This window comes from Streptomyces sp. S.PB5 (assembly GCF_030403745.1).
Taxonomy (GTDB): Bacteria; Actinomycetota; Actinomycetes; order Streptomycetales; family Streptomycetaceae; genus Streptomyces.
Map to the genome: position 1 here is coordinate 1 of NZ_JAQMWP010000006.1, position 57,671 is coordinate 57,671.

Here is a 57,671-nt window from a genome sequence, read left to right on the forward strand (position 1 = left end):
GACTACGTCAACTGGACCGGCTCCGCCAAGGTCAAGTTCACGTACACACCCCGCACCTCCGCCACCGTCGACAAGGTCAAACCCCTCACCCCGGCCGGCGTGTCCGTCTCGTACGACAAGAGCGGCAACAAGGCCAAGGTCAGCTGGGCGAAGAACCAGGAGATGGACCTCGCCGGGTATCGGGTCTTCCGGCGGCTCAAGGGTGCCTCCTTCGGCAGCGCGCCGCTCGCGACGACCACCTCCACCTCGTACACGGACACCCCGCCGCCCACCGGTGCGACGTACTACTACGAGGTCCGCGCGTACGACAAGGCGGGCAACGTCTCGACCGGCACCGCCGACCAGGCGGTGACGAGCGTGGACACCACCCCGCCCGCCGCGCCGTTCGTCGAGATGGACGCGTGCCCGGTGGACCAGCCCTACGCGGCCCCGGAGCTCGTCACGACCGCGGAGAACGCGGCCGACATCGCGCTCTACGAGATGCAGCGGCTCGACTCCGCCACCAACACCTGGACCACCGTCTACACCGGCACCAAGGGCGCGATCTGCGACACCGGTTACGCCGCCGACGGCAGCAAGGTCACCTACCGGGGCCGGGCCCGGGACGCCGTGGGCAACTGGTCCGCGTACTCGCCCGCCGCCACCTTCACCACCTCGGACCGGACCCCGCCGGCGACCGCGGCCGACGCGCGCGTCGAGTACCGGTCCGGCATTCCGCACGTGGCGTGGTCGGCGGTCGACGGGGCCGCCTCGTACCAGGTCCTGCAGTACGACCCGGCGACCGGCGGCTGGCGCGACGCGCTGCCCGGCGCCACGGACGACACCACCACCCCGACCACCACCACGGGCACCGACGTCGTGCCGCGCCAGCTGGTCGCGGTCGCCGACGGCTACCGGTACGCGGTGCGCTCGGTGGACGCGAAGGGCAATGCCGCGGCGCCCGTGGAGGTCACGCTGACGATGGCGGACCGGGCGGAGGCGATCGCGCCGTTCCGCACCACCGCGCACCGGTTCGGCGAGGGGGTGATGATCGAGTGGAGCAGCGCCGATCCGTGGACCTTCGGCGAGGACAAGCCGCTACTCACCTACCGGATCACCCGCACCGACAAGGCGACCGGCGAGAGCAGCGTGGTGGGCGCCTGCAAGCCGAACAACGCGCAGGACCTTCCGCTGACCGACCCCGAGACGTACTGGACCTGGAACACCGGCGACGCCCCCGACTACGCCGGTCCGCGGCAGATCAACGGCGTGTGCTGGGACGTCTCCGGCGCCTCCGAGACGACGTACGACTACACGGTCGTGACGATCGACCCGTACGGCCATGAGTCGCAGCCCGGGCCCGCCGGCACCGCGACCACGCCGGACACCGAGCGTCCGGCCCCGGTGCAGAACCTGGCCGCCGAGCAGATCCCGCTCGGTGTGCGCCTGACCTGGACCCCGCCGGCCGACGACGACGTCCAGGGGTACCGGGTGTGGCAGGGCGTCACCAACCCGGAGACCGGTGAGACGGAGTGGAAGGAGAACTGCTGGACGGGCAGTTCCCTGGCCGACACCGAGATCCTGTGCCCGACGGTCCCCGACGGTGCCGCGCACACCTACAAGGTGGCCGCGACGGACGGTTCCCCGCTGGTCGACTGGTGGGCCGGCCCCGAGGCCTTCCACCCCGCCGAGCTCACCGTCACCCTGCCCGACACCCGGCCGCCGGGCTGGACGGGCACCGGGATCGCCGAGGACCAGTACCCGGAGCTGTACATCGGCTGCTCCGAGAGCTCCGGCCTCGGTGACTGCTCCCGGTTCGCGAGCTACCGCGTGGAGCGCTGGGACCCGGCCACGTCCGCCTATGTGACCCTGAGCGAGGGCCCGACGGACGAGGACACCGTGTTCTACATGGACCAGACCGTCCACGAGGACACGCTGGGCCTCTACTACTACCGCGTCGTCCGCCTGGACGCCGCCGGCGCGGAGGCCGCGACCAGGCTGATCGCGTACGGCATCTGGGACGACTGGATCTGAGCCGGCCCGCGCGAGCGCATGAAAGGGGCCCGGAGGTTCTCCCTCCGGGCCCCTTTCACATGCCTGCCCGCGCGTCAGTCCTGGCGCCCCTTCGGCCGCCACACCACCAACGCGCTGGTCTGCTGCACCTCCTGGTACGGCACCAGATCCCGGCGGTACGAGGCGTGCACCGCCGCTTCCCGCTGCTGCATCGCCGCGGCGGCGCCCTCCAGGGCGGCCTCCATCTCGGCGACGCGGGACTGGAGCGCGGCGACCTGGTTCTCCAGCTCGATGATCCGCTTGATGCCGGCCAGGTTGATGCCCTCGTCCTGCGACAACTGCTGGACGGTGCGCAGCAGTTCGATGTCGCGGGCCGAGTAGCGGCGGCCCCGCCCGGCGGTGCGGTCGGGGGAGACCAGGCCGAGGCGGTCGTACTGACGGAGGGTCTGCGGGTGCAGGCCGGACAGCTGGGCCGCCACCGAGATGACGTAGACCGGGGTCTCCTCGGTCAGTTCATACGGGTTGCGTCGACGGCCGTCCATCTCGATCAAGCTCCCTTCGCGGCCTGGAACAGCTCCGCCCGCGGGTCCTCACCCGCGGTCGCCTCGCGATACGCCTCAAGCGCGTCACGAGCCTTCCCCGTCAGGTCCTTCGGGACACTCACCTCGACGGTGACCAGCAGGTCGCCGCGGGTGCCGTCCTTGCGGACCGCGCCCTTGCCACGGGCGCGCATGGTGCGGCCGTTGGGCGTGCCCGGCGGCAGCTTGAGCGTCACCGGCGGGCCGCCGAGGGTGGGGACACGCACCTCGCCGCCGAGGGCCGCCTCCGCAAAGGTCACGGGGACGGTGACGGTGAGGTTGTCGTCCCTGCGGCCGAAGACCGGGTGGGCGTCGACATGCACGGTGACGTACAGATCGCCGGCCGGTCCGCCGCGCTCGCCCGGGGCGCCCTTGCCGCGGAGGCGGATGCGCTGGTTGTCCGTCACCCCGGCGGGGATGCGGACCTGCATGGTCCGGGAGGACTTGGCGCGGCCGCTGCCCTTGCACTCCATGCAGGGGTGCTCGGCCATCAGCCCGCGGCCCTTGCAGTCCGGGCAGGGGTCGGTCAGCGAGAAGCCGCCGCCCGAGCCCCGCGCCACCTGACCCGTGCCGACGCAGGTCGGGCACACGCGCGGTGTGCCGTTCTTGTCGCCGGTGCCGGAGCAGGCCTTGCACGGGGACTGCGAGGACATCCGCAGCGGGACCGTGGCGCCCTCGATGGCCTCCGTGAAGCTGAGTGTGACCTCGGTGTCGATGTCCTGGCCGCGCCGGGGCTGGGTACGGGTGGTGCCCGCACCGCCGCGGTTGAACAGGCCGCCGAACACGTCGCCGATCCCGCCGCCGAAGCCGCCGGAACCCTGACCGCCCTGGGCGCCGCCTCCGAAGAGGTCGCCCAGGTCGAAGTTGAAGGAGCCGCCGCCCGCGCCCGGCCCCGGGCGGAAGCCGCCGTTGCCGAAGAGCGCGCGGGCCTCGTCGTACTCCTTGCGCTTCTTGGGGTCGCCGAGGACGTCGTTCGCCTCGGAGATCTCCTTGAAGCGCTCCTCCGCCTTGGCGTTGCCCTTGTTGGCGTCCGGGTGGAACTCGCGGGCGAGTTTCCGGTACGCCTTCTTGATCTCGGCCTCGGTGGCGTCCTTGGGGACGCCGAGGACCTTGTAGAAGTCCTTCTCGATGAAGTCCTTGGTGCTCATCCTCGACGCCCCTCCTCCCGTGTGCTTTCTACGACGTCAGCCCTCCTCAGGGCCGTTGTCCTTGTCGTCGTCGGCCTTGGACTCCTCCTCGGCCTTGACCGTCTGCGCGCCGGGCTGCGGCTCGGCGACGGCCACCCGCGCGGGGCGGATGGTGCGCTCGCCGATGCGATACCCGGGCTGCAGGATCGCCACGCACGTCGTCTCGGTGACGTCGGGCGCGTAGCTGTGCATCAGGGCCTCGTGGATCGTCGGGTCGAAGGGCTCGCCCTCCTTGCCGAACTGCTGCAGACCCATCTTCGCCGCGACGGTCTCGAGGGACTCGCCGACGGACTTGAATCCGCCGACGAACTCGCCGTGTTCACGCGCGCGGCCGATGTCGTCGAGCACGGGCAGGAGCTCGGTCAGGAGGTTCGCGACGGCGATCTCCTTGACCGTGATCCGGTCCCGCTCCACGCGGCGGCGGTAGTTCTGGAACTCGGCCTGGAGCCGCTGGAGGTCCGCGGTGCGCTCTTCGAGCGCCTTGCGGGACTGGTCCAGCTGGGCCGTCAGACCGGCGATCTGTGCTGTTGCGTCCCCGGCCGGGGCCGCCCCCTCGCTGTTCGGCGAGGTGGCGGCCTTCGGCTCGGCGTCGTCGGGGGTCGCGCCGGAGGGGACGTCGGGCTTCTCCTCGAAGCCCGGGGTCTCCTCGGTCACGCGGCACCGTCCTTGCGCTCGTCGTCGACGATCTCGGCGTCGACGACGTCGTCGTCGGCCTTGTCCTGCGGGGCACCGGCGTCGGCGCCACCGGCGGCCTGCGCGGCCTGGGCGTCGGCGTACATGGCCTGGCCGACCTTCTGCGAGACGGCGGCGACCTTCTCGGTGGCGGTGCGGATCTCGGCGGTGTCCTCGCCCTTGAGCGCGGTCTTCAGCTCCTCGACGGCGGCCTCGACCTCGGTCTTGACCTCGCCGGGGACCTTGTCCTCGTTGTCCTTGAGGAACTTCTCCGTCTGGTAGACGAGCTGCTCGCCCTGGTTGCGGGTCTCGGCGGCCTCGCGGCGGGCGTGGTCCTCCTCCGCGTACTTCTCGGCCTCCTGGCGCATCCGGTCGACCTCGTCCTTCGGCAGCGAGGAGCCGCCGGTGACGGTCATCTTCTGCTCCTTGCCCGTGCCCAGGTCCTTCGCGGTCACGTGCATGATGCCGTTGGCGTCGATGTCGAAGGCGACCTCGATCTGCGGGACACCGCGCGGGGCCGGCGGCAGACCGGTCAGCTCGAACATCCCGAGCTTCTTGTTGTACGCCGCGATCTCGCGCTCGCCCTGGTAGACCTGGATCTGCACGGACGGCTGGTTGTCCTCGGCCGTCGTGAAGATCTCGGACCGCTTGGTCGGGATCGTGGTGTTGCGCTCGATGAGCTTGGTCATGATGCCGCCCTTGGTCTCGATACCGAGGGACAGCGGGGTCACGTCGAGGAGCAGGACGTCCTTGACCTCACCCTTGAGGACACCGGCCTGGAGGGCGGCGCCGATGGCGACGACCTCGTCCGGGTTGACGCCCTTGTTGGCCTCGTTGCCACCGGTCAGCTCCTTGACGAGCTCGGCGACGGCGGGCATACGGGTGGAGCCACCGACGAGGACGACGTGGTCGATCTCGTTGATGGAGACGCCGGCGTCCTTCATGACGTTGAAGAACGGGGTCTTGCAGCGCTCCAGGAGGTCCGCGGTCAGCTGCTGGAACTGAGCCCGGGTGAGCTTCTCGTCCAGGTGCAGCGGGCCCTCGGCGGAGGCGGTGATGTAGGGCAGGTTGATCGAGGTCTCGGTGGACGAGGACAGCTCGATCTTGGCCTTCTCGGCAGCCTCACGCAGACGCTGCAGGGCCATCTTGTCCTTGGACAGGTCCACGCCGTGACCGGACTGGAACTGCTTGACCAGGTAGTCGACGACGCGCTGGTCCCAGTCGTCACCACCGAGGTGGTTGTCACCGTTGGTGGCCTTCACCTCGACGACGCCGTCGCCGATCTCCAGCAGGGACACGTCGAAGGTGCCGCCACCGAGGTCGAAGACGAGGATCGTCTGGTCGTCCTTGTCGAGGCCGTAGGCGAGCGCGGCCGCGGTGGGCTCGTTGACGATACGAAGGACGTTGAGACCGGCGATCTCACCGGCTTCCTTCGTCGCCTGGCGCTCGGAGTCGTTGAAGTAGGCGGGGACGGTGATGACCGCGTCGGTCACCTTCTCGCCCAGGTAGGCCTCGGCGTCCCGCTTCAGCTTCTGCAGGATGAACGCGGAGATCTGCTGCGGGTTGAAGGGCTTCCCGTCGAGCTCGATCTTCCAGTCCGTGCCCATGTGGCGCTTCACGGAGCGGATGGTCCGGTCCACGTTCGTGACCGCCTGGCGCTTGGCGACCTCGCCGACCAGCACCTCACCGTTCTTCGCGAAGGCGACGACGGACGGCGTGGTCCTGGCACCCTCGGCGTTGGTGATGACGGTGGGCTCGCCGCCCTCCAGAACGCTGACGACGGAGTTAGTCGTGCCCAGGTCGATGCCGACCGCACGTGCCATGGTGAATTCCTCCAGCTGACTTGAGTGGAACGGACTCAAGTGTGCATGACGCCCGGCGCTGGGTCAACAGACCTGAGTCGAGGCCACTCAACTCTTATCCGTTCCTTACACGCAACTGGGCCCCGACCTGCGGTGATGTCGGTCGAGGAGTGCTGGAGGGCTTGATACCGGGCTTGATGCGAAGCAGCGCGAACACGGCGACGAGGACCCCGCCGACCCCCCAGAGCGCCCCGGACGCGGCGATCGTCCCGAGGTGCACGAGGACGGCGACGAGTACCCCGGAGAAGGCCCCCGCCCCGAGCACGACCACGATCCCCTGCGGAGTGACCCCGACCTGGCGCAGCCGGTGTCCGAGATGATCGGGCCCGCCCCTGCGCCGCACACCGCGCACGAACCGCCGCGACAGCAGCACAAGGAGCACATCGGCTCCGACGAGGAGCGTGAGCGACACGAGGACGGCGGCACTGTCGGCGAGCCCGTACCCGGCGCGGGCGGTGACGACCACCGCGGCCGGCAGGAACCCGGCGAACAACGACCCGCACGAACCGAGCCCCACGCGCGCGGGGGGCCAGTTGTGCATGAGGAACCCGGCGAGCGAGGCGGCGAGCACGCTGAGCACCACGGCCGGACCGTCCATGACCTCGGCCGCGGCACAGAGCCCGCCCCCGAAGGCGGTGACGATCCCCACGCCCCCCGCGAGCCCGTCGGCATGATCGAGCGCACGGAACCCGAGGGCGACGAAGACGATCCACCCGACGGCTAGCACCCCTCCGGCCAGGCCGGTCTCCTCGTACGGCACGACGAACGCGGCGGCGACGGCGGTACCGACGACGAGAACCCTGGGCTTGACGCGCCATACGTCGGCGAGGAGCCCCAGCACGGCGACACCGGCGGCGGCCCCGACCAGCCTGCCGATCCCGTCCCCCAGGGGCGCGACCCCGGACCGGTCGCCGACCACCACGACAAGGACGGTGACACCGACCACGGCCACTCCCCCGGCGAGCGGCACCTTCCGCTGCCGACGCCGGTCGGTGAGACCGAGCCTGAGCGCGGGGGCGCGGAGGAGGGCGGCGAGGACGGCGGAGAGGAGAAGGGCGGAGGTGGCGGCGGCGATTCCGTAGAGCACGGATCCAAAATAGGGCCGAATGTCGCAATTCGGTATGAATAACACGATCGGATTGACTATCGGATCGACTGGCGACTCAGGCGACCCTCAGCGATCCAGATCACCCCGCCCCTGGCTACAGTGCGATGGAAGATACGGGTAGTCTCAGTCGGACTGCATAAGTTACCGCTTAGTAATCTCGAAGAACCCCCTCGCAGGCCCGAGGAGCCCCCAAATGCAACTCGCCGCGATCATCGTGTCGATGGTCACCATGACGGTCGGCGTCGCCCTGTTCGGCCGTGCCATCGTGCAGATCGTCCGCTTCATGATGCTCGGCCAGCCGCTCCCGGCCGGTTCCCGGACCAACGACCCCGTCGTGCGCACCATCACCGTGGTCAAGGAGTTCCTCGGCCACACGAGGATGAACCGCTGGGGCATCGTCGGCATCGCGCACTGGTTCGTGGCGATCGGCTTCTACACACTGCTCCTGACGATCGTGAACGCCGTCGGCCAGCTGTTCAAGGCCGACTGGCTGCTGCCGGTCATCGGTGACTGGGCGCCGTACAACCTCTTCATCGAGCTCATCGGCACGCTGACGATCGTCGGCATCGTGACCCTGATCGTCATCCGGCAGCTGAACCGGCCGGGCGGCGCGGGGCGCAAGTCCCGGTTCGCGGGCTCCAACACCGGCCAGGCGTACTTCGTCGAGACGATCATCCTCATCGTCGGCGTCTGCATCTTCATGCTGCACGCGCTCGAGGGCGCCCAGCACCACGTGGACGGCTACGAGGCCTCGTTCTTCATCTCGTACCCGGTCGTCTCGGCCCTGGAGGGCCTGGACCTGACCACCCTCCAGAACCTCACCTACTTCTTCGCCGGCCTGAAGATCGCGGCCTCCTTCATCTGGATGATCACGGTCGCCCTGAAGACCGACATGGGTGTGGCCTGGCACCGCTTCCTGGGCTTCCCGAACATCTGGTTCAAGCGCAACGCCGACGGCGCCACCTCGCTCGGCGCCCTGCTGCCGATGACCTCCGGCGGCAAGCCGATCGACTTCACCGACCCCGGCGAGGACGACGTCTTCGGTGTCTCCCAGGTGGAGCAGTTCTCCTGGAAGGGCCTGCTCGACTTCTCGACCTGCACCGAGTGCGGCCGCTGCCAGTCGCAGTGCCCGGCCTGGAACACCGGCAAGCCGCTCTCCCCCAAGCTGCTGATCATGTCGCTGCGGGACCACGCCCACGCCAAGGCGCCCTACCTGCTCGCGGGTGGCGGCAAGACCATGGAGGGCGAGGAGAAGGCGTCCGAGGAGCAGCTGGCGGGCGTCCCCGCCGCCGCCCTCGCCGAGGCCGAGCGCCCCCTCATCGGCACCGTCGAGGAGAACGGCGTCATCGACCCGGACGTCCTGTGGTCCTGCACCACCTGCGGCGCCTGTGTCGAGCAATGCCCCGTCGACATCGAGCACGTCGACCACATCGTCGACATGCGCCGCTACCAGGTGATGATCGAGAGCGCGTTCCCGTCCGAGGCGGGCACGATGCTCAAGAACCTGGAGAAGAAGGGCAACCCCTGGGGCCTGGCCAAGAAGCAGCGCCTGGAGTGGCTGAAGGAAGTCGACTTCGAGGTGCCGGTTGTCGGCAAGGACATCGAGGACCTCTCCGAGGTCGAGTACCTGTACTGGGTCGGCTGCGCCGGCGCCCTCGAGGACCGCGCCAAGAAGACCACGAAGGCCTTCGCCGAGCTCCTCCACATGGCGGGCGTCAAGTTCGCCATCATGGGCGGCGACGAGAAGTGCACCGGCGACTCCGCCCGCCGCCTCGGCAACGAGCCGCTCTTCCAGGAGCTCGGCATGGAGAACGTCATGGCGCTGAACATGGCGTTCGGCGAGGAGATGGACGAGGACGGCAAGGTGGTCCCGGAGTCCGCCAAGCCGAAGTCGGCGAAGAAGATCGTCGCCACCTGCCCGCACTGCCTCAACACCATCGGCAACGAGTACCCGCAGCTCGGCGGCGACTACGAGGTCATCCACCACACCCAGCTGCTCCAGCACCTCATCGACGAGGGCAAGCTGCTCCCGGTGACCCCGGTCGACGGCCTGATCACCTACCACGACCCCTGCTACCTGGGCCGCCACAACAAGATCTACACGCCCCCGCGCGAGATCATGACGGCCGTTCCGGGCCTGCGCCAGCAGGAGATGCACCGCCACAAGGAGCGCGGCTTCTGCTGCGGCGCCGGCGGCGCGCGGATGTGGATGGAGGAGCGCATCGGCAAGCGCATCAACAACGAGCGCGTCGACGAGGCCCTCTCCCTCAACCCCGACATCGTCTCGACCGCCTGCCCGTTCTGCCTCGTCATGCTCACGGACTCCGTGAACGGCAAGAAGAACGAGGGCAAGGCCAAGGAGTCCATCACGGTCGTCGACGTCGCCCAGCTCCTGCTGGAGTCGGTCAAGACGCCGGTGGACCCGGAGGACGCGGCGGCGACGGAGTCCGAGCCGGAGCCCGAGCCGGTGAAGTAGTTCCCACGGTGCTCCCGACGCCCCCTGTCCGGTTCTTCGGCGGGGGGCGTCGGCATGTCACAGGCGCGGTCGCCATCGTGTCGTAGAGGGCGAAGGTGAACCCGGACAAGGAGTTGACGATGAACCTCGCCCTGTGGATCGGTGCCGCGCTGCTCGCCGCGGTGGCCCTGGCCGGCGGCACCACCAAGACGTTCATGCCCCAGGAGAAGCTGGCCGCGGCGCCGGGCGGAGGCTGGACGGCCCATGTGAGCCCCGTCTTCCTCCGGACCCTCGGAGTCCTCGAGCTCCTCGCCGCGGCGGGCCTGATCCTGCCCGCCGTGCTCGACATCGCACCGGCGCTGGTACCGGTGACCGCAGTCTGCTGGATCCTGCTGATGATCGGTGCGATGATCACTCACGGTCGGCTCGGCGAGGCGAGGTTCGTGGTGCTGAACGTGGTCTATCTCGTACTCGCGGTGTTCATCGCGTGGGGACGGTTCGGCCCCGAGACCTTCACCGGCTGACCGGGGGCACACACCGTCAGTCGAGGGGGAAGCCGGCGTGACCAGGACCGAGGATTTCCAGGAGCTGCGACCTCTCCTGTTCTCGATCGCCTACCGGATCCTGGGCAGTGTGAGCGAGGCCGAGGACGCGGTCCAGGAGACCTGGCTGCGTTTCGAGGCCGCGGACACCGAGCCGAGGTCGGTCAAGGCCTATCTGTCGACCGCGGTCACCCGGATCTCCCTCAACGTCCTGCGCTCGGCCCGCGTCCGGCGCGAGGCGTACGTCGGTCCCTGGTTCCCCGAGCCCCTGCTCGCCGACCCCTACGAGGACCCGGAGCGCTCGGCGGAACTGGCGGACTCGGTGTCGATGGCGGCCCTGCTGCTCCTGGAGCGGCTCAGCCCGCTGGAGCGGGCGGTGTTCGTGCTGCGGGAGGTGTTCGACTTCGGCTTCCCCGAGGTCGCCGAGGCCGTGGGCCGCTCGGAGTCGGCCTGCCGTCAACTCGCGGTACGCGCCCGGCGGCACATGGCCGAGGGGCGCCCCCGCTTCGAGGCCGACCGCAAGGAGCGCGAGGAACTGGCGACCCGGTTCTTCGACGCGCTCCGCGAGGGCGACGTCCTCGGCCTCCAGGACCTGCTCGCCGCCGAGGCGTCGCTGGTCGGCGACGGCGGCGGCAAGGCCCCCCAGCTGGCCAGGGCGGTCGTCGGCGCACAGAACGTGGCCCGGCTGCTGGCCGGCGTCTTCCCCCACATGGCCCGGGCCGACGTCACCTTCGCACCGCACCTGATCAACGGCGAGCCCGGCGCGATCTTCCACGACCGCGACGGCAACGTCCTCCACACCATGGTCCTCGACATCACGGACGGCCGGATCCACACGATCCGCAACATCATCAACCCCGACAAGCTCGGCCACCTGGGTCCGGTGGCGGACGCGTGGGCGGTCGACCGGGAGGTACGAGGCACCGGGCCCGACCGCCACACGCCGTGAGCCGCGCGGCCCCGACGATACGGCGGGGCCCTGACCGGCGTACCCCTCCCATGGGAAGCGAACGCGGCCGCGTCACATGGGAAGCGAACGCAGCCGCGTCACATGGGAAGCGAACGCAGCCGCGCGGGCCCGTCCGGCCATACGGCGTCTTCGGCCAGCGGTGTCCACATGGTGTGGAGCGGATGCGCGATCACCCCGCCGGGCTGCTCCACCCGCATGCCGCCCTCCAACTCCCGCCACCCCAGCCGCCGATACAACGGCACCCGGTCCGGCAGGCAGAACAGCAGCCCGAACTCCGCGCCCGTGCCCCGGGCATGCTCGACCGCCGCGTTCACGACCGCCCGCGCCAGCCCGCGCCCCCGCATGCCCGGCGCCACGATCACCCCGCCGAGCCCCGCCACCCGCAGCCGCCGCTCCCCCACCTCGACCGGCGCCTCCACCAGCCCGGCATGCGCCACCAGCCGCCCCCGCTCACGGACCCCGAAGTGCACGTCCTTGTCCCGCGACCGCACCCCGAACACGGCGACCTCGAAGGGGTCTTGATCCCCGCCGGAGATCTCGTCGAGATCGGCCTTCGTGTACTGCGCGAGCCGTACGACGGGGAGTTCCTGAGGCCCGTACAGCGCCTGTCCGGCACCGGTGGCGAGGGCCCAGTAGCGGTCGCCGTACGACCAATGCCACCACTCGGTCGGGTAGTTGACCAGGCCCACCGCGGTCAGGGCCGCGGCGAGCAGCCGCCGGTTCGCCCGCGCCTCGGGGGCGATGCCGGGCGCGTCCGTGAAGCAAGCGCCCGCGCTCTCCTCCGGGGAGGCGTTGACCCTTGTCCCCATGTCGAGTTCGCGCCCGTCCATGTCCACGAGCGTGAGGTCGACCGCCGCGCCGGCGCTGTGCGGGGCGATCTCCGGCGGGGAGACGTAACGGCTGGCGGCGTCCCGCAACCGCCCCTCCGTCCAGCCCGGGTTGGCGGCGCGGAGGCCGGCGGCGTACTCCTCGAAGTAGGCGCGCTGGAGGGCGGGCGGCCGGTACCCCTCGACGAACAGCAGCCGGAGGCCGTCCGGGAGTAGTTCCTGAGCCTTCAGCAGACGGGCCAGCACGCCCTCACGCAGACACGCGAAGGAGCCGTACACGTCCTCCCGGAGCGAGGCGACGGAGAGGAACTCCCGCACATCGGCGAAGGGTTCGCCGCGATCGGCTACGGGAAACGCGGCGACCCGGGGGTCTGACATCAGCACGATCTCGGTCATGAGCCGATCATCTCCCGGTGTCAGAGCGGGGGTTCCGCGCCCATCCCCAGCAGCCACTCCGCGACAGCGCCCGGCCCCGCCGCGACCGTAGTCCCGGGAAACAGCCTGCCCCACGCCCGGACCGGGTTCAGCGCGCCGAGGCGGGTCGCGAGGGTGAGGGCGCGGTGCAGTTCCGCGGGGGTGAGTCCGGTGTCCGTCCAGGGTTCCAGGTAGGCGTCCCGGAGCCGGGGCAGCGCATCGGGGCCGTACTGCTCGCGGACCCTGCGGGCCGGGACGGTGAAGCTGCAGAAGGGGTGGGAGATCGCTGCGTCCCCCCAGTCGAAGAAGGTGAAGCGGCCCGGCGCGGGGTGGAAGAGCTGGCCGTCGTGCAGGTCGGCGTGGTCCAGGGCATCGGGGACACCGAACGCGGCGAGCTCCTCGCACCACTCGTCGAGCCTCGGCCGCAGCGCGACCAGCCGGGCCCGCTCGTCCTCGCGGAGCGCGGTGTTCGCGGCGACGGCCTCGTCGAAGATCCCCGGGAGCTCGGCGGTACGGGCACCGGGCACCCCGAGCCGCTCGATCTCCCCGGTGTACGGCAGGAGCGCCCGCTGCATGCTCGCGTACTGCCCGAGCGCCGCCTCCCAGCCCCCCGGCCCGTCGGCACCGCGCCCGATCGCCTCCCGGAACAGCTCACCCCCGTCCGGCAGCAGCGCCCACCCCCGCCCCGCGTCGACGGCCAACGGCTCCACCACCCGCCCCGGCACCCACCGCGCCAACGCCGCCCCGAGCCCCGCCTCGAAGGCGCTGCCGGGCGGATTGGCCTTGAACCAGACGACGTCCCGCCCCGCACGACCGCGGCCCCGCGGCCGGTCACCCCTACCGGACCCGTCGACGTGGGTCAGCCCTTCGACCCCCACCCGCGCCAACACGGACCAGGGCCGCACCCGCACCCTCCACGGCCCATGCGCCCGTACCCCCAGGGCATCGAGCTCCCGCTCCACCCACCCCAGGGCGGCCGTCCGCCACGTCTCGTCCTCCCAGGGGGTCACCGCATCCGCGTACTGCCCCCGGTCCACCACCGTCGCCGTCTCGTGCCGCATCGCGCCATCCCAACATCAGCCCGCCCCGCACTCCACCGCATTTCGGCACGACTCGACGTGCCGTCGCGCAAGGGGCCGTCGTCACGGCGCCCTCCCCCTTAACCCCGCGGTCGAACGCGTGCATCATTACCGGGATTCGTTGTCGATGATGCTGACGAGGTGTGCGGTGCGCGTGCGAAGAGCCGGGACGGCCGGACCGGGTGCGGCGATCCTCTGTGGCGCCCTGCTCCTCGTCTCCTGCGGTCCCACCCATCACGCCCGGAGCGCCGACAGCTCCCCGTCCGTACACGCGGCCCAGGCCCCCGCCGGGCTCCCGGTCCCGCGCGGCAAGGGCAGCAGGACCGAGGCCGACTTCAACGGCGACGGCCACCGGGACCTCGTACTCGACGACCTGGTCAAGTCGCAGGCGCACGCGGACGACCCGGGCATCGGGATCGTCTACGGAAGCTCCCGTGGACTCACGCCCGGCACCCGGCAGTTGCTCAGCCCCGCGAAGCAGGCCGCCGAGACCAAGGGCCAACTGCCCGCCGTTTTCGAGGCCGAGGCCGCCTGCGATCTCGACGGCGACGGCTTCACGGACCTCGTCGTGTCCACGGACCCGCCCTTCGACGGGCAGGGGCAGCCGCCCGTGCCGTTGCAGATACTGTTCGGCTCGCCTTCCGGCCTCACCGGCAAGGCGGTCAAGCTCGCCGTCCCGGCACGCGCCCGGGCCGGCAACGACTGGGCGGACCAGCCGGTGTGCGGGGACTTCGACGGGGACGAGGAACAGGACCTCGTCCTGCACGCCTCGGGCTCCCAACTCACCTATCTGCGCGGCCCGTTCACCCGCAAGGGCGCCCCCGGCACCGCCACGGCCCCCATCCCGGCCCCCGGCGAGGTCCCCACGGGCCCCGCCGTCGACGTGAACCTGGACGGATACGACGACCTGGTCGTCCGTACCGCGGAAGGCACCGCCGCCTCCGCCCTCGTCCTCGGCGGCCCCACCGGCCCCACCCGCACCGGCACCCGCCTGCCGGCCGGCATCGACGTCGCCCTCGGCCGTTTCGGCGAGGGCAAGGCGCTGGACGCGGCGGTGGGTGCTATGGGAGGCACCGCCCTCCGCTACGACCTCCCCGCCCCCACCCGCGCCACGCTCGCCTCCCCCGGCTCGGTCCTGGACACCGGCGACTTCGACGGGGACGGGCTGAGCGAACTCGTCTCCAGCGGCTCGCGGGTGAAGGTGTTCCGAGGCCGTACGGCCGGACTGTCCGCGTCGGGCATGGTGACCGTCGAGCCGGGCACCGTGGGCACCACGCGGGTGGTGGCCGTGGGGGACTTCGACGGGGACGGACGGGCGGACATCGCACTGCGGACCTACCGGGGCGAGACGAAGGACACCGTCGCCGTCTTCCCCGGCACGAAGAAGGGACTGGTGAGCGCCGATCCGGCCGTCACCTTCTCCACGTCCGTGTTCCTCGGCACCTGACCTCACAACAGCCCCAGAAGTTCACCGAACTCCCGTACAACCCACGCCTCTCACCGAGGGTCTCCTCATCGCGACACGTGCGCTTCCGGGCTCACCACCGACCTTTGGAGACCTCTTGACCACCCGCCCCCGGGCCACCCTCCTGGCCGCCGCCCTCCTCGCCTCAGGGCTGGCGCCGCTCGCCCTCGCCGCCCCCGCCACCGCCGCGGCCGCGAAGTACGCGGACGACTTCAACGGCGACGGCCACCGTGACCTCGTCCTCGGCGACCGCGCCGCCACGGTCGGCGGGAAGAAGGAGGCGGGCGCGGTCGCGGTCGTGTGGGGCACGTCGAAGGGGCTGGACTTCACCAAACGCACGGTGATCACCCAGAACAGCCCGGGAGTCGAGGGCGCGGCGGAGGCCCGCGACTTCTTCGGCGCGAAGGTCACCACGGCCGATGTGAACAAGGACGGTTACGCGGACGTCGTGGCCACCGCCCCCGGCGAAGACGCAGGCACCCGCCGCGGCACCTTCACCATCCTGTGGGGCGCCAGGTCCGGGTTCAGCGGCGGCAGTTCGTACGCGGCACCGGCCGGCGACGACCGCGTCACCAAGGACGTGGCCGTCGGCGACTTCAACGCCGACGGCAAGGTGGACGTCGTCTCGGTGGGCGACAACTACGTCTGGTACCTGCGCGGCCCGTTCACCAAGTCCGGCTCACGTGGCAAGGCGACCAACCTGGACCCGGTGGACGGCGAGGACATCAAGCCCGAGCTGGTCGTCTCCGGCAAGGTCACCAAGGACGGCACGGCCGACTTCGCGGTCATCGGTTACGACGGGGACACCGCCACCCACCGCGTCTGGTTCTACCGCGGCAGCGCGAGCGGCCCGGTCAAGCCGCCCAAGAAGTACGGCCTGCCCGCCTCCTCCGACCTCGCCGGCGCGAGCGCCACGATCGCCGACTTCGACAAGAACGGCTACGGCGACCTGGCCGTCGGTGTCTCCCGCTCCGGCAAGGGCGGCGCGGTGCACATCCGCAAGGGCACCTCCACGGGCTTCGCCGGCACCGTCAAGACGATCAGCCAGGACACTGCCGGCGTGCCCGGCGTGCCCGAGTCGGTCGACTACTTCGGCTACGACATCTCGGCCGGCGACACCAACGGCGACGGCTACCCGGACCTCGCGGTGGGTGCCCCGACGGAGACCCTCGGCAACGAGTTCTGGCGGGCCGGTGCCATCACCGTGCTGCGCGGCGGCGCGTCCGGTATCACCGGCACCAACTCACGCCAGTACGACTACACGGCGGCCGGCCTCCAGCGCCCGACCGACGAGAGCGACTCCTGGTTTGGCGCCTCGGTCCTCCTGCGCGACTACAACCACGACGGCCGCGCCGAACTCCTCGGCGCCGCACCGGAGATCGGCCGTCTGCACCTCTTCCCCGGCACCTCCTCCGGCCCGACAGCCACCGGCTCGACCACGCTCACCGTGAACGACCTGGGCCTGGGGGCCCGCCCCTGGTTCGGCGCCGCGCTGGCCGACTGACACCCACGAAGGAATCCTGAACGCGAAGCACCCCCTGCGCACCACCACAGCCCGGCCGAGAGCTTCGGCCCGACGGCCCAGGGCGGTGCGTTCGGCTCGGACCTGGCCGGGTGACACACCCGGCGATCCCTCCAACGACTACGGGTACTCCGCCGGCCATCCCCGCCTACCGCAGGGGACCTCGCACCTGCGACGCGACGGGCGTGACGTGGGTACCCCGCGGACGGCCTGATCGACGGAATGCTGCAGTAGCCGCGTGCCCGGGGAAGTCCCCGTGACCTCATGCCCTCATGCCCTCATGACCTCATGCCCTCATGCCCTCATGGCCTCATGACCTCATGACCTCATGACCTTCAGGGATTCCCCGTAAGGGATGTCACAGCTCGGCAGCAAAGCCGGGCTCGAACCACCGGGCCCGGCACGCCGATCTCCGGGACCAGGTACGTTCGAAGACGTGGCTGGATTCAGGATCGGACGCGGCCGGGACAACGGCGCTCCTCACACGCGACCGCAACAACCTCCGTACGGGCAGCAGGCCCCGCAGGGACCGTCGTACGGCGGCTACCCCGCGGCGCCGCAGCAGCCGTACCCGGGACAGCAGCCGTACGGCGCCCCACGCGCCGGCGGCTACGACGAACCGGAGTACTTCGGCGAGGACCCCTACAACCAGCAGGGCCAGGGCGGCCAAGGCCACGGCCACGACCCGTACGCGGCGAACAACCCGGGCCACACCCAGGCGTTCCAGGTCGGCGAGGACCCCTACAACCAGGGCGGCACCTACCGCGCGGGCTCGACCCAGCCCCCGCCCCCGTCGGGCCCGGTGGGCCCCCGCCTCCACTGGAAGGACCTACTGAGGGGCATCGTCACCGCCCCCAACCAGACCTTCCTCCGGATGCGCGACTACACGATGTGGGGCCCGGCCCTGATCGTGACGTTCCTCTACGGTCTGCTGGCCGTCTTCGGCTTCGACGGCGCGAGGGAGGACGCGATCAGCGCGACCCTCTCGAACGCGGTCCCGATCGTCCTGACGACGGCAGTGGCGATGGTCCTGTCGTCCTTCGTCCTCGGCGTGGTCACCCACACCCTCGCCCGCCAGCTCGGCGGCGACGGCGCCTGGCAGCCCACGGTCGGCCTCTCCATGCTGATCATGTCCCTGACCGACGCCCCCCGCCTGATCTTCGCCATGTTCTTCGGCGGCGACGCGACCTTCGTCCAGGGGCTCGGCTGGGCGACCTGGGTGGCGGCGGGGGCACTGCTGACCCTGATGGTCTCCAAGTCCCACGACCTGCCGTGGCCGAAGGCGCTGGGCGCGTCGTCGATCCAGCTGATCGCGCTGCTGTCGATCGTGAAGCTGGGCACGTTCTAAAGGCTCTTCACGCACATGGAAAAGGGCTCCCGGTTCCGACCGGGAGCCCTCGCTGCTGTGCCCGCCACCCACGGCACTGGCCTGCACTCCACGTCGACGCCGACACCGACACCGCATGACGGTCCCCTGTCCGACACGTCATCCGCCGCGTACGGGCCGTCCCGACTCACCGACCGAGGCCCCCGCGCCAACGCCCGCAGCCGGACCCGAGAACAGCCCGAGACAGGTCAGGCGTCGAGCACCTGCCCTGCCCGCTTGATCACTGGCGGTTCGACGCTCCACGGAAAATTGATCCACTCATCGGTCCGCTTCCACACGTACTCGCACTTCACCAGCGACTGCGTCTTCTCGTAGATCACCGCGCTGCGCACCTCGGCGACGGTGTCGAGGCAGAAGTCGCGGACCAGTTTCAGCGTCTTGCCGGTGTCGGCGACGTCGTCGGTGATCAGGACCTTCTTGGAGGAGAAGTCGATGGCGTTGGGGACGGGGGCGAGCATGACGGGCATGTCGAGGGTGGTGCCCACGCCGGTGTAGAACTCGACGTTCACGAGATGGATGTTCTTGCAGTCGAGGGCGTAGGCGAGACCGCCCGCGACGAAGACTCCGCCTCGGGCGATGGACAGCACGATGTCGGGCTCGTAGCCGTCGTCCGCGATGGTCTGGGCGAGTTCGCGGATGGCGGTGCCGAACTGCTCGTAGGTGAGGTTCTCCCGTACCTCGCTCATGCCGCTCACACCTGCGTTCTGTGGAAGTTGAGGAAGGAACGGGAGGCCGTCGGGCCGCGCTGGCCCTGGTAGCGGGAGCCGTAGCGCTCGCTGCCGTAGGGGAACTCGGCCGGGGAGGACAGCCGGAACATGCACAGCTGGCCGATCTTCATTCCCGGCCAGAGCTTGATCGGGAGCGTGGCGAGGTTGGAGAGCTCCAGCGTCACATGGCCGGAGAAGCCGGGGTCGATGAAGCCGGCGGTGGAGTGGGTGACCAGGCCGAGGCGGCCGAGCGAGGACTTGCCCTCCAGGCGGGAGGCGAGGTCGTCGGGGAGGGTGATGACCTCGTACGTCGAGGCGAGGACGAACTCACCGGGGTGGAGGATGAAGGGCTCGTCGCCCTCCGGCTCCACGAGGCGCGTGAGGTCCGCCTGCTCGATCGACGGGTCGATGTGGGGGTAGCGGTGGTTCTCGAACACCCGGAAGAAGCGATCGAGGCGCACGTCGATGCTCGACGGCTGCACCATGGATTCGTCGTAGGGATCGATCCGTACCCGCCCGGCGTCGATCTCGGCCCGGATGTCCTTGTCTGAGAGAAGCACGCCCCGAGGATACGCAAGGCGCGCGGACCGACCACAATCGGACGGTCCGCGCGCCTGGGTGCTACTCCCTACCGCTTCTCCAAGGTCACCGGAACGACGCTGCGAAGCCGGGCGCACTTCGGACACCGGACGAGCCGCCCGGGGCCGAGCCGTTCGGCCTGCTGCATCGGGAACGAAGCGGTGCTGAACACGTGCCCATCGGCACAACGGACCACAGTGCGCTCCATCAAGTTCTGGAGTCCCTTCCCCAAGAGCCGCGTCCGGCTGCTGCTCACCGGACGACAAATGCCACATTACGGGATTGAAGGGACGGCTCTCCAGGCGGCACTCCGACCCCGCCCAGACCCTCTCCCACGCCTCCACCGTACGCCCCAACTCCGGTCCCCCGCAGCCCCGTCACGCCCCCTTAACGCACTCAGACCTCACGGCTTCAGCGCCGGAGGTCTGGGATGAGGTAGAGTGACGGGGCGTTCGGACACCGGATCAACCGGCGTCTTACGCGGGTGTAGTTTAATGGTAGAACATCAGCTTCCCAAGCTGAGAGCGCGAGTTCGATTCTCGTCACCCGCTCCATAATGAAACCCCAGGTCAGCGGCCTGGGGTTTATTGGTTGTCTAGACCAAATCGAGGGTCGCGTGCCCTCCGCGTGCCCTAAATCGAGGTGAAGCCCTCACGAGAGAGCCCTCGGGTCCCAATTCGAGCATCGCGGCAGTCCAGCGTCTCAAATATCGAGATCGATTTTCGGTGATCCGGGTCACATAGTGCGCAAATGACGAGTAAGTCGCGTGCGCAAAGCCGCAGTTCGTGGCCCATTCGCAGAGAATTACCCGACGGCCGGGCTGCGGCGCCAGGGTCGAGATGTCGATGTCTACCTGCTCTTGGCAGAGGCCCGCAGTTCTATGAACTGCGGGCCTCACACGGTCAGTCAGACCTCTGTCGCCGATCAGTGCCCTGACGCCGAGCTGTTCTCCCCGTCTGCACCCGAGCCTCGGAGCCGCCGTAGCCGATGGAACCAGAACCTGTACCGACCGGTGGCATACAGGCCGAAGCCAGCGGAAGCGAGCAGGAGAACCGCGGTCGTACTCGCCGACACGGAGGACGGTCTACGGAGGAGTACGAACAGGCCGAGGCTTGCCACAAAGGTCATTGCCGCGACAAGCAGCGCGATCAGACAGCCGGGCAGCGCACGCTGACGGTCTTGCCTGCGGGCCGGTGTCTCCGCCGGCCCTCCCTCTCCTACCTGGTGATGTAGTGGCACTGGACTCCTCGTCGTTTGCCGGTCACCACGAATTGTGCGCACGCCTTCCCGTAGTGGGGCAGCGTCCGGTCCGTCTTGATCTGACGCCAAGGGCCGCGACTGCACGTCGTGTGCGTGGTGCCCTTCAAGATCTTGTACGTCTTTCCGTTGGTGTCGGCGTAGTGGAACTCCAGGCGCCAGTTGCAGAATCCGCGGGTGAAGTTCCCATAGAACTCATCGCACCCGACCCAGGCCGCCTGGTCAGTGATCTTCCGTCCGCTGCCGTGAATCCGGTGACCGATCTCGCATCCGACCGGCACATGGATGGTGACACCAAAGATATCGAACGCGAAGGACCCCATCTGCTGGAACCCGATCGCGCCGTACGGCGATACGGCCGGATCGTCACCCGAGTCGACGACGGGCGCCTGCGACTCGTCGAGCGGAAGTTGCACAGCTGTCTCGCCGCTGAGGTCGATGAGCTGCAGCACGATGTTCCCGCTGGCGCCGGTCATGGCCACGGGCTCGTCCAAGGCGTCGTTCACATGCCGGACGACGGACGTGCCCTCCTGCCATGCCGTCTGCTTCCCCGGGCCGCTGTAGTGGTTCTTCGCGGTGCCGGTGGTGCTCCAGGTGCCGCCGGCCAGAGTCTCGGTCACCACCGAGACAGGACGCGAGGCCGCGTCGTAGACCGCGGTTTCTCGGCTGCTGCCACGCGTCTGCCGACGGACGGAGCTGTCCGCGTAGTACGTGAACGCAATACCGTCCGGCTGGGCCGTGGGCCGACCGAGCGCATCGTAGGAGTAGCCGGTGTCTGTAACACGCCCCGCACTGTCATAGCTGCGCGTGGTCTCCGTCGTGGTTCGCGTACCGAGGCAACTGCCCGACTGCTTGGTGATCTTCTTCAGTCTGCTGTTGCTGTCGAAGTCGTAGGACTCGTCCGTGCAGGAGAACCAGTTACCTGTGTGCATGGTGGCGGACCGGCCCAGTGCGTCGTAGGTGTAGTCGGCGCTGACGCTCGATCCCTTCGTCTGACTCCGCGTGGCGTCCTGACCGTGCACGTTGACATCTGCGTTGTCGGCGAAGGCGACGACCCCCGTACTGGTGGTGTAGGTCCGGCTGAGGTCGTTTCCTGCGGGGTCGCGGTCCACCGCGAGGGTGATCCCGCCGGGGATCTTCTCCGTGCTCAGCGCCCCGTCACCGTCGTAGGCGGCGCTGATCGTGCCCGCGACCGAGTCGTTCAGGCCGGTCACGAGTCCTCGGGGTTCCTTGGCCGCGTCGTAGGTGTAGTCCGTGGTGGACGGAGCCGAGTCGGACACCTTCACCGGCCGGTCGAGGCTGTCGTACTGAGTCGTGGTGACGTTGCCCTCTCCGTCGTCATAGCGGATCAGACGCCCCAGGGCGTCGTAGCCGTAGCTGATGGTCCCGCTGGAGGAGGCCATGGTCGCCACCTGCCCGGTGGCGCTGTCGTACGTCGTGGTGACGGACGGAACAGCCTGGTCGCCGTTTCCGGAGGTGACGCGCTGGACGACTCGGCCGGCGTCGTCCGACGAAGCCGTGGTGGTCCGGGTTTCGGTGCCACCGGTGACGATGCTCTTCGCCGGCTGGCCCCAACGGTCGTACTCGGTTGTCTGGGTGTTCCCCGCGCTGGCGTCCGCGGGGCCCGCGGTGCACTCGAGATCGGCCCATTCCGGACGGCCCTGGCAGGAACCGCTGCCGCTCGCGGTCCAGTAGCGGTGCGCGGTGGTACCCGCGTCCGTCCCACTGGAGAGAGGCTCGCTTTCCGAGGTGATCCGTCCCTGGCTGTCGTAGCCGGTGGTCCGGAGGACGTTCTTGCCGCTGGGGTCCTCAATCTCCTTCGTAGGCAGGCCCTTGGCCCAGTCGTAGGCGGTCTTGGTGGTCCTTGAGTCGGCACCGGACGGGTAGCCGTCGATGTATCCGCTGGTGACCGTGGTGGTCAGCTGCTTGGACACGGTCGCGGTGCCGTCGGTCGGGCGGCCCTCGTCGTAGCTGTTGGCGGTGTGCTGGCGGGCGGGCACCTGAGAGCCCGCGGCCAGGTCGGTGCCGCCTGTCCCGGCCTTCAGGACACTCTGCAGAACGACCAGGTGGAGCGGTCCGTACTCGTCAATGAGGGAGCCGTCGGCGGAGTACGTGGACACGGTGGACAACTGCTGGGCGCGATCGGCTGTGGAGAGGCCGTCGATGCCCAGGACGGTGAGCTGGTCCAGTCCGTTGCCGGAGGTGGATAGCGCCAGTTCGCGGTTGGCGGCCGTGAGCTCACGCACCACGGCGCCGTTGTCGTCGTACTCCGTGGTCGAGATGTGACCGCCAGGCTCGGCGGTGTTGACCGCCCGGCCGGACACCGAGAAGTAGGTGACGGTCGCCCGAGTGAAGTCGCTGCTCGCGGCATCGGCGCCGTCGTTGGACGCCGGTGCCTTTGCTGAAGCATCGGCGGGGAAGACGGCGGTTCCACGGACCGGACGCTGGTTCTGGCCCCACGTGGCCACGCCGGTTGCGGACAGGTCGTACGGTGCGTGGCTGCCGCTGAGGGCGACGTTGTAGACGACCTTGGTAACCGCGGTGCCGTCCGTCTCAGTGGCGCTGCCTGCCTTCAGCGTGGGGCGGGAGACCGACAGCAGCATGCCGGGACCGCTGGGTGCAGCGGAGCCGACCTGGCCGTAGGAATAGGTCCACGGCAGTTCCCCGGGCGGGGTCAGCGTGGCGATCCTGCCGGCGCTGGTGTAGGTGTACGCCGTCTTCAGCGCGGGTGAGATCCGCGGGTCCCACGCTTCACGGAGGCGGCCTTCGCTGTCGTAGGCGTACGAGGCGACCGCGGTGGCCGTGGCATTGGCGGCGCCAGGTGCGGTGGCCCAGAGCTTGATCTGCTTCACCTGCCCGGTCACATCACCGAACGCGCTGGTGGTGGCCGTGGTGGTGTCGGCGTAGACGTATTCCAGGACCCGGCATCCCTTGGTGGAGGGCGTGGCCTGGCAGGTGGCGGCCGAGACGGCGGTAGTGGGTGCGATCAGATACTTCGGACGGGCGAGAGTCTTTCCGCCAGAGGTCGTCTTGTCCCATACGACGGTGGTGGTGGAGTTGTCTGTCGGCATCGACGTGGACGTGATCTGCCAGGAGGTCACGGCCGGGTCGACCTTGGCGAACTTCGTCACCGAGCCATTGGTGTGCTTCAGCGTGAAGCTGGTGGTGAGTGAACCGGTGAGGGTGAGGTCCTGCGAGCCGGGCTCGGGGCTCCAGCCGCCCGCAGTGGCGTTGAATCCGACAGCCGAGCCGTCGGCGCGCACCGCCGCAACCGAAGTCGCGGAAGTCTTGCGCAGGTAGACCCAGGTGGTGCTGGTGCGGTCGATACCGAGCCCCAGGTTCCACTGGAGGCCGTAGATCGGCGCCAGGCCGTCCTGTTCCTTGCCCAGGTCGGGGCGGCGAGAGGAGGCCGTACGCGTGGCGTTCAGGTCGAACGCGGTCGCGTCGGTTTCACCGAAGGTCTGGTCGCCGGTGACAGCGTTCACCCCGCCGGGCGCTATGTCCTCGGCCAGGTCGGCTCCGCCCCACCGGTCAACTGTGACCGTGTTGGCCGGGGAGTAGACCGTGGCACTACCGGTGAACTTCGCGCGGACGTCGACGGGGCCGTCCTCGGTGAGTGTCTTGGTGATGTTCCAGGTGAGGCCGGCGGGGGTGGTGTCACTCATCGACAGGGGCCAGGATGCCAGCGCCGAGCCGTCGGCCGACTTGGTGACGTCACCGACCGGCACATCCTGCCAGGTGTCGGTCTCGCCACGACGGTACTGGTAGGTCACGCCTGTACTGCCGTTCCCGCCGCGCGAGGTCAGCGCGACGGTCGAGTTCGGGCGGTCGCCCCGCGCGGGCGTGAGCAGCGCGGCACCGCCGACCCCGAAGGCGTATGCAGTGGCATCCGTGGAGACATTTCCGCCGGAGTCAACGGTCTTGGCATAGAGAGTGTGCCAGCCCTCGGCGGGCTTGATCGTGACCGTGAGCGGGTCACCACCGCTGCCGTTGGTCGTGTCGTCGATCCGCTGCGAGGCGTTGGGGTCGTCCAGGCCCCAGTAGTAGCCCTGGCCGTCGCTGGACGACGTGTCCAGAACGCAGTTCGCGCCGGCGGCGGCCTTCTCCGTCCACACGTCCTTGGCGTACGGCGTGCAGGTCACACCGGGAGCGGCCGGCTTCGCCGTGTTGAGGGTGAAGTTCGTGTACCCGGACCAGGTGCCGTAATCCGTGCCGTCGTAGGCGCGCACGCGCACCCGCAGGTGGGAGCCGGCCGGGAACGCGCTGCCGGAGGGCACGCTGAGCTTGGCTGTGGAACCGGAAGCCACACCGGCGCTCGTACCTGTGTAGGAATAGGTGCCGGCGTCATTGAACGACGGGTTCGGAGTCACCTCGAACTGGGCCTTGACCGTGCCGCCATCGGCGTCCGTCACCTTGGCACTCAGCAGCGGCGTCAGCGACGTGACGTAGCGGCTGCCGTTGTACGCGTTGACCGTCGACGGGGAGACCGCGAGAACGGACGTGGTCCCGTACGAGTTGTAGGTGACCGTCAGGTGCGGCTCGGTGGCCGCGTCACCGGAGGCGTAGTTCGCCGACCGGAACCGGCGCCAGGTGAGCGAGTCCGTCTCGTCCGCGCCACGGACCTGGAGGCCGTAGTTGGCCGAGCCGTCGGCCCACGCCTGGGTAATCCCGTCGACGTCGAAGTTCATGTACCCGGCCGGGCACGACGAGCTGTAGCCGAGCGCCGCCGTGTTGGTCTTCGCGTCGGTCGTGGTGGTCGCGGGCTGGGCGCCCCAGGCGACCGTGTCCGGGTCCCAGTCGGCGGTGATCCGGCGGACCTGGACGCCCGCGCCCGTGGTGGCGCAGGTCGAGGAGTAGTACGAGTACAGCGCCAGGTTGGTGTCGACGATGTGCTTGCCCTTGAGCTTGGTCACGTCGAACTTCACGTAGCTGCGGGCCACCGTGGTGCCCGTGTCGTACGTGCCGGCCTTCAGCTCGGTCGAACCGCGCTGCGAGTCGGGGTAGTTGGTCGCCACCCAGGTATCGGTCGACGCCGCGAGCGTGGAGACCGGGTCCACCGTCACGGGGTACGTCACGTCCGGGTCGGCGAGGAAGTCGGCGTCCGGCTTGAGCACCAGCACGGTGGAGCCGTCGGCGTCCTTCTCGATCGCGGTGTCCACCTCGGCGACGTGCGCCGGGTCGCCGGACGCCTTGTCCTTGTCCGAGCCCCACATCGCAGGGGCGGATGCCTCGGCCACGACGTCACCGGCGGCGGACTTCAGGAGCAGGTGGCCGTTGTCCGCCTTGGAGAGCTCAAGCCCCTTCAGGTCGAGCGGGATGCGGTACGAGACCTCCCCCTCCGGGCGCTCGCTCAGCACGACGGACTGCTCGAAGCCCTGCGGCAGCGCTTGGACGGTCAGATCGGCGCCACCGCCGAGCGCGTAGGTAGCGGTATCGCCCTTGAGCGTCGGCGCGGGGAGGCTCTTCGACCAGCCCATCGCGAAGACGTGTTTGCCCTGCTGGACCGACGCGAGGGTACCCGTCCCGCCGTCGGAGAGCGCGACCTCGGCGGCCGTGGCCTTCGGCGTGACTGCCGCCCCCGTGTCAGCGAGGGTGGTATCGATGTCGTGCCAGTCGTCGTCGGCGTCCTGGACCCGCACCGGCCCGGAGAACGCCTCCGTGGTCAGCGAGCCGTCCGGATTGGCCCACGTGGTCGAGTCCTCCGTGCGCTCGGAAAGGATCTCGATCCGCCGGTCCTGCAACCGGGCCATCAGCCGCGCGGACGCCTCGTCGGCCGCCTGCGCCGGACCGCGCTCCGTAGCGCTGGCCACGGAGGTCCCCGCCCCGGTCATGACGTCGGCCAGTGCTTGGCTCGCGGCAGTCGAAATCAGCGCGGGCTGCGTGCCCAGCACGAGCGACACCGCTATGGCAGCGGTCCTGAAACCTCGCGACCGAGTTCCCGGTGGCGCAGTAGTTCGCGCCCTGAACGGCGCCCCCACCCCTTGCTTTCTCAATGCACTCTCCGTAACAGGTCCCCCAGATCTCGGGAGACAGGAAGGAGAGATTTATCAACAGAGTAGACACGGGAGCTTCACAGGGGCTTCAAATATGCACCCTGACAGCCCCTTCACACCACTCGGCTCGGCCCTTTGGTGCCGTTATAGACATAATTTTCGAGAGCCGTTCCTACTCGTCGGACAGCCGGTTCCCGGCTCAAGGTTTCGTAATGGAATCGCAATATTCACTTCCTTTCAGCTACATGGAGTAGCCGCACGCGGTATCAAACACCCAGAGCACACGCGCATTTGACGCACCATTAGCAGGGCTCGGGGCGGTCACCCAGGTTTCCCGCAAGACCAACTGACGCTCATCCGCACCAAGACGCACCGGCCTAAGCGCAGGCGAGGTCGACCATCAGCGATCAGACGGTGGAAGGAAACCCACTGAAAGGCGCAACTAGCCGTTCTTGTTCCATAGCTGATCTTGTCCTACTATTCAGGGCGCACAAGGCTGGCTGATCTCCGTCACGGCAGCCAACCTGAGGTCACCAGCGGGAACAGGCCCTGCCAGACCTCGGCTCCGGCAGGGCTCGCACTCCGCGTCATCGTCACGCTTGCCGAGGTCGGCGCCGATCGACGGTGGACTCGCCCAGCTGCTGCCGTACCTCGGCATCAATTCCCTGCGCCAACCGCCGCTGATGCTTCGCCGTCGAGTGCTGATAGATCAGCTGCGCCCGCTCCGACGACTGGCCGGCGCGGACCATGAGGTCCTTCAGCTTGGCGCCCGTATCGGCGGCGAGGGTGTTGCCGGTGTGGCGCAGGTCGTAGAAGCGGAAGTTCTCTGGCATACCGACCTTCGTCCTCGCCTTGCGCCACTTGCGGCCGAAGGTCGAGCGGCGGAAGGGGGCGCCCTTCTCTCCGACGAAGAGGAGGCCGTCCCGTTCCTTCTCCGCGAACCACTGGAGGTGGCGGCGCAGCTCCGGGAACAGGAAGGCCGGCAGGTAGACCGTGCGCTTGCCCGCCCGGGTCTTGGGGTCGCCGGTGACGCGCTTGCCGTTGGTCAGCTCCGGTGACGCCTGGGTGATACGCAGGGAGCACTCGTCAACATCGACACTGTGACGGCGCAGTTCGGCCAGCTCCTCCGGGCGGAGGGAGGCGAAGGCACCGAGCAGGACCATCAGGCGCCAGCGCGGTCCCATGGCGTCGGCCAGGTCGAAGACCTGCTCTATGGTGGCGGTGGGCCGTTCGTCGGCCTCCTCCTTGCCCGCTCCCTTGATACGGCACGGGTTACTACGCAGGAGGTCGTCATCGACCGCCGTCTGCAGAATCGCCTTCAACAGGCGGTACGACTTGGCGACCGTCGTGGCACCGGTCGCCTTCAAGCGCTCGGCACGCCAGGTGCGGACGGAGGGCGGGGTGATCTCGTCCAGGTCCTTCCCGCCGAAGGTCGGCAGGATGTGGAGGCGGAGGAGCCCGTCGTAGCGATCGACGGTGGTGGGGGCCAGGCCGCGCTCCTCCTTCCAACGCAGCGCGTACTTCTTGAAGTTGACCGCGCCGGCGTCCGGGTCGCGCCATACGTCGCGTTCGATGTCGGCCCGGATGAGGTTGAGCCAGTCCTGGGCGTCGGACTTGGTCTCGAACGTCTCCGGGGCGGTGTGCCGCTGCCCGTCGGGACCGATGTAGCGGGCCTGCCATCGACCAGAGGGGAGCTTGCGGGTCGTGCCGAACTCGCGCCGCCGCTGCGGCTTGCGTCCCGCCATCAGGCCGCCTTCCCGTAGCGGGTACGGACACGGCGGACCGGCTCGACGGTGCGCGCCTCGACGTACTCGGTGACCGCGCTCTCAGGGATGCGGACCGGTCGGCCGAGCTTCACGTAGCGGATGCGGCGCTCGGCAATCAGGCGGCGGACGAAGCGTTCGCCCGTGCCGAGCATTTCGCCGGCCTCGGCCACGGTCAGGAGGCGGTCAGCCATGCGCGACCACCTCCGTCACAGAGGGGCGCTGGGTGCAGGCGGGAGCCGGGGGTATTGCGAGCAGGTGCAAGGGCGGTGGGTCCTCACTCGGGTGCGGAATTCGGGCGAGCCGCGACGTGGCGACCGCGGTTCAGACTGCGGGGCGGCCGGGCAGGAGCGCGGGTGCCGGGACGTGGAGGGCCTCGGCGATCGCGATGAGGTCGTCGATGTCGCATCGGCGCTGGGTGCGCTCGATGCGGGACAGCATGGTGTTGGACATCGGGCGGCCGAGGGCTGTCACACGGTCGGCCAACTGCCTTTGTGACAGGCCGCGTTCGGCGCGGAGGATTTCGATGGCACGGGCCGCCTGCATTCCTGCCGGCCCGATTTCCAATGAGCGTGGGGGCATGGATCCAATTGAAAGACTCAATCGCCGGTTTCGGTAACCGGCGATCGTCGGCTATGTTGCGCTCCGCGCCGTCCGCTGCGGAGGGTTTTCCGGGGGTCGGGATGGGGTGCGGACGGATGCGTCGAGCGGCACTTTGACGTGCGGTGTTGTGTTGTAGCTTCCCCTCCGGCAGCACGTCAACGGCTTTCCGATGTGATGCTTCTGGCTCGCCTGACGGTTCGTTATTTCGGCAGCAGCGGATTCGCGTTTATAGTTTTGGCGATGCCTTGCTCGCAGTAAGCGTTCGCCGTCAGCTGTCCCATTTCTCGGCGGAATGCTGGACTTGTGCGGCATGGATGTGGCTGTCTTGGCTATACGACGCCACCACCCCTCCCTCGCGCCTTCGGCCGGGGCGGTGGGCCACCCCCCTGTGCACAGCCCGACATGGGCCACAGCACCTTCATGCCCTGACCTAGGAGCCGCCGCCCGATGAGCTACGACGCCCGCGAATGGGTGTGGGACCACAGCCGCAGCAAGGGCACCGCCCGCATGGTCCTCGCCCTGATCGCCGACCGGTGCCGCGACCGGCACTGCGTCGCGTACGCGTCCGTGCCCACCCTCATGAAACGCGCCAGCGCCTCCCGCACCGCCGTACGCGACGCGCTGGCCAAGCTGATCGCCGATGGCGAGCTGGTGCCGCTCCCCGACCGCAAGGGGCCGAGGGGAGAGACGTACTACCGGCTCCCGATCGCCGCCCAGTTCCTCGCCGATGAGTCCCGGGAGGGGGACCGGGATCCGGCACCTCAAGGGGGTCGGATTCCGACCCTCGGGGGGGCTGAATCCGACCCTGCTGAGCCCTTCGAAGGGGGATCGGAATCCGGCCCCGGGGAACAGATTCCGGCCCCCAGGGGGTACGGATTCCGGCCCGAGGAGGGTGCGGATTCCGACCCCCAGAACAGAAGAGAACCGAAGGTGAACGGTAGTAAGAGCAGCAGCTCTGCCCCGCTCATCTCCGCCACCGAGTGGCAGATCGACGACAGCGCCCGCTCCTGGCTGCAGCAACACGGGCATCTCGACCGACTCGGCGAGCACGCCCTGCACACCGCCGACGCGAAGTGGCGCACCTACCGGAGCTCATGGAACCCCCGCACCGCCGACGCGTGGGCGGCCGACTGGCGTGCGTGGATCGCTCGGGAACGCACACCCACCCCCGGCCGCCCGAATCTCTACGCCCTGCCCGGTGGCACCCCCACCCCCACCCCCACCCCCACCCCCACCTCACCCACTGGTATGACGCGCGCCGAGGCGCACATGGCCGCCCTGCTCGCCGCCCTCGACGAACCGACCGGAACGTAAGGAGTAACCCGCCCTTGGACCGACGCGAAGTCGCCGCCGCCCTGGCCTATATCGGCCGCCTCGATCCCCGCACCATCCCCACCGGCACGGGCGCTGCCCGTGACCAGATCGCCCAGTGGCAGGAGCTGCTCGACGACGTGCCCTTCGCCACCGCCCACGGCTGGGACATCCGCCAGGTGATACGGGCCCACGTGCTCGACTCCCCGTACCCGATCCTGCCGGTGGATATCGCCCGCAAGTGGCGCGCCTACCGCCGCGACCGCCTGGACCGGCACACCGATCCCACGCCGATCGCCGACCCGGACAACCCCGCCGCCTGGCGCACCGAACTCCTCGGCACACGGCACGCCGTCGCAACCGGCATGGTCGCACCCTCCTCGCACCGACAGCTCGCCAGCGGCCCGCACTCGGGCTTCGGATCCTCCATCCCGCAGGCCGTCCGCGCGGCACTCGCGGCCTACCGGCCCGCGCGTGCCGCCCGCGAAGCTGCCGTCGCCGCCGGACAGCCCGATGCTCTCAGCGTCCCGTGCCGGTGGTGCCACGCCGACCAGGGCGAGCCCTGCCGCAGCCGCCGCCTCGGGCTCGACGGCCACGCCCGGGGCAACGCACCCCGCACAAAGCCGCACCCCACCCGCGTGGACCTCGCCGTGGCGGAGCTGGCGCGGCAGAACGCTGCGTGACAGCCGCCTGACCAGCGCCCCCTCCACCACGCCCCAATCCCACCTTCACCGCCCGTCGGCAACACCAATGCCATGCCCAGGCGGCTTCCTCGGAGACCTCTCCTCCCGCCCGCCTATGCCCACGCTGGAGATATCTGACTTGCCCTCCCCCACCGCGATACCCCCGGCTGCCGTCCCCAGCGTCGGCAGCCACCGCTCCCGCAACTCCCAGCTCCGCCCTCGCCTCGGCCGCCGCGCAGCCGTACGCGCCGGGGCCTACAGCGCGAACCGCGGTGCACGCTTCACCCTCGTCGTCGGCCTGATGGCTGTGGTCCTCATGGCCTTCCGGGTCTCGTGGAACGCCTTGTCCGACGTGGCCCGCGCCATCGGTGCCGACGCCACCGCCGCCCTGTTCTACCCGATCGTGGTCGACGGGCTGATGGCCCTCGCGCTGATCGCCACACTCGTGCTGCCCGACGCCGACAGGAAGTTCGCACTGCGGGTCCTGGCGACCTACACGATCGCCAGCCTCCTGCTGAACTACGTGCACGGCCTCACCCCTGCGCTACACACCACACCGACCCGGTGGGGCCGACTGACCGACTGGAACCCCGCGAACTGGGCCCTCGTACTCCTGGCGACCTCGCTTCCGGTCGGGTCGATCTACTTCGGATCGGACCTCGTCGCGAAGGTGCTGCACCACCACCCCGAGTCGGCTGACTCTGCCGAAGCGGTTGGTCGGCAACCCGACGAGCAGGCCGCACGGTCGACCTCTGACCAGGCCGAATCGGCCGCCGAGCAGCCGACCGGGTCGGCCCCTGTAACGGCCGCCAAGACGCCGGTGCCCAGGCCGACCGAAGCCGACCGAGCGGCCCGCTCTACCCGACCGTCCCGGTCAGCCACCGCGGTTGAGTCGACCGGACCCGCCCCGCGCCGTGCGACCGGTCGGGTCCCCTCCACCGCCAAGTCGGTCGCCGACCGTAACCGCACTGACGCCGAAGTCCTCGCCGAGGCCCGGCGACTGACCGCCGACTGGAGCGACGACCAGCTGACCGCACAGCGCTTGCGCAACGAACTCAGGATCAGCCAGACCCGCGCCCGCGCCCTGCGCAACCAGCTGCAGACCGAACGCATCAACCGGCCAGAGCCCGTCGCTTACGACGGCTTGCAGGCCGGGCCTCTCGATGGATCCGACGATGCCGCCTCCGCGCGCCAGAGGCATCTCGACACAGCCCCCGTCGGCAGCACCTGAACCCGGCAAGCACGCACAGCGCCGCACCCGGCAATAGCACCCCACGGAGAGCCGCCCCGATGCCCGACCCGAACCACGAACTCCCCACCGACCAACAGGAGATGACCACCGGCCTGAACAGCACAGCAAGTTGTACCGGAAGCGATGCTTCCGGAGTTCCCGCCCCGGGGGTGGCGGGAACAGCCCGGCGCCAGGGGGCACCGGACAGTCAGGCTGCGACCGAGGGCGGACCGCACCAGGGAGGTAGGCGGCTGCTCGAGTCCGTGTCGACCAGACGTCAGCGCCCCCGTCTGCCGAAGTCCCGCAAGCGACTGAAGCAGCCCAGCTGCCGTATGAACGACACCGAGTTCCAGCGCTTCACCGACGCCGCCGCCCACTGCCAGATGTCCAACGCAGCTTTCCTCGCCTACGCCGCCGACAGGGCCGCCCGCGACCTGGACCGCACCGCCGCCGAGATCGCGACGGAACGGGAAGTCATCAATGAGCTGTTCGCCGCCCGTCGGCACCTGGGCCGTATCCACGGACTGTTCAACCAGGTCGCCAAGGCCCTCAACTCCGGCGCCGCCGCTCCCCACCTGGACGCGGCGGCCGAGGCGGTCGGCAACGCCGCCCGGCGCATGGAGGACGCCGCCGATGCCCTGCTCGCTCACCGCAACGGAGGTGCCGCTGAGTGATCCCCAGCATCCACGACCGCGGCAGCGAGACGATCGGGCTCATCAACTACCTCTACGGCCCTGGTACCGCAGAGGAGCACATCGACCCGCACCTGGTGGCCGCCTTCGACCCGCTCACCCCCGACCCCGGCCGTGAACCGAAGGCCACCTACGAACAACTCCAACGCCTGCTCGACCAGCCCGTCAATGCCCTGCCCGCCGGCAAGCGACCCGAGAAGCACGTATGGCACCTGTCCGTACGGGCCGCCCCGGAGGACCCGATCCTGTCCGACGAGGACTGGGCGGCCGTCGCCCGCCGCATGGTCGCCGCCACCGGTATCGCCCCCGACGGCGACGAGCAAGCCTGCCGGTGGGCAGCCGTCCGGCACGCCGACGACCACATCCATATCATCGCCACCCTCGTCCGCGACGACGGCCGCCGGCCCCGCCTGCACAACGAGGCCCGCCGCGCCCAGGACGAATGCCGCCGCATCGAAGTGGACTACGACCTGCGCCGCGTGCCGGCCGGGGACGGCACCGCCGCCAAGCGGCCGACCAGTGCCGAACGGCACAAGGCCGAACGCGAGGGGCGGGACCGTACTGCCCGCGAGGAGCTGCGCGAGACCGTGCGCCGCGCGGTGGCCGGCGCGACCAGTGAGGAGGAGTTCCTCGACCGCCTCAGGGCCGCCGGGCTTCTCGTACGCACCAGGGTGCTGCCCTCCGGCGACTTGCAGGGGTACACGGTCGCCCTGCCCGACGACCGTAACGGGGACAACGAGCCCGTCTACTACGCCGGGTCCACCCTCACCCCCGATCTGTCTCTGCCCCGAATCCGCAAACGCTTCTCCGACGGCACCCCGAACCAGGGCCCGGACACCAGGCCCTCCGCCCAGGCCCCGAGCGGGCCCGCGACGGCACGGCGCCGGACGGCCACAGCCGCATGGCAGGCGGTGCTGGTCATCGATCGCGGTGGGGACGCCGAGGTGGCCGCGCACATCACCGCCGCCGGAGAGTTCCTGGACGCGCTCGCCAAGACCTCCGCCGCCCACACACGCGCCGAACTGCGCGAGGCAGCTTTCGTGTTCGAGCGGGCCACCCGCTCCCACGTCCAGGCCGAACGCGGGCACGACCGCGCCCTACGCCAGGCCGCCCGCGACCTCGTCCGCAGCGGCCCCGCCCTCGGCCGCGGAGAAGACGGCGCCACCACGGCCATGGCCATCGACATGCTGTTCTTCCTCGTCACCGCCACCGCCCACTGGCACGCCAAGAAGAACCACGCCCAGCAGGCCGCTGCCGCACGCCAGGCCGCCGAGCACCTGCGCGCCGCCTACCAAGCCGCCGCGGGCATCCCACTGGCAGTGCTGTACCAGCGAGGCCGGCACCTGTCCCAGCCGCTTCGTCAGAGACAGGTTGCTCACCTCCGCCAGGCAGTGCCGGAGCTGGCGGAACAGGCTCTGGCCGAGCCGGGCTGGTTTGCGCTGGCCGCCACGCTCGCCGACGCCGAGGCAGCCGGACACGACCCGGCCGGGCTCCTGGCCGAAGCCGCTGAACGGCGGGAGCTCTCGACCGCGGACTCGATCACCGACGTCCTGGTGTGGCGGCTGCGCCGCATGGCCGATCTGCCCGCCGACGCCACCGCGATGCCCGTACGCGCCTCCACTGCGGAGCCGGGCAACCGCCGCGTCACCCATCCCTTGGCGGGCCGAGACGATCAACCCCGCAGGGCGCGTTGATTCCGGACATACGAAGAGCCCCCGTGCCGAGGCCGATGGGCTAAGTCAGTGGGAGACCTGGGCCTGGCGAACGATCATCGGAGCCGTTGCGGTGAGCGCGCCGCCCCCTCCGAGCCGGAACAGGCGGTGCGGGCGTTTCCTGAGTGAACAGTTCGAGCGTTTACTCAGGAAACGCTCCGCTCGTTTCCTAAGTGAACGGGCGCGATCCGCGGGCGGCGAGTTGGCTCGCCAGTTCATCGGGGCCGACCGCGCTCAGCGCCCAGAGGCTGCTCGCTTGGCGGGCCCACAGCCAGAGCAGGTCATCCACAGGGGTGTGGAAGGGCAGCACGGGAATGCCGTGGGCATCGAAGGGGTCGGCGTCAAGATAGCGCATACCGCCTGTGCCACACAGATAGTGGGTGCTGCCGGTGGCTGCCGCGAGATCCGCCAGGCGCTCGGAGCGACCTGGGCGGGTCGGGATCTCGCTGCTGTCCGACACACCCCCTGTCCAGCCAAGGACCGTGAGCAGGGCAATCGTCGATGCTTTCGCGGCGTCGGCCAGGCGGTCCGAGGTGTCGAGCGTGTCCAAGACCGCGTCGAGGACATTGGACACGGCTTTCCAGTGGGGGCTTCGGCCGTAGTACTGCCGCACCAGCAGATGGACCGTTCTGCGCGAGCGCTGGGGGTCAACGAGCCGCGCCTGGCCGATCAACGTCGAGCGCCCCTGAGGGAGATGCGTGGGCAGCGTGAGCCACTGCTGGCGTGCGGGCTCGTCCAGATCAGCAAGGCGGGCGCGGTGCTGGTAGTCGCGGCGCGCGAACTGGACGTCGTCCAGGACGATCCACCGGTCGGCGGCGTACAACTTGGCCAGCGTGGACAGCCTCGGGAAGAGATTCGGCTGGTGGATCGCGGACACCCCGCCCGGTGGCGGCTCAGGTGCCGATGAGACGGCTGTCGAAGCCGGCCCGCAGAAGGCGCTCGTAAGCGTCATGCACATCCCCCGGTACGTCCTGCTCGACGGCGAAGCCGAGCTTCGGGTACTCGATCACCCGCTGTAGGTCGCCGACGAGCATGTCGACGACGAGCTTCTCGTCACCGATGGACTTGATGTAGTCATCCAGCTCCAGTGGCTCGGAGGCGCAGATGACCTCGGCCTCGGGCCACAGCTTGCGGCAAGTCGCGTAGGAGCGGCGCTCCATATAGGGCTTGGAAATCAGCAGCAGGGAACCGACCTCGACGCCGGCCTCGGCCAACAACTCCCTTGCGAACGTGATGTTCTGGCCGGTGTTCGCGGCCTTCGGCTCCACGAGGATCGCCTCGTCCGGCACCCCCAGGCTCAACGCATGCTCCCGGTAGTGCACGGCCTCGCCGCGCGGGAAGCGGGCCCGGGTGGTGGGGCTGTTGCCGCCGCTGAACACCACGACCGGGAAGAGGCCAGCGCGGTAGAGGTCGGCTGCCGTGGTCGCGACGCCCAGGTCGTGACTGCCGAGGCCAATCGCCGCCGAGCAGGGCCGCAGCTCGTGGCCCATCTGGTGGTAGTTCCAAATCTGTGTCGCGTCGTGGAACTGCTCGTCGGTGATCTGGCGCTGCTGGTGCTGCGGCACTGGCACTCCCTGGCTCATCCTTGCTGGCCCTTTCGGATGCCCTCGATGCTGCGCAGCTGGTGGCTCAGCCCGAACTGCCGGGCTACCTGCGCCGCCTGATCGAGGACGGACAGCCCATCATTCCGGGTCGCCGCATCCGACAGAAGGATGTGCCCGTACGCGGTGTCCAACCGCACGCGCTGCATCGGGGAGTCGACCGTGCCGGTGGTGCGCGCGATGTCGATGTAGTGCAGCGCCTGGTCGAGGTGTCCGGCGCCGCGGTAGGCCAGGGCCAGCTTCTGGTGTGCCACGGACCAGTCCTCCGGCTCACCGAGAGTCTCGAACTCGCAGGTGGCGGCGGCCATGACCTCGGTGGCGTAGTCGTTGTCGCCCTCCTTGCTCAGCGCCGTACCCACCCACAGCCGGGCACGCGCCCGGTCACGCCGGCTCAGTCGCTCGTCCCGGGCAAGCTGCTCGTAGTGGCGGGCGGAGGCTTCCAGCTGGCCGGACATCTCCTGCACCACGGCCAGGGACAGCTCGATCTGGGCCACCCGGCGCGGGATCTCGAGTTCGCAGAACATGCCGCGCGCGGTGAGGTACGACTGGCGGGCGGAGAGCGGACCGAGAATCGCTCCCTGGTCCCGCTGGACATCCCCGAGCAGCACCAGTGAACGGCCGTACAGATACAGGCCCTTGTCGTCGAGGTCCCTGGGGTCGTGCCTGCCCAGCCAGCGGTTGAGCAGCGTCGAGGCGAAGGGGAAGTTCTGACGGCTCACGCAGACCACGGCACGCTCAATGTCCTCGGTCCACGTCTCATAGGCCGCCGGGCGCACGCTCTTCCGCTCCGGGAACAGCAGCGCTTCGAGTCGGGCATGGGCCGCGGAGTCGGCGCGGGCGAGGGCCGTGTCGAGGATGGCCTGCGTATCGGGCCGGGGATGTGTTTCGGCGCCCAGGCTCTCCCACTTGGCCACCGTGCGCAGGGCCACGCCGAGGTGGTCGGCGAAGGCGCGGGTGCTCATGCGCAGCGCGGCACGCAGGGCGCTCGCCTCCCGGCCACTCCACTGCTGCACGCTGACCACGGATTACCTCCCTCCGTCACGTATGGAAGCACTCTCGGTGACCATGCGGGGCTCGAAGTGCAACGGAAGTACAACAGCAGGTCATTTCAAGGCCGTTCGCAACGGCCGACGCTCTTGGTCATGGACGACGAACCCATCACCGAACTCCGCTCCGTCACCGGCCCGCGCGTCTTCGGCTACCTGCGCCACATCACCGGCAGCGCAGCCCGCCACACGGCGCTCACCGGCTGCCTCACCGAGTACTGCCGTAGCCACGAGCTGACGCTGTGCGGCGTCTTCACCGACCGCGAGCCGACCGTCACCACCCGTGCCCCCGCCTTCATCGGTCTGCTCGACGCCCTCGAACTGCCCGACGCCTACGGTGTCCTGGTACCCGCGCTCGGCCACCTCGGCCCCAGGCCAGTTGCCGCCGAGCGCAAGCGGCAGATAACAGCAACCGGCGTCCGTCTGATCGTGGTTCGTTCCGCGAGACCACAAGCGGGCAGCAAGCGCCTTGTCCGCCTCCAGCAGCATGGAGGCACCTGATGTCTGTACGTACCGCGCTGCGCCGCGCCCCGATGGTCGGCGACATTCCCGGACTGCGCATGCTGCAAGTCGGTGACGAGTGGGACCTCGTACGAACGTCCGCGGAGGTCGGTCTCCTGGCCCTGGACCACCTGCGTGCCATCGGCGCCCCGATCGGACCGGTGCTCTACGACGGCCCCCACGAACGCCTCTACTACGCGATCCAGACCGGCACCACCGACCGCGACTGGGGCGACCTTCCGGTCCGGCGCCTCTCCCGCAACTCATGGCTCGTCGCACCCGGCCTGGAGCTGATGGACGACTGGTTCGGCGGCTGGTGCGAGCTGCCGGACGACGACACCCTCACCGACCCGAGCCTCCTGCGCGCCGCACTCCAACACCCGTACGTGGCCGACACCCACTAGGACGCGACCACGCGCCCCCCGTTTCGACCCGACCGCAAGGGGACATCCGTGACGACCCACCCCGTCTCCCCGAATACCGTCCTGGCCAACGCCCTGCTCCGCGCCGAGGACGTCCTGACCCCGCGCATCCTGGCCACCCCGCCGGCGCGGATCGTGCTCGTCGTCGGCACCCAGATCAACGGCGCCCCGCACATCGGCACCTCCCTCGTGCAGTCCCTGGCCTTCGCGATGGCGGCCCGCCTGTGCGACCGCTTCGGCATCCGCACCGAGGTCTTGTTCAGCGCCCTCGACAACGCCCCGTACCAGTTGGCCACCGACCCGGTCAGCGGTCACCACTACCAGCGGGCGTATGCCCAGGCCGCCGACACACAGGCCGTCACCGACCTCGTCGACGCCCTCTACCAGCCCCTGTTCACCACCCTGTCCCGGCGCCTGGGCATCCCCTACCGCATCGAGACCTACACCCAGCAGCAGGCCGACGAGCACTTCCGCCGCACCTGGCTACGGCTCCTCCCCCGCCTCGACGCCGCCCGCTGGTGGCTCTCCCCCTCCACCGGCACCCCGCACCTCCGTATCCCCTGCCCCCAGCCCGGCTGCGGCTGGGCCGAGAAACACGCCGAGCGCACCCTCGTACACCTCACCGACCGCGACACAGCCACCGTCGCCGCCATCTGCCTACACCACGGCCCCTACCAGGCCGCCATCACACCCACCGCCGGCGCCTACCTCGACCTGGCCACCCTGTACCGCAACCTCGTCAAGGAACTAGCTCTGACCAACCCGCGGGAGGGCGGCACCTTGCACGTCATGGTCAAGGGCGGTGACTGGATCTTCGGCTCCCTCCTCATCGACGAGGCCCTCCAAGCCGTCGGTCTCACCCGCGCCCAACTCCCCGCCCGCCTGTTCTGCCCCCAGGTCGTCACCGACACCGGCGCCAAACTCTCCAAGTCCCTGATCCGTGAAGGACGCGCCACCTTGCCGACAGGCGGGGCGGACTGGATGCTCGACACCCGGCAGTGGCCCGGCAACGTCACCGAGTACACCGAGCAACTGCTGGCCCTGACTGAAACGATGCTCTCCGACCCCCGCCATTTCTTCCGCTCGTACTCCGCAGCCGAGATCGGCCGCATGATGACCGCCCCAGCGCCCAGGAGCGTCCCCGCGCCATGACCGACACCACCACCCGCGTCCGCGAACTCAACCTCTACCGGCAGTACTTCGACCTCGTCGCCGCGGGCACCAAGACCGTCGAGGTACGGGTGAAATACCCGCACCTCACCGACCTCGCCGCAGGCGACACCATCCGCTTCCGTATCAAGGGCACCGACGAGACCTGCGAAGTCAGGGTCATCAGGGTCACTGAGTACGCCGACTTCGAGGCCCTGCTCGACGACGAGGGTCCGGCCAACGTTAACCCGACCGCCACCCGCGACGAGCAACTGGCCAACATTCGCGCCATCTACCCACCCAAGAAAGAAGCCCTCGGCGCGCTCGCCATCGAGATTGGTCTCCTGTAGCCCTGATCTACCGGTCGCGCGCCCCAGCCCTCAGACCGAACCGTGCCACCAACACCCCCTTCACAGAACATGCGTTCGACGTGAAGGATGGGGGCGATCGCGTGCCAGTTCGGCACGTCGCTCGTTAGGCAGCGCAGTCGAGGCGCCGGGCGGACAAGCGCTGATGGCCCTTGTCCGCCCGCTACGGGAGGGGACCCATGGGCGATCGCAGCTCAATCGAGTGGACTGAGGCGACCTGGAACCCCACCACGGGATGCGACCAGGTCTCTCCCGGATGCGACAACTGCTACGCCCTTACGTTATCCAGGCGACTCAAAGCCATGGGCGTTGCCAAGTACCAGGCTGACGGAGATCCCAGGACATCCGGCCCAGGTTTCGGCCTCGCGCCGCACCCGGACACGCTGGCCATTCCCCGCCAGTGGAAGGCCCCACGGATGGTCTTCGTCAATTCCATGAGCGACCTCTTCCACGCCAAGGTCCCCCTGGACTTCGTTCGGCAGGTGTTCCAGGTAATCGCCGAGACACCTCAGCACACCTACCAACTACTGACCAAGAGAGCCCGCAGACTGCGACGGGTAGCCGGCGAACTCGACTGGCCCCCCAACCTATGGATGGGTGTCTCCGTCGAAGACGCCGACCACCTCGATCGTGTCGATGACCTACGCCAAGTTCCGGCTGCTGTCCGCTTCCTGTCCTGCGAACCGCTGCTCGGTCCACTGACCGGTCTGCGCTTGGACGGCATCGGCTGGGTCATCGCCGGCGGGGAGTCCGGCCCTCATCACCGCCCCGTGCGGGAGGAGTGGCTGGTGGACATCCGCGATGCCTGCAACGAGGCCGAAGTGCCCTTCTTCTTCAAACAATGGGGTGGCCGCAGCCCCAAGTCGGGCGGCCGTGAACTCGACGGAGCAACCTGGGACGAGATGCCTCCCCGGCTTCCTGCCGCAGTTCATTAACAGCCAAAGTCCAGCAGGCGCCCGTACGCACTCTGGTGGCATATGGCAACGGTGTGTGACCCTCTCCCCAGCGGGGCCGACGGGAGTAGGGGGAGCGGTCGTGGCCGTACCGAAGGAAGCCGTGTGGGATCGCGATCCGCACACGGCAGCTAAACATGACTTATTGAAGCGGTACTTGGAAGCATGGGCGCCGATCCTGCTGTCACGGCATGACGTGATCAGCTACGCGGAGGGCTTCGCAGGGGCGGGTGTCTACAAACAGGGCGAGCCTGGCTCCCCGGTCATCGCCTACGACGTCTTCGCCGATGCTCTGCAGAGGTTCCCGAAGCGTATCCGCGTGATCCTGATGGAAGAGGATCCACGCCGGGTACAGGAACTGCAGCGCCAGATGGCGCGCGTCCGCACGCGGCGCACGGAGGACATCGCCAACCGCCTTGCCGTGGACATACGTCACGGAGACTTCCACCCTGCCCTCTTGCACAAGCTGCGGGGCATCGGCGCGCTGGGGAAGCCTCTCTTCGTCCTGCTGGACAGCTTCGGCGGACCCGACATCCCGTACTCGCTGCTGCACGAGTTGGGGAGCCAGCCCAGCACCGAAGTGATGGTGACCTTCGCGCCCAGCTTCCTCACCCGGTTTGCCGAGAAGCACGACGGCCACCGCCAACTCGGCGACGCAGCCTTCGGCAACCAGGAGTGGCAAGCCGTATTCCAGCAGCCTTCCTCGCACAAGCTCACGTTCCTGCGCGAGCAATACCGGGGCACATTGCGCCAAGCTGGCTTCACGCACACGCTGTACTTCGAGATGGTCGACGAGGGCAACAGGAAGCTCTACCTGATCTTCGGCACCCGCCACGAACTGGGACTCGAGAAGATGAAGGACGCCATGTGGAAGGTGGACCCTTCCTACGGCGTCCGCTACCGCGACCCGAGGGACACCCAGCAACAGATGCTGGAGCTCGTATTCGAACCGGACACGGCTCCGCTGCGGCGGATCCTGCGTGACTACATCTCCGAAGCCCCCGATGGGCGAACCATCCCAGAGCTCAAGCGCTACACCCTCCTGGAAACCGTCTTCCGGCCTGCCCAGGTGATCGAGGCCGTCCGACAGCTACGTGAGACGGGCGCCGTGACGACGGACCCTCGTGCCATCAACACCAACACCCGAGTCCGCCTGGCGGTGACACCGCCAACTAGCCGTCCGTCGGCCGAGCAAGGCGCCCTCTGGTGACAGGTCCAAGGGCACATCCAGGGCACAACCGGTCCGTGTGCTCGTGCAACAGCACATTCCCGACCGCGCTCGCCCCGGGAGGCCGAACAGTTCATCAGCTCCAGAGTCTCTGCCATTCGCCTCCGAGCTGCTGGCGTGCCCATAGCGTGCCCTTAAGAGCGGACAGCAACGGTAAACAGCGGCGCAGACAGCCCTACCCGGGGCGGCCACCAAGCCACATAACCGCAGGTCAAGCATCATGTGACCTTGCAAGCGCCGTCGCTTCCCAAGCTGAGAGCGCGAGTTCGATTCTCGTCACCCGCTCCACGACTAAGGCCCAGGTCAGAGACCCGGGCCTTTTTGGTGGTTGCCGTGATCAGTGGTCGCGTGTCAGAACGTTGATCGTCTGGATCAACGGTGTTGTCATCTGGCGCGGCCGCAGCTTCCTGCGCTTGCTTCTCTGCTTCCCGGCGTGCCTTGCGAACGGTCGCGTCGAGCCCGGCAGTAACTTCCCGCTGTCGATCGTCGCCGGAGTGCTGGTAGATCGGCGCCGCCTTCTCCGAGGACTGCCCGTTCGTGCCGAGCAGCTCGGCAACCTGGTCGACGGACAGGTAGCGGTCGTTCATGTGGTCGGCTCTCTTTCCGTTCCGGCAGCGGGTTCGAGGGATGCGGCGAGCCGCTGCTCACGACGGCTGAGACCAGTTCCGGCGAAGACCCGGTGGGCGAGGACGAGCGTGGTTTCGTCGTCCTGCGGGACGGCCTTGACGGCCGGGGCGGCTTGTGCGCGGCCTCATACGGTGCGGGCGTCGCGGAGGGCGCCGAGTGGTGGAGCAGCGGCGGGACTTGGTGGAGAAGTGGCCGCGGAATTCGAGCATGTGGGCCCAGGCACGGAGCCGGAGGTCTGCCGGCTCGGGGCGTGCGCCGAGGTCCCAGGCGGTGCGGATCATGCGACGGGCACGGTCGGTGATCCAGGCCCCGGCCGGCTCGGCGAGGAACTTGATCGGCCGGTCCAGGGTGCCGGTCGCTGTCCCGGCGCCCTTGGTGGCGTACTTCGCGATGTACGTGGCCACCGCCCGCTCAGCGAGCTCCTGACCGCCCTCGAAGTCGGCCGGGCTGATCGTGCGGACGTCGAGCTGACGGCCGAAGGCAAAGGTGTGTGTCCGGCTGTCCTCGTGCCGCAGACGCTCGACGACAACGCCGCGGATGTCGTCCCGTACCGCGTCGGCATCCCACCTGGCCCTCGGCAGCAGGTGCTGCAGGCCGTACGGGTCGCGTCCCCGGCCTGCTCCGCAACCGTCCAGCACATCTCCGAACCGCCGTTCGAAGGGCCGGCCAGGCTGGAACCGTTCCTCCGGACGTACAGGGCGACGGCCTCCGACGCCGTCCAAGTCCCGTTCGGCCCGGCGTTCCCAGGTCCGGACGAAAGCCTCCCGGACCGCATCCTGCGCCTCGGCGAGGTGGTCGCCTGTCATCGCATACAGCCGGCCGATGAGTCGGCCGACGTTCGCGGCGTAAAGGCGTCGAACTCGTCCCCAGGGCCTGACGCTACTCGCGAGAGCCTGACGCCACTGGACGTGAGGGCAGCGGGGTCGTGGTGGCGGCCCCGCCCAGGCGGGCCTCGAAGCACTCCCGTTCGCCGTCGGCCGACGCGGGCCGGAAGCAGGCCCGGACGGTGCTGCCGGGACGGACCTCGGTCATCTCCGTATAGATGAAGGTTGCCGCGTCGTCCTTGTTCCCGATGCGCACGCTGTGGGTCGGGCCGCCTGCCGTGACGTCCAACCGGTCGCCGATCTCGGTCCCCCAGGTCCGGGCCCAGCTGGCACCGCACTTCTTGCTGTGGCGCAGCTCGACGTGGGCGCCGGTGGCCGTACGGTACGAGGCGAGGGTGTCGGGGCCGATGCCGCAGATCAGGCGCATCGGGTCCCGGCCCTCGCAGGCGGCTCCGTGGCATTCGGGCGCGAGGGAGAACGGGACGGAGGCCGTCGGCGGTCCGTCCTCCTGAGCCTCCGAGTCCGGCAGCAGGAGGAACAGCAGGGCCGCGGCACCGCCGACGATCACGGTGTACGCCGACACCAGCGCCAGCAGGAGCCTGCCTCTGCCAAGTCGCCGCCGCTCGGTCCCGGCGGGCGTCGGCGACTGCTGAGGTTGTGGCCGCGGCGACTCGTCCGCGGGAGGGTCGGGTGCGGAGGCCACCGCGCGTCCGCTCCAGTGCGACTCGGCGATCTCCCACAGGGCCAGCAGCCGCCCGTCCGGTTCGTTCGCGAGCCGGCACAGTTCCTGAACGGCCTGGCGAGGAGGCAGGCTCTTGCCGTTGAGGTAACGCTCCCACGAGGACTTGCTGTACGCAGTCCGCTCCGCCAGCGCCGCCAGGCTCAGCCCCGCACCGGCCCGCAGCTCCCGCAGCGCCGCGGCCAGCCGGGCGTGTTCCGCGGTCACTTCGCATCCGCCGATCGCAGGGCCTGCCAGGTGGGCGGGTCGATGACTCCGTTCACGATCAGCCCGTTCTGCTTCTGCATGCGCTCGACCGCTCGCCGCGTCTTCGGCCCGAAGACGCCGTCGATGTCCCCTGGCGCAGTGCCCGCCCGATGCAACAGGCACTGCGCCTCGGCCACTTCGAGCCCCACTTGGGTGTTGGACAGGAGGATGTCCGTGGTCCGGCTCAGGCCCGCGTACCAGCGGCCGTCACGCTGCTCCAGCCGACAGGTGTAGATGACCGGCACCAGGGACTCCGACACGGTGGCCGGGGCCGTCGTGACAGCATCGCCGCGGTTGTGCGCGAGTTGGGCACGGGCCTCGGTGAGCCGCACGGCCAGCAGGAGCGCGACGGAGACGGACAGCACCGTGACCACGGCTCCCGCCGTGACCGCGGCGCGCAGGTGACGCGGGTACGGCTGCTGCTCCGTCGGGGGGTGTGCCGGTGCCGCGGAGAGGTTCTCGGGGTCGTCGATGGTGACCACCCGTCCCTCCGCCCAGCGTTGGGCGGCGATCTCGTGCATCACCAGCAGCCGGGACGGATCGTCACCGCCGACGCGGGCCATCGCCTCGACGGCCTCCCGGGGCGGCAGAGACCTGCCGTTCAGATATCGCTGCCAGGACTTCGCGCTGTACCCGGTCTTCGCGGCAAGTTGACGGGTGCTCAGTTCGCTGTGGTCCTTCAGTCTGCGCAGTCGCACGATCAACTGGTGGACGTGTGGATGCAGTTCTGCGGGCAGTTCTTTCCAGCGCGACACGCTTCCCCCCACTCGCGTTCGGGATCGCAGGCCCGGCCTCCGTGTCCCCGGGCTCATTCTGCATCAGCTGTCACGGGGATCACACGGCGGCCACGCCGCCCTGCTGCGACTCAGCCCTGGCGCGGAATCCGCCATTCCCTCTCGCCGTGGTCTCGCCGCAGGGACACGGCGGGTGACATCTCTGCAGGTCAGTGGGCGGGACGTCCCGGGACGAGGTCACTTCGGCGTCAGCTGTGGCCGAGCACCGCGCCGAACCCGCAGTCTCGTTGCGGAGCCGGCCGGTGCGGTCGGCTCTGCCCGTGCCACCTCACCAGGAGTGATCCCATGAAGCTGAACGGAAAGCTGTCGGCGACCCTGCTCACCGCCGGACTGGCCGCGACCTTGACCCCGCTGGCAGCCTCGCCCGCCTCGGCCGCCAGCATGCACGGCTGCACGTACCCGCGTGTGTGTCTGTACGACGGCTCCTACCAGAACGGCAGCATCTTCAGCTGGTACCAGGACACCTCCTACCAGGCCGTCATCGGCGGAGGGAACCGGGCGGACGCGGTCGTCAACACCCGTAACGACGACTCCGTCTGGCTGATCGACCAGGGCGCCTCCCCCGACGCGTACCTCTGCATCCCGCGGAACACCGCCGCCAACCTCGGCAACTACGCCCACCCCAACGGCGGCACCTGGGCGAACGACGTCGACGCCATCAAGATCTGGGGCGACCCCGACGACGGGAAGTGCAGCGGCACCTACCAGGTGCAGCAGGGTCGCGTCGCCGACGGCTGGCGCCCCTGACACACGCGGCCCGTCCCCTCGTGCAGGAGGGGACGGGCCGCGTGCGTCTCCTCCGGCCCACCCGGTGATCCGGACGACAAGCATTCCGAGCCCTGGTCGGCCCACTCGGCTCGGCGTGCCACAACAAAGAGAAATACGGGGGAATCATGTCTCTTCTCAGCCGACTCACGCGCCACGCGCAGGTCACTCTCATAGGCGTCGCCGCCGGAGGTGTCGCGGCCACGATCGCCGTCGTACCGTCGCTCGCCGACAGCGACTCCTTGAAGATCGCGACGGTCGCCGCCCAGCAGGAGACCGCCTACGGGCCCGAGCCCGAGGCCGACAGCAAGCTCGTCACCCAGGCCGACGCGCTGTCGACCATGGCCGCGGCCACCCTTTCGCCCGACACGATGATCAACCGGGCCCGTACCTGGCTCACGGCCGACAACGGAGCCCCGGTCCCCTACAGCATGGAGCGCACTTGGAAGGACGGCTACCGCCAGGACTGCTCCGGCTATGTCTCCATGGCACTTGGACTGGGGGCGCCCGGCCTGAACACCGTCGGGCTGGCCGACCCGCGAAACGGCGTCACCACACGGCTCAGCAGCATGAGTCAGCTCAAGATGGGAGACCTGCTGATCGACTACAGCACCACTGACGGCGATTTCCGACACGTAGTGATCTTCGAGAAGTGGGCCGACACGTCGCACAGCGCCTACTGGGCCTACGAACAGCGCGGTACGTACGGCACGACCCACCGGCAGCTCAGTTACGGGATCGGCAGTGACAACTACGACCCCTTCCGCCCGGTCAAGCTGGGTGACGGCGGTGGCGGCGGGGAGCTCCCGGCCCCGGGTGTCTCCTGGCCGATCCTCCAGAGCGGTTCCGAGGGTGCGGACGTGCGGTCCGCCCAGCGGCTGCTGACCGCGCGGGGCTACACGCTCGAGGCCGACGGCATCTTCGGCCCGAACACCCGCTCGGCGGTGATCCAGTTCCAGAAGTCCCAGTCCCTGGCCGCTGACGGCGTCATCGGTCCGAACACCTGGTCGAAGTTGATCAAGACGCTGCAGTACGGCTCGTCCGGCCAGGCGGTGATGGCCGCGCAGACGCAGCTGAACGTCTACGGCTACGGCCTCGCGGTCGACGGCGAGTTCGGCTCGAAGACGAAGTCGGCGGCGGTCGCCTTCCAGCAGAACCACGACGTGCAGGTCGACGGCATCATCGGCCCGGAGACCTGGCGCGCCCTGCTCGGCACCCGCTGACGCGAGCGGTCCCGGCGGCCGATCGTGAACGCGGCGCCGGGACCTTCTTTCCTGCTGCACGCCACGGCCCTTGCGGTGGCGGTCAGGGCTGGTCGGTGCCTGGGGCAGTGTCCGCGCTGGAGGTCCGTTTGCGGCCGCAGGTCGCCAAGCTGCACCATCTGCGCCGACCGCTCGCGTCGAGGAACAACCAGCCGCAGTCCTCACTGGGGCAACTGCGGACCGTGAAGCGCCGTGGATCCGCAAGCAGTCCGCCCGCGCTATGGGCAACCGCGCACACGGGCAGGCGCAGACCGGCGGAGGGTGAGGGCTGCCAGCGTCCGAGGCCGTCCTCGCCACGGGTGAAGACCGAGTGCCTGGCAGCGTCCTCCACCGCGCCGGCCACCGCCTTGAAGGCACGGGCGTCCTCCGGATCGGTCAGACAGGCATACAGGTCCGTACGAAACTGCCGAGCCTCGGCGAGCGCGGCGGCAGCCTCGTCAGGGTGCCGCAGCGCCTGTTCCCGCAGCCGAGTGACCGACCTCTCCTCGACCAGGTCCATATGGCCGGCCCATACGGCCAGCGTGGCGTAGCCGCGCAGCCACTCCGATCCCGGCAGCCGGTCCCCGCCCCAGCCCGCGTAGGTGTTGCAGAACTCCAGCGCGGGGTCCCCGCTCGTGCTCCATGGCAGCCATTGGTCGTCGACCCGCACCGCGTACACGGGTCCGGGAGGCCGGTCCAGCCGGTGGTCGCCATGCAACATGCGGTCGTGCAACGTCTGCAGTTCCGCGCCCGGTTCGATGCCGAACTCGGTCACCAGCACCTTGCGTGTGCTGCGGTACAGCTCGAGGGCGTCGCCCTGGCGGCCGCCGCGGTAGAGGGCGGTCATCTGGGCAGCGATCAGCCGTTCCCGCCCTGGGTGCTCCTCGGCCAGTGGGGTCAGCTCCGCCACGACGCGGTCGTGCAGACCCATGGTGAGCTGTGCCTCCGCTCGCCGCTCCACGGCGGTCAGGCGCAGTTCGTCGAGGGGACCGCCGAGGCGGGTGCGCAGCCGGTCGTCGGCCACGTCGGCGAGCAGCGGGCCCCGCCACAGCCCGAGGGCCTGGTCGTAGAGGCGGACTCGCTCCGCGGGATGACCGGCATCGGCCGCCTGCCGGACGAGGAAGGTGAACTCCTGCGCGTCGATCGTATGAGGGCCCTGCTCGACGGCGTAGCCGTCATGCCGGGTTTCGACCTGCACCCCGTACGGCTTGAGTGCGGCACGCAATCGACCTACGTAGGTGTGGACGGTGGCGCGGGCCGATGCGGGCGCATCGCCGTTCCACAGCAGGTCGATGAGGCGCTCGGTCGTCACGGCGCGGCCCGCGTGCAGCAGCAGGACCGACAGCAGACACCGCTCCTGGCGGCGGCTGCCCATCAGCACCTGTCGTCCCTCGTGGCAGGCGGCGAAAGGACCTAGCAACTGGAACTCCATGGCGCTCGGCAGTTTAGTGGGGACGAGCGTCCGCGGTCCGTGCCGGTAGTGGTAGCGGTAGTGGCAGTGGTGAGGGTTTGGTCAGAGGCCGACGGGACACTGGCATCCGCCTCTTCGGCGGAGCCTTCCTTTCACCCGTCTGACCAGGGAGAGTCATGCGACGAACCGTTCTCGCCCCGCTGGTGCTTGTCGCCGTGCTACTGGGAGTGCAGCCCACGTCGGCCGCGTCCGCCGCAACCGGCACCGGGTGGGAGCCGGCGCCCTCCGCGCCATGGGACGTCGGTGCCGGCCTGCGGTGCGACTTCCCCGTGCACGGCGAGCCCGTCATCGACGAGGTGATGCAGCGCGTCCTGGAGACCTACCCCGACGGCAGCGTGAAGCGTGTCGCGTACAAGGGCGATCTGGTCGTACGGGTCACGAACACCGACACCGGTGCCTTCTACGACGCCGACGCGAGAGGCTCGGCCATCGTCGAGCACCGGACCGACGGCTCCCAGTTCTGGGCCGTGCACGGCCCGGTGCTGGTCGGCATCGGCGAGGGCAGGGGCAACCTGCCGCGCGGCCTGTACATCATCGACGGGGTGTACACCATGGACATCAGCTCCGTCGGGTACAAGACCGTGAACCTGGTGCACGGGACGACGGACGACCTCTGCGCCCGCATCGACTGACGTCTGCCCGCACCTGCGGCACCGGCGCCGCGGGTGCGCAGGGCCCGAGATACCGGCGTCGCGTACAGGTACATGCGGCAGTGATTCAAGCCGCTGATTGCGGCTGACAGGTCGTCCGTACGGCCATGGTCCACAGCGGTGCGAGCCGTGGCGAGGCCCCGGTCAAAGACCTCGGCCTGTTTGCTGTTCGGCGGTGGTCTTCAGATCGTGCAGCCATGCCTCGAGGCCCGCGCCGAGGGCCGCGGTCGCGGTGGGGACGTCTGCTTCGACCTGGGTGCCGGTCCAGGTTTCCTCGGTGTGGACGTGCACGCCGTCCTTGGCCTCGCGGAACGTCCACAGGTGGATGCCCTCGTCGATGCGCAGCCCCTCACCGGTCGCGGGTCCGCTCCACAGGATGCAGTTGTGGCGCCGGAGTTCCTGGACGGTGGAGGTGATGGTGAGTGTGGTGGCGGGGGTCGTGGGGGTGGCGGGCGTGGGGGTTGTCCACCGGAACTGCGAACCCCTCTTCAGGCGGCCGGGATCGAGGCGTTCGGCGGTGGTGACAGGGGGCTGCCAGGACGGCCAGCGTGCGACGTCCGTCTGCAGCTTCCAGACAGTGCTCAACGGTGCCTTGATCACGATGTCGGACTCGTAGCGGATGAGGGCGGTGGTGTCGACACCTCGCCCGCCGCACCGGGACGTATCGCCGTGGGGGGCGACGGCGGCCTGGGCGGTCGGGATGGTGCTTGCGAGAGCGGCGGCTGCAGCGAGCGCGACCGTGACCGTGACCGCGGGCTTACCGGCGCCAGGTCGGCGCCGAAGGGTGCGCGGGTGCAGGGGGCGGGCGTGCCGGTCGGGGGCGTTCGACGGGCTGGTGCTGAACATGGTGTTCCTCTCGTGTCGTGTCGTTGTGGTGATCGGATCGGGCCGCTGGGGTGCTGCTACGGGTTCAGTACGACCTTTCCGGCGACCGTCCCCGACTCGGCCAGCCGCAGGGCGTCGGCGGCGCGGGTGAGCGGGAGTTGGGCGGCGATCCGGGCCGTGACCTCGCCGCGCTGGAGGGCGGCGAAGACCAGGGTGAGGTCGGTGCGCAGGCGGGCGCGGAACCGGGTCCTGGCCAGGGCCCGGCCGGCCCAGACGTTGAAGAAGTAGGCGCGGCGCCGGTTGGGCAGGGCGTTCCACAGCCACACCCGGCCGAGCAGCTTGAGGACGGGCCACTGCTTGGAGCCCTCGGCGTCGCGGGTGGCGGCGCTGCCGTACGACACGAGCGTGCCGCCGGGGGCGAGGAGCCGCCAGGAGTCGACGATGCCGCGGCCGCCGACATGGTCGAAGACGGCGTGCACCCCATGGGGAGCGTGCTCGCGGATGCGCGCGGCGAGGTCGCCGGTGCGGTAGTCGACGGGGACGACTCCCTGTTCCCGCAGGGCGTCGTGATGGCGTGCGGACGCCGTGCCGATCACCCGCGCGCCCGCGGCTTGCGCGAGCTGGACCAGGACCGATCCGACGCCACCGTTCGCGCCGTGCACCACGACGGTGTGCCCCGCGCGGACGCGGGCCTTGCGGTGCAGCATCTGCCAGGCGGTGATGCCGTTGACGACGAGGGTCTCCGCCTCCGCCGCGCTGATCCCGTCGGGCACCGGGACCACGTCCGCCGCGTCGACGAGCACATGGCTGGCCCAGCCGCCGACCTTGACGAGCGCGGCGACCCGGGTGCCGGCCAGGGCGGGGTCGACGTCCTGGCCGGTCGCCAGGACCGTACCCACGAGGTCGTAGCCGGGGACGAACGGGAAGGGCGGCTGGTCGTAGTAGCGCCCGCGGCGCATCTGCTGCTCGGCGAAGGAGACGCCGGTCGCCTCCATCCGGATCACCACCTGGCCGGGGCCCGCGGCGGGTACGGCTCCGCGCCGGATCTGAAGTCCCTCGGGCTCGACCTTGCCCGGCAGGACGACCTCGACGAGTTCCTCGGTGCTGTTCATGGCGGCCTCCACAGAGTCAGTGAGTTACGCGGCTTCACGTTCGTTAGAAGTTATAACCGCACGAGTTCGGGAGTGTCAATAACTTCAGTGATAGCCTCTAACTATGGTGAACTCGAAGGCGGAGACCCCGCGTGCGCGCTACCGCGCCCAGGTGCGTACGGAGATCAAAGAGCGCGCGTGGGAACAGATCGCCACGGCGGGCGCGTCCGCGCTCTCCCTCAACGCGATCGCCAAGCAGATGGGCATGAGCGGACCCGCGCTGTACCGGTACTTCGACGGCCGCGACGAGCTGATCACCGAACTCGTCAGGGACGCGTACCGAAGCCTCGCCGACACCTTCCGCACGGCCTCGGAGGGCGGTGCCGATGTGACCGCGCTGGCGCACGCTCTGCGGGGATGGGCCCTGGCGGACCCGCAGCGTTACTTCCTCATCTACGGCACGCCCGTCCCTGGCTACCGAGCACCCGACGACACGACCGCCATCTCGTCCGAGATCATGGCGACCCTGCTGGACGCCTGTGCGGTGTCGCCCCTGAGCGGACCGGCGACACCGTTCGACACGCACCTCGCAGACCACCGGGACTGGGCGGACGGCCATCCCGCCCCGCCCGCGGCCCTCCATCGGGCCCTGGCCTTCTGGACCCGTCTGCACGGCGTGCTGTCCCTGGAACTCGCAGGCCACTTCACCGGCATGGGAATCGACCCCGCGCAGTTCTTCGCCGCCGAACTGGCCGACCTGACCGGCGCGCCGGTGAACTGACCACGTCGCGCCTGGCCTTGGTGCGTGCCTACGGGGCGGGACCGTCACGGGTGGGGTCCAGGATGGTGGGCTTCTCGCGCGCGGGAATGCCGGGGCGGGATCACGCTGCTGTCCCCCACCTTCCCCCACCTTCCGCGACCAGCCATCAGGCGTTCGCCGCCGCCGGCATCAGGCCGAAAAAAATCCATGGATCTTCGCGGCAACCTTTTTCGGCCTCTCGGACCACTAAGCGATGTCCGGCCAAGTGGCCCGGTCAGATGCAACGGCTGAAAGCGAGAGCACAGGCGTGTCCCTGGAACGAGAGAACAGGCATGTCCCCGGCCCACCCACGTCACCGGTGGCGTCCCGCGGCGGCGGCCACCGTGCCGACGGCGGCGCGCGCGGCGATCGCCCGAAGCATCGTGGCCGTCGGTTGCTCGCACGTCGGGGTCTCTGGGCGGGTATCTCCATGGTGGTCCTGGCCGGCTCGGCTGTCGTGGTCACCCAGGCTTCGGCAGATCAGAAGAAGACCCCGGATCTGAAGAAGTGGTACGTGCTGGTCAACCGCAACAGCGGCAAGGTGCTGGACGACCGCGGCTCCGCCAAGAACGACGGCGCGGCGATGGTGCAGTGGACCCGTCACGGCGGGGCCAACCAGCAGTGGCGGTTCGTCGATTCGGGTGGCGGGTACTACCGGCTGCAGAACCGGAGCTCCGGCAAGGTGCTGGACGACCTCGGCTGGTCGAAGACCGCCGGCTCCGCCATCGTGCAGTGGAAAGACCTGAACGCCACCAACCAGCAGTTCAAACTGGCCAAGTCGTCGGACGGCTACGTGCGTCTGGTCAATCGCTTCAGCGGCATGACTGTCGGCGTCAAGAGCGCCTCCAAGGCCAACGGGCGCGACATCGTCCAGAACCGCGACCGGAGCGCCGCCAACCAGCAGTGGAAGCTCGTTGCGGCCGGTAGCGTCGCCGGCGGCACCGGGAACCCGGGGAACTCCGGCAGCACGCCCACGCCCAGCGCCAGCACTCCGGCGAGCCAGGCTCCGAGCAGCACCCCGTCGTCGCCGCCGGCCTCTCCGGCCGCCACCAACGGCACGTCGACGAAGAGTTTCATGGGCAGCGACAAGGTGCTCATCGGCGGCTTGATGTCCGATGCCTCGGCGAACGCGGCGCCCTTCGACATGCGTTACGCCTACGTGCACAGCCAGCCCGCACCCTCGTCGGAGTACTACACGGCCTCACGCTGCAAGGACGCGTGGTCGAGCTGGTGGGGCTGCTGGAACGGCAGCACCACGGCGCCCGGCACTTACGTGACCTGGCGGGACAGCGTGGTGGCCGAGGCGAAGTACAAGGGCAGCCCGCGTCCGCAGAAGATGCTCTGGACCTGGTACTCGTTGCGCGACCTCGGGGACGCGGCAGGCGAGGGCGACGGCCCGGGCGAGGTCAAGGCCATCAACAGGACCGACCTGCTCACCCGGTACCTGAACGACTACCGTTTCTTCCTCCAGAAGATCGGCAAGTCGCACGACGCGATCGACCTTGAGCCCGACTTCTGGGGCTTCGCCCGGTCGCTCGGCAATCTGCACCAGGTTCCCGCGCAGGTCAAGGCCTCGAATCCGACCGATTGCGGATCGCAGGAGAACAGCGCCTCCGGACTCGCCCAGTGCCTGATCTCGATGGCGCACAAGTACGCGCCGAACGCCTCCGTCGGGCTGCATCTCTCCTGCTTCGACTGGGAGACCGACGTCCAGAAGTGCGTCAAGGACTACGCGGACCTCGGGGCGAAGAACGCCGACTTCCTGGTCAGCGATGTGACGGACCGCGACGCGGGCTGGTACGCACTGCCGGAGCACGGCAGCCGTAACACCTTCTGGACCGACCAGAAGGCCGCCGCGTCGCTGAAGTTCTGGAAGACGATGGCCGAGTCCGTGGGCAAGCCGGTGGTCCTGTGGCAGATCCCCGTGGGCAACATGGCGCAGAACAACACGCCCGACCACTACAAGGACGACAAGGTGGACTGGTTCTTCGGCCACATGGACCAGGTGGCGGACGCCCACATCGCCGGTCTGTTCTTCGGTGCGGGGTGGTCGGAGCAGACGACGCCCGAGACCGACGGCGGAAACCTGATCCGCAAGACGATCGCGTATGACAACGCGGGCCGTACAGCACTCAAGTAGGCACAGCTGACGAATGCGATGCGCCCCCATCTCTTCGATGGGGGCGCATCTCGTCGTCTTCGTCGGCGTCTCACCGAGCAGCGCAGGCCGCCCGCGGCACTGCGGGCGGCCTGCGCTACCTGAGTGGGATCTACTGACGGCTCGTCAGCTCTCTTCGCCCGTACGGCGCTTGCGCGCGAAGTAGACCGCGGCGGCACCGACCGCCGCGACCGCGAGACCGGCACCCGCGAGGACGGGGGTGCTGCTCGACGCGCCGGTCTCGGCGAGATCACCGTTCGGGGCCGGGGTGTTGGCCCCCGTGCCCGTGCCCGCACCGGGCGTCGGCGACTCGCTGGGAGCCGGGGAGTCGCTCGCGCCGGGCGTGGGCGACTCGCTGGGGGCCGGGGACTCACCCGCACCGGGCGCGTCGTTCTTGGCGAGCTCCGCCGCGAAGACGCCTGCGATCACCTTGTGGCCCTCGGCGTTGGGGTGCGGGTCCTGCTTCAGACACGCCCAGGTCAGCTGGCAGATCTTGGCCACGTTCGCCGGCACCTCGCCCGCGCCGGGCACGTTCACCTGGGTGGTGAAGTCGTCCGAGGAGAAGGCCCCGGCCACGTCGGCCACCTTGAAACCGGCGGACTTGTACACCTGGGTGATCCCGGCGTTGGCGGCCCTGACCAGGGGTGCCGACTCCTTGGCGGCCTGCTGCCCCGCGGCGCCCTGCAGCCAGGCCGCCAGGAACGGGTTCTGATACGTCGAGCCCACGATCTGGGTGTTGTCCGTGCCGGCCTGGCGGAGCGCGCCCGCGATCTGCGCGAGGTTCTTCGCCATGGTCTGGCTCTTGCTGGTCAGGCATGCCCCGTCGAGGGTACGGGCCGGGGTGACGCAGTTGAGGAGGATGTCGTTGGCGCCCACGGTCAGGGTGACGTAGGCGACCTTGCCCTGGTGCTGGGCCATGGCCTTCAGGGCGGCGTCCAGTTGGGACTTGGCGTCGGGATAGTCGCACTTGCCGCCGTTGATCATGGACTCGGTGGTCTCAGCGGTGCAGCCCAGGCGTATGTGCTCCAGTCCGGGGGTGCGCTGCTTGAGCTGCGCGTAGAGCTGGTCGGTGTAGGCGACGTCGGTGTCCTTGTCGACGTCCGGCTGGTAGCCAGAGGCCTGGGAGTCACCGAGCGAGATGTAGTAGGTGGTGTCGCCGTTGGTCGACTCGTCGGCAGTGGCCAGACCGGGCGTGCTCAGCACGATCGTCATGGCAGAGATGGCCAGCGGGGGGACGAAACGCTGAAGGGGTCTCATCACTTACTTGCGCTTTCCAGTTGTTGGGGGGTGTGGATGCCGAAAGCATGGGCGTGAGCGGTGGTTGGCGAGCAGCGAAACTCATCCGCCACAGTTTCCGGGCACCCGAAGAAGGCCTTGGTGAAGGCACGGGGGGATTGCTGTCTCCGTGAGATTGCGGGATCTGCCCGGCTTCACTTCGGAGACGCGGTCGTCAATCTAGCAGGATGGAAAACGACTTGGATATGGGAGACCCACAAAACGACGGTCATGACGACACGTGTAACCCTCAGAAAGGCTCGGCCGGTCGGGAATTGGTGACCGGACCCGTTGGTAGCTATTCATTGAGTGATCAACGGGTGGTGAATACTCCTCGCGGGCAGGCCGCTCACCTGCAGGAGTAGAGGTCCAACTGCCGGTTGAGGCTGGTGATTGAGCGTAGTGGACCGAATGACACCGGGCCTCACGTTCGGCGGGTCGAATGGCGCCGATCTCAGAATGCAGACGCCGGAGGGCAATGCGGCCACGTATTCCGCGGAGTTGGACAGCACACGGCAGCGCTGTTCGGCTCGCCCCCCATGCCTTTTGACGATCGCGTTCACCACGTCGCCGGGACCGGTTCGCCTTCCTGACGGCGCGGCTTCGGGAGGATTTCCTTCAGAACCGGACCGGGCGCGGTGTGCAGAACCGTCGCCGGCTCCGGCACTCACCATTCGACGAACGCCTACCGGAAGTCGGTGAGGAGCGTTGTCGCGCATTACCCGAATGCGACGTGGGCTTCCTCAACGAGTCGGACGAAAGCGGCTTGGCGCGCAGGGGCGGCCGGTGAGCTGCTCGATCTTGTGCATGCGGTAGACGACCGTGTTGGACCGCCACACCACGATCGCTCTCTGCCCGGCCTGCCTCACCGACCACCTGACGAGCCCGGCGGACTGACGAACGTCCGCTGCCAACGCCCGCCGCCGACGTCCGCTGCCCCGACCGACGTCCGCCGCCCCGGCCGACGTCATCACCCAGGTCCGGTCAGCCGACGGTGAAGTCGACGGCCTTGGTGTCCAGCGTGGTGGTGCCGTCCTCGGCGGTGGCGAGCACGGCGACATGCCAGGTACCGCGCGGGGCCGAAGCGGCATCGCCGGCGGTCACGGCAACCGTGTACGCGCATCGCACGGTGCCCGTACCGGCAGCCTTGCAACGGGCCGACTCCGCCTCGGTCATCTCCTTGGCGGTCGGCTGCTTCGCGGCGAGCCCGGACTTGTCCGGCCAGGCCAGCACCTTGACGTTCTTGACGCCGGAGGACGCCGTGACCTCGGTGGAGAAAGTGAACGAGCCGTTCCGGGCGCCCTCCGGGGCGGTGTAGCGCGCGGTGCTGTCCGCCAGGGCGGGAGCCTGGTCCCCGGCATAGGCGAGAGCGAAGGCTCCGGCGCCCGCGAGGACGACGGCACCGGCGGCGACAGACAGGGCGATACGACGGGACATGGCGAGTACTCCGTAACTGGCTCGAACGATCTCGGCTGAAGACACCCGACGCTCTCGTTCGCGCCGGTGCACCGATGCTCGCAACGAGCAGGCATCCCGGACCTGAGTACGGACACTCAACTCGGCCTGGGCGATCGGGCCGTGACACCCGCCGGATCACCCAGGCTCCTCCGGGAGGAACGTGCACCCCGGGCATCCGCATCCGGGGCGCACGTTCGCGTCAAGCCCAACAGCCGTTACGCCGACTGCCGTTACGCCCAGCAGCCGTTCACGGTCGCGGCGAGGCCGTCCATCGCGTCCTTGATGGCGCTGTTGCTTGCCGTCGAGTCGTTCTCCACGAAGGAGAAGACCTTCCACCGGCCGTCCTTGCCCACCGTCAGACCGCTCAGTGCGATGGCGCCGGTGAGGGTGCCGGTCTTCGCGTACACCTTGCCGACGGCGCACTTCGAGTTCTCGTCGTCGAAGCGGCCCCACTCCGGGCCGAGCGTGCTGCCGGTCTCGCCCGCGACCGGGAGGCCGTCGCGGATCGAGCTCAGGAGGTGCTCGTAGCGCTTCTCCGTGAGCAGGTCGAGGATCTCCGCCAGCGTCCGGGCCGGGATGCGGTTGGCACGGGAGAGGCCGCTGCCGTCGTAGATCTGGAAGTTCTCCAGCGACACTCCGTACCGCCGGCTCAGTACGTCGCGCACGACCGCCGTGCCGCCCTCGAACGTGGCGGGCTGCCCGGCGCCCAGCGCGGTCATCCGCAGCAGGGTCTCGGCGGTGTTGTTGTCGCTGACCTTGATCATGTGGTGGACGATGTCCGACAGCGGGGCGGACCTGTGGCGCGCCACCGGTACGTCGGTGATGTCCGCCGTGCGGCGCGTGACGTCG

General features: G+C 69.3%; 48 protein-coding genes, 1 tRNA gene and 3 pseudogenes (1 of these 52 running past the window's edge). 24 read left to right on the forward strand and 28 right to left on the reverse strand.

Going from position 1 to position 57,671, the window contains the following annotated elements; genetic code table 11:
- A partial coding sequence (locus tag PH203_RS16460; RefSeq protein ID WP_289920735.1) for a hypothetical protein occupies positions 1-2,013 on the forward strand: 2,013 nt, incomplete at its 5' end.
- Between the two features lie 74 nt (positions 2,014-2,087).
- On the opposite strand, the gene PH203_RS16465 is transcribed toward PH203_RS16460, so the two are convergent.
- The 5 genes from PH203_RS16465 to PH203_RS16485 all read right to left on the reverse strand — a co-directional run bounded on the left by PH203_RS16465 (position 2,088) and on the right by PH203_RS16485 (position 7,378).
- On the reverse strand, positions 2,088-2,534 hold the full coding sequence (locus tag PH203_RS16465; protein ID WP_289920736.1) for a helix-turn-helix domain-containing protein: 447 nt from the start codon (positions 2,532-2,534) through the stop codon (positions 2,088-2,090).
- A gap of 5 nt (positions 2,535-2,539) precedes the next feature.
- Positions 2,540-3,718, reverse strand: coding sequence for a molecular chaperone DnaJ (dnaJ, locus tag PH203_RS16470; protein WP_289920737.1), 1,179 nt, complete (start codon positions 3,716-3,718; stop codon positions 2,540-2,542).
- Positions 3,719-3,754: 36 nt separating this feature from the next.
- A complete protein-coding gene (gene grpE, locus PH203_RS16475) occupies positions 3,755-4,411 on the reverse strand; it encodes a nucleotide exchange factor GrpE (protein ID WP_289920738.1) in 657 nt (218 codons plus the stop codon).
- On the reverse strand, positions 4,408-6,252 hold the full coding sequence (dnaK, locus tag PH203_RS16480) for a molecular chaperone DnaK (protein WP_289920739.1): 1,845 nt from the start codon (positions 6,250-6,252) through the stop codon (positions 4,408-4,410). Before dnaK ends, grpE begins: the two co-directional genes overlap by 4 nt.
- A gap of 94 nt (positions 6,253-6,346) precedes the next feature.
- Positions 6,347-7,378, reverse strand: a complete 1,032-nt coding sequence (locus tag PH203_RS16485; RefSeq protein ID WP_289920740.1) for an MraY family glycosyltransferase — start codon at positions 7,376-7,378, stop codon at positions 6,347-6,349.
- A gap of 214 nt (positions 7,379-7,592) precedes the next feature.
- Here PH203_RS16485 and PH203_RS16490 point away from each other — a divergent pair, with 214 nt between their 5' ends.
- The 3 genes from PH203_RS16490 (at position 7,593) to PH203_RS16500 (ending at position 11,345) form a co-directional block, all read left to right on the forward strand.
- Positions 7,593-9,875: a (Fe-S)-binding protein gene (locus PH203_RS16490; protein WP_289920741.1), complete on the forward strand. Its 2,283-nt coding sequence runs from the start codon at positions 7,593-7,595 to the stop codon at positions 9,873-9,875.
- 119 nt (positions 9,876-9,994) lie between these two features.
- Positions 9,995-10,378: a DoxX family protein gene (locus PH203_RS16495; protein WP_289920742.1), complete on the forward strand. Its 384-nt coding sequence runs from the start codon at positions 9,995-9,997 to the stop codon at positions 10,376-10,378.
- Positions 10,379-10,415: 37 nt separating this feature from the next.
- The gene (locus PH203_RS16500; protein WP_289920743.1) at positions 10,416-11,345 is read left to right on the forward strand and encodes an RNA polymerase sigma-70 factor; all 930 of its coding nucleotides are present in this window, start codon (positions 10,416-10,418) and stop codon (positions 11,343-11,345) included.
- Positions 11,346-11,443: 98 nt separating this feature from the next.
- On the opposite strand, the gene PH203_RS16505 is transcribed toward PH203_RS16500, so the two are convergent.
- The 3 genes and pseudogenes from PH203_RS16505 to PH203_RS16515 form a co-directional block, all read right to left on the reverse strand.
- Entirely contained in the window at positions 11,444-11,866 is a 423-nt protein-coding gene (locus PH203_RS16505) for a GNAT family N-acetyltransferase (RefSeq protein WP_289921286.1), read from the reverse strand.
- A gap of 81 nt (positions 11,867-11,947) precedes the next feature.
- A pseudogene (locus tag PH203_RS16510) lies at positions 11,948-12,589 on the reverse strand (M15 family metallopeptidase); the annotation flags it as partial.
- Between the two features lie 20 nt (positions 12,590-12,609).
- Complete coding sequence (locus tag PH203_RS16515) at positions 12,610-13,668, reverse strand: phosphotransferase (RefSeq protein ID WP_289920744.1); 1,059 nt, start codon at positions 13,666-13,668, stop codon at positions 12,610-12,612.
- Positions 13,669-13,834: 166 nt separating this feature from the next.
- On the opposite strand from PH203_RS16515, the gene PH203_RS16520 reads away from it, so the two are divergent.
- From PH203_RS16520 to PH203_RS16530, 3 genes are all read left to right on the forward strand, one after another.
- Positions 13,835-15,133 carry a VCBS repeat-containing protein gene (locus PH203_RS16520; protein ID WP_289920745.1) on the forward strand — a complete coding sequence of 433 codons (1,299 nt, stop codon included), beginning with the start codon at positions 13,835-13,837 and terminating at the stop codon, positions 15,131-15,133.
- 115 nt (positions 15,134-15,248) lie between these two features.
- Entirely contained in the window at positions 15,249-16,655 is a 1,407-nt protein-coding gene (locus PH203_RS16525) for an FG-GAP and VCBS repeat-containing protein (protein ID WP_289920746.1), read from the forward strand.
- A gap of 373 nt (positions 16,656-17,028) precedes the next feature.
- Positions 17,029-18,021, forward strand: coding sequence for a Yip1 family protein (locus tag PH203_RS16530; protein ID WP_289920747.1), 993 nt, complete (start codon positions 17,029-17,031; stop codon positions 18,019-18,021).
- Positions 18,022-18,248: 227 nt separating this feature from the next.
- Here PH203_RS16530 and PH203_RS16535 read toward each other — a convergent pair whose 3' ends face one another.
- On the reverse strand, positions 18,249-18,746 hold the full coding sequence (locus PH203_RS16535) for a phosphoribosyltransferase (protein ID WP_289920748.1): 498 nt from the start codon (positions 18,744-18,746) through the stop codon (positions 18,249-18,251).
- A 5-nt stretch (positions 18,747-18,751) separates the two neighbouring features.
- A complete protein-coding gene (dcd, locus tag PH203_RS16540; RefSeq protein WP_289920749.1) occupies positions 18,752-19,327 on the reverse strand; it encodes a dCTP deaminase in 576 nt (191 codons plus the stop codon).
- A gap of 499 nt (positions 19,328-19,826) precedes the next feature.
- Here dcd and PH203_RS16545 point away from each other — a divergent pair.
- Positions 19,827-19,900 (forward strand) — tRNA-Gly (locus tag PH203_RS16545).
- 663 nt (positions 19,901-20,563) lie between these two features.
- Here the strand turns inward: PH203_RS16545 and PH203_RS16550 are convergent.
- The 4 genes from PH203_RS16550 to PH203_RS16565 all read right to left on the reverse strand — a co-directional run bounded on the left by PH203_RS16550 (position 20,564) and on the right by PH203_RS16565 (position 28,941).
- Positions 20,564-26,494, reverse strand: a complete 5,931-nt coding sequence (locus PH203_RS16550) for a DNRLRE domain-containing protein (protein ID WP_289920750.1) — start codon at positions 26,492-26,494, stop codon at positions 20,564-20,566.
- A 695-nt stretch (positions 26,495-27,189) separates the two neighbouring features.
- Complete coding sequence (locus tag PH203_RS16555) at positions 27,190-28,341, reverse strand: site-specific integrase (protein ID WP_289920751.1); 1,152 nt, start codon at positions 28,339-28,341, stop codon at positions 27,190-27,192.
- Positions 28,341-28,553, reverse strand: a complete 213-nt coding sequence (locus PH203_RS16560) for a helix-turn-helix domain-containing protein (protein ID WP_289920752.1) — start codon at positions 28,551-28,553, stop codon at positions 28,341-28,343. Before PH203_RS16560 ends, PH203_RS16555 begins: the two co-directional genes overlap by 1 nt.
- A gap of 130 nt (positions 28,554-28,683) precedes the next feature.
- Positions 28,684-28,941, reverse strand: coding sequence for a helix-turn-helix transcriptional regulator (locus PH203_RS16565; protein ID WP_289920753.1), 258 nt, complete (start codon positions 28,939-28,941; stop codon positions 28,684-28,686).
- A 468-nt stretch (positions 28,942-29,409) separates the two neighbouring features.
- On the opposite strand from PH203_RS16565, the gene PH203_RS16570 reads away from it, so the two are divergent.
- From PH203_RS16570 to PH203_RS16590, 5 genes are all read left to right on the forward strand, one after another.
- A complete protein-coding gene (locus PH203_RS16570) occupies positions 29,410-30,276 on the forward strand; it encodes a helix-turn-helix domain-containing protein (RefSeq protein ID WP_289920754.1) in 867 nt (288 codons plus the stop codon).
- A gap of 14 nt (positions 30,277-30,290) precedes the next feature.
- The gene (locus PH203_RS16575) at positions 30,291-30,956 is read left to right on the forward strand and encodes a hypothetical protein (protein ID WP_289920755.1); all 666 of its coding nucleotides are present in this window, start codon (positions 30,291-30,293) and stop codon (positions 30,954-30,956) included.
- Between the two features lie 301 nt (positions 30,957-31,257).
- The gene (locus tag PH203_RS16580) at positions 31,258-32,187 is read left to right on the forward strand and encodes a DUF2637 domain-containing protein (RefSeq protein WP_289921288.1); all 930 of its coding nucleotides are present in this window, start codon (positions 31,258-31,260) and stop codon (positions 32,185-32,187) included.
- A gap of 332 nt (positions 32,188-32,519) precedes the next feature.
- Positions 32,520-32,861: a plasmid mobilization relaxosome protein MobC gene (locus PH203_RS16585; RefSeq protein ID WP_289921290.1), complete on the forward strand. Its 342-nt coding sequence runs from the start codon at positions 32,520-32,522 to the stop codon at positions 32,859-32,861.
- Positions 32,858-34,573, forward strand: a complete 1,716-nt coding sequence (locus PH203_RS16590; protein WP_289920756.1) for a relaxase/mobilization nuclease domain-containing protein — start codon at positions 32,858-32,860, stop codon at positions 34,571-34,573. The genes PH203_RS16585 and PH203_RS16590 overlap by 4 nt, the downstream gene beginning before the upstream one ends.
- Positions 34,574-34,760: 187 nt before the next feature.
- Here the strand turns inward: PH203_RS16590 and PH203_RS16595 are convergent, their stop codons facing one another.
- From PH203_RS16595 to PH203_RS16605, 3 genes are read right to left on the reverse strand one after another with little or no spacing between them, the layout of a single operon-like run.
- Complete coding sequence (locus PH203_RS16595) at positions 34,761-35,468, reverse strand: WbqC family protein (RefSeq protein WP_289920757.1); 708 nt, start codon at positions 35,466-35,468, stop codon at positions 34,761-34,763.
- A 16-nt stretch (positions 35,469-35,484) separates the two neighbouring features.
- Positions 35,485-36,174 carry a YdcF family protein gene (locus PH203_RS16600; protein ID WP_289920758.1) on the reverse strand — a complete coding sequence of 230 codons (690 nt, stop codon included), beginning with the start codon at positions 36,172-36,174 and terminating at the stop codon, positions 35,485-35,487.
- Complete coding sequence (locus PH203_RS16605; RefSeq protein WP_289920759.1) at positions 36,171-37,214, reverse strand: hypothetical protein; 1,044 nt, start codon at positions 37,212-37,214, stop codon at positions 36,171-36,173. The genes PH203_RS16600 and PH203_RS16605 overlap by 4 nt, the downstream gene beginning before the upstream one ends.
- Positions 37,215-37,334: 120 nt before the next feature.
- Here PH203_RS16605 and PH203_RS16610 point away from each other — a divergent pair, with 120 nt between their 5' ends.
- From PH203_RS16610 to PH203_RS16635, 6 genes are all read left to right on the forward strand, one after another.
- A complete protein-coding gene (locus PH203_RS16610; protein WP_289920760.1) occupies positions 37,335-37,739 on the forward strand; it encodes a recombinase family protein in 405 nt (134 codons plus the stop codon).
- Positions 37,739-38,143 (forward strand): hypothetical protein, encoded by a 405-nt coding sequence (locus tag PH203_RS16615; protein ID WP_289920761.1) that lies wholly within the window; start codon positions 37,739-37,741, stop codon positions 38,141-38,143. The genes PH203_RS16610 and PH203_RS16615 overlap by 1 nt, the downstream gene beginning before the upstream one ends.
- Positions 38,144-38,191: 48 nt before the next feature.
- The gene (locus PH203_RS16620) at positions 38,192-39,313 is read left to right on the forward strand and encodes a hypothetical protein (RefSeq protein ID WP_289920762.1); all 1,122 of its coding nucleotides are present in this window, start codon (positions 38,192-38,194) and stop codon (positions 39,311-39,313) included.
- Positions 39,310-39,660, forward strand: a complete 351-nt coding sequence (locus tag PH203_RS16625) for an ASCH domain-containing protein (protein WP_289920763.1) — start codon at positions 39,310-39,312, stop codon at positions 39,658-39,660. Before PH203_RS16620 ends, PH203_RS16625 begins: the two co-directional genes overlap by 4 nt.
- 197 nt (positions 39,661-39,857) lie before the next feature.
- Positions 39,858-40,613 (forward strand): phage Gp37/Gp68 family protein, encoded by a 756-nt coding sequence (locus tag PH203_RS16630; protein ID WP_289920764.1) that lies wholly within the window; start codon positions 39,858-39,860, stop codon positions 40,611-40,613.
- Between the two features lie 100 nt (positions 40,614-40,713).
- Entirely contained in the window at positions 40,714-41,841 is a 1,128-nt protein-coding gene (locus tag PH203_RS16635; RefSeq protein WP_289920765.1) for a three-Cys-motif partner protein TcmP, read from the forward strand.
- A gap of 236 nt (positions 41,842-42,077) precedes the next feature.
- Here PH203_RS16635 and PH203_RS16640 read toward each other — a convergent pair whose 3' ends face one another.
- From PH203_RS16640 to PH203_RS16660, 5 genes and pseudogenes are all read right to left on the reverse strand, one after another.
- Entirely contained in the window at positions 42,078-42,446 is a 369-nt protein-coding gene (locus PH203_RS16640; RefSeq protein ID WP_289921316.1) for a hypothetical protein, read from the reverse strand.
- Positions 42,443-42,989: pseudogene (locus tag PH203_RS16645) on the reverse strand (replication initiator); the annotation flags it as partial. The pseudogene PH203_RS16645 and the gene PH203_RS16640, both read right to left, overlap by 4 nt.
- A gap of 9 nt (positions 42,990-42,998) precedes the next feature.
- Positions 42,999-43,120, reverse strand: a pseudogene (locus tag PH203_RS16650) (IS701 family transposase); the annotation flags it as partial.
- Positions 43,121-43,365: 245 nt separating this feature from the next.
- Positions 43,366-44,256: an XRE family transcriptional regulator gene (locus PH203_RS16655; protein ID WP_289920766.1), complete on the reverse strand. Its 891-nt coding sequence runs from the start codon at positions 44,254-44,256 to the stop codon at positions 43,366-43,368.
- Positions 44,253-45,050 (reverse strand): peptidoglycan-binding protein, encoded by a 798-nt coding sequence (locus PH203_RS16660; protein WP_289920767.1) that lies wholly within the window; start codon positions 45,048-45,050, stop codon positions 44,253-44,255. The genes PH203_RS16655 and PH203_RS16660 overlap by 4 nt, the downstream gene beginning before the upstream one ends.
- 324 nt (positions 45,051-45,374) lie before the next feature.
- Here PH203_RS16660 and PH203_RS16665 point away from each other — a divergent pair, with 324 nt between their 5' ends.
- Together PH203_RS16665 and PH203_RS16670 are read left to right on the forward strand one after the other, a co-directional pair.
- Positions 45,375-45,836 carry a hypothetical protein gene (locus PH203_RS16665; RefSeq protein ID WP_289920768.1) on the forward strand — a complete coding sequence of 154 codons (462 nt, stop codon included), beginning with the start codon at positions 45,375-45,377 and terminating at the stop codon, positions 45,834-45,836.
- A 146-nt stretch (positions 45,837-45,982) separates the two neighbouring features.
- Positions 45,983-47,077 (forward strand): peptidoglycan-binding protein, encoded by a 1,095-nt coding sequence (locus PH203_RS16670; protein ID WP_289920769.1) that lies wholly within the window; start codon positions 45,983-45,985, stop codon positions 47,075-47,077.
- A gap of 82 nt (positions 47,078-47,159) precedes the next feature.
- Here the strand turns inward: PH203_RS16670 and PH203_RS16675 are convergent, their stop codons facing one another.
- Positions 47,160-48,527: a BTAD domain-containing putative transcriptional regulator gene (locus PH203_RS16675; RefSeq protein ID WP_289920770.1), complete on the reverse strand. Its 1,368-nt coding sequence runs from the start codon at positions 48,525-48,527 to the stop codon at positions 47,160-47,162.
- Positions 48,528-48,682: 155 nt separating this feature from the next.
- Between PH203_RS16675 and PH203_RS16680 the strand changes: the two genes are divergently transcribed.
- The gene (locus PH203_RS16680) at positions 48,683-49,198 is read left to right on the forward strand and encodes a hypothetical protein (protein ID WP_289920771.1); all 516 of its coding nucleotides are present in this window, start codon (positions 48,683-48,685) and stop codon (positions 49,196-49,198) included.
- 162 nt (positions 49,199-49,360) lie between these two features.
- Here the strand turns inward: PH203_RS16680 and PH203_RS16685 are convergent, their stop codons facing one another.
- Both PH203_RS16685 and PH203_RS16690 read right to left on the reverse strand, forming a co-directional pair.
- Positions 49,361-50,062, reverse strand: coding sequence for an SRPBCC family protein (locus tag PH203_RS16685; RefSeq protein WP_289920772.1), 702 nt, complete (start codon positions 50,060-50,062; stop codon positions 49,361-49,363).
- Between the two features lie 56 nt (positions 50,063-50,118).
- Positions 50,119-51,153 (reverse strand): medium chain dehydrogenase/reductase family protein, encoded by a 1,035-nt coding sequence (locus PH203_RS16690; RefSeq protein ID WP_289920773.1) that lies wholly within the window; start codon positions 51,151-51,153, stop codon positions 50,119-50,121.
- Positions 51,154-51,256: 103 nt separating this feature from the next.
- Here PH203_RS16690 and PH203_RS16695 point away from each other — a divergent pair, with 103 nt between their 5' ends.
- Complete coding sequence (locus tag PH203_RS16695) at positions 51,257-51,913, forward strand: TetR/AcrR family transcriptional regulator (RefSeq protein WP_289920774.1); 657 nt, start codon at positions 51,257-51,259, stop codon at positions 51,911-51,913.
- Positions 51,914-52,361: 448 nt separating this feature from the next.
- On the forward strand, positions 52,362-54,071 hold the full coding sequence (locus tag PH203_RS16700) for an RICIN domain-containing protein (RefSeq protein ID WP_289920775.1): 1,710 nt from the start codon (positions 52,362-52,364) through the stop codon (positions 54,069-54,071).
- A gap of 144 nt (positions 54,072-54,215) precedes the next feature.
- Here the strand turns inward: PH203_RS16700 and PH203_RS16705 are convergent, their stop codons facing one another.
- The 3 genes from PH203_RS16705 to dacB all read right to left on the reverse strand — a co-directional run.
- The gene (locus tag PH203_RS16705; RefSeq protein ID WP_289920776.1) at positions 54,216-55,301 is read right to left on the reverse strand and encodes a GDSL-type esterase/lipase family protein; all 1,086 of its coding nucleotides are present in this window, start codon (positions 55,299-55,301) and stop codon (positions 54,216-54,218) included.
- Positions 55,302-56,348: 1,047 nt separating this feature from the next.
- Positions 56,349-56,801, reverse strand: coding sequence for a DUF5707 domain-containing protein (locus PH203_RS16710; protein ID WP_289920777.1), 453 nt, complete (start codon positions 56,799-56,801; stop codon positions 56,349-56,351).
- Between the two features lie 251 nt (positions 56,802-57,052).
- Positions 57,053-57,671, reverse strand: partial view of a D-alanyl-D-alanine carboxypeptidase/D-alanyl-D-alanine-endopeptidase gene (gene dacB / locus PH203_RS16715; protein ID WP_289920778.1) — the 3' end only. Its footprint extends 767 nt past the window's final position; only the last 619 of its 1,386 coding nucleotides appear in the window; the start codon falls outside the window, past its right edge — the gene reads right to left on this strand; the stop codon is at positions 57,053-57,055.

Coding starts and splice junctions, on each gene's coding strand:
- PH203_RS16465 (WP_289920736.1), bottom strand. CDS start 2,534: ATGGACGGCCGTCGACGCAACCCGTATGAACTGACCGAGGAGACCCCG.
- dnaJ (WP_289920737.1), bottom strand. CDS start 3,718: ATGAGCACCAAGGACTTCATCGAGAAGGACTTCTACAAGGTCCTCGGC.
- dnaK (WP_289920739.1), bottom strand. CDS start 6,252: ATGGCACGTGCGGTCGGCATCGACCTGGGCACGACTAACTCCGTCGTC.
- PH203_RS16490 (WP_289920741.1), top strand. CDS start 7,593: ATGCAACTCGCCGCGATCATCGTGTCGATGGTCACCATGACGGTCGGC.
- PH203_RS16495 (WP_289920742.1), top strand. CDS start 9,995: ATGAACCTCGCCCTGTGGATCGGTGCCGCGCTGCTCGCCGCGGTGGCC.
- PH203_RS16515 (WP_289920744.1), bottom strand. CDS start 13,668: ATGCGGCACGAGACGGCGACGGTGGTGGACCGGGGGCAGTACGCGGAT.
- PH203_RS16530 (WP_289920747.1), top strand. CDS start 17,029: ATGTCACAGCTCGGCAGCAAAGCCGGGCTCGAACCACCGGGCCCGGCA.
- PH203_RS16535 (WP_289920748.1), bottom strand. CDS start 18,746: ATGAGCGAGGTACGGGAGAACCTCACCTACGAGCAGTTCGGCACCGCC.
- PH203_RS16555 (WP_289920751.1), bottom strand. CDS start 28,341: ATGGCGGGACGCAAGCCGCAGCGGCGGCGCGAGTTCGGCACGACCCGC.
- PH203_RS16560 (WP_289920752.1), bottom strand. CDS start 28,553: ATGGCTGACCGCCTCCTGACCGTGGCCGAGGCCGGCGAAATGCTCGGC.
- PH203_RS16565 (WP_289920753.1), bottom strand. CDS start 28,941: ATGCCCCCACGCTCATTGGAAATCGGGCCGGCAGGAATGCAGGCGGCC.
- PH203_RS16570 (WP_289920754.1), top strand. CDS start 29,410: ATGAGCTACGACGCCCGCGAATGGGTGTGGGACCACAGCCGCAGCAAG.
- PH203_RS16580 (WP_289921288.1), top strand. CDS start 31,258: ATGGCTGTGGTCCTCATGGCCTTCCGGGTCTCGTGGAACGCCTTGTCC.
- PH203_RS16585 (WP_289921290.1), top strand. CDS start 32,520: ATGAACGACACCGAGTTCCAGCGCTTCACCGACGCCGCCGCCCACTGC.
- PH203_RS16600 (WP_289920758.1), bottom strand. CDS start 36,174: ATGAGCCAGGGAGTGCCAGTGCCGCAGCACCAGCAGCGCCAGATCACC.
- PH203_RS16610 (WP_289920760.1), top strand. CDS start 37,335: ATGGACGACGAACCCATCACCGAACTCCGCTCCGTCACCGGCCCGCGC.
- PH203_RS16615 (WP_289920761.1), top strand. CDS start 37,739: ATGTCTGTACGTACCGCGCTGCGCCGCGCCCCGATGGTCGGCGACATT.
- PH203_RS16625 (WP_289920763.1), top strand. CDS start 39,310: ATGACCGACACCACCACCCGCGTCCGCGAACTCAACCTCTACCGGCAG.
- PH203_RS16630 (WP_289920764.1), top strand. CDS start 39,858: ATGGGCGATCGCAGCTCAATCGAGTGGACTGAGGCGACCTGGAACCCC.
- PH203_RS16640 (WP_289921316.1), bottom strand. CDS start 42,446: ATGAACGACCGCTACCTGTCCGTCGACCAGGTTGCCGAGCTGCTCGGC.
- PH203_RS16665 (WP_289920768.1), top strand. CDS start 45,375: ATGAAGCTGAACGGAAAGCTGTCGGCGACCCTGCTCACCGCCGGACTG.
- PH203_RS16670 (WP_289920769.1), top strand. CDS start 45,983: ATGTCTCTTCTCAGCCGACTCACGCGCCACGCGCAGGTCACTCTCATA.
- PH203_RS16675 (WP_289920770.1), bottom strand. CDS start 48,527: ATGGAGTTCCAGTTGCTAGGTCCTTTCGCCGCCTGCCACGAGGGACGA.
- PH203_RS16680 (WP_289920771.1), top strand. CDS start 48,683: ATGCGACGAACCGTTCTCGCCCCGCTGGTGCTTGTCGCCGTGCTACTG.
- PH203_RS16685 (WP_289920772.1), bottom strand. CDS start 50,062: ATGTTCAGCACCAGCCCGTCGAACGCCCCCGACCGGCACGCCCGCCCC.
- PH203_RS16690 (WP_289920773.1), bottom strand. CDS start 51,153: ATGAACAGCACCGAGGAACTCGTCGAGGTCGTCCTGCCGGGCAAGGTC.
- PH203_RS16695 (WP_289920774.1), top strand. CDS start 51,257: ATGGTGAACTCGAAGGCGGAGACCCCGCGTGCGCGCTACCGCGCCCAG.
- PH203_RS16700 (WP_289920775.1), top strand. CDS start 52,362: ATGGTGGTCCTGGCCGGCTCGGCTGTCGTGGTCACCCAGGCTTCGGCA.
- PH203_RS16705 (WP_289920776.1), bottom strand. CDS start 55,301: ATGACGATCGTGCTGAGCACGCCCGGTCTGGCCACTGCCGACGAGTCG.
- PH203_RS16710 (WP_289920777.1), bottom strand. CDS start 56,801: ATGTCCCGTCGTATCGCCCTGTCTGTCGCCGCCGGTGCCGTCGTCCTC.